The following is a 55,127-nucleotide window of genomic DNA, read 5'->3' on the forward strand; positions in this document are numbered from 1 at the left end:
CGCACGGCCTCTGTCGATTGCGAAGGCGGCACCGGCTGGCGTGTCCCGTTTGCCATGCTGCGTCATGTCATGGACATCTGACTCAACAAGGTCAGGTCGTCAACGACGGTGTTCGTCGAACTATTACCATCTACGTCAGGTGACTTACAGTTCCAAGCGGCCCTCTCTAACACTTTCAGAAGTTGAGGATGGTTCGGCCTTCCTGATGAAGGGTGTCGAGTGGGAGTACGAAGCCGAATGGAGAATGATCGTGCCGCTCGCGGATGCGTCGCATGTCATAGGAACGGGGTCGGAGGCAATCCATCTCTTCAGTTTTCCGGCCCAGGCGGTAACGTCAGTAATTCTCGGCTGCCGAATGCTGGAAGCCAAGAGAGCTGAAATTCATGCGCTACTCGCCGCGTTACCGCAGTACGCTCACACTCGCTGTATTCATGCGGCCATTGACAATGAAAGCTACCGCCTCCGTGTCGGGCCCGCTCACTGACGACTAACCCTGTATGGACTCCCCCCAACGGTAGGAAACTGACCGTTTTGGTCGACGAGTACCGAAGGCGGTTCAAAGAGTTGATGGCTATTAAATTTGTAGCTAACTACGTATACCTGGTAACGGTTAGAGCCACAAATGAGTCGCGAATAGTTTTGTAATAGAACTCATGGCGCGCGTCCCTCACAAAGCGCTCAATCCCCAATATCTTCCCCCATCAAGCCCGCGATATGAAAGCACAACAGCGCGACCGCGGCGGACAGCAGCGCCAGCGTGTACGCCAGGCGCCGCCCATGCCATAGCGATAAAAACCAGCGGTGAAATTCGAGCACCAGGACGGCGGGCTGGCCGCCGAGGCGCTCGACCTCCTGCAGTTCGCGCGTCGATTCCGCGAGCGTGAGGGCGTAAGTGTTTCCGCCCACGATGCTGTAGCCGGCGGCGCTGGTGTCGGCGGGGTTCGCCGCCAGGAAATAAACCAGCGCGGCGGCGATCAGGCCCCCGATCAGGATGATGGCGCCGGCCAGGTAAAGGCGGCTTGCCGGGGTGAAAGGCTGGAAGGGCATAGCCGCCTGACCTGTCAGAGTCTGCGGTGCGCGGCGAGACGTCAGAGCGGGGCGGCCGGGGTCTGCTGACGGCGCTGGCGCTCGAGCGCCGCGCTCACGTCGCGCGGGTTCAGGCCGTACATCTCGGCAAACTCCGCGGGGGTCTTGCCGCTGCTCTCCAGGGCCCGGTACAGGGCCTCCTGTCTGGCGCGCTGCTGGTCGTATTCGGCAAACGCTTCCTCCAGCAGGGCGTTGGCGCGCGCATCGCTCGTCTGGACCTTGGCCCGGTACTCCTGGGGTGTCAGGCCGGAGGCCTCGAACGCGCGCAGGAGCTGCGCGCGAAACTTCGGCCGCAGGTCTTCGGGGGTTCGACCCTGCTTGCGGCGGAACAGCTCCAGCACGGACAGGCAGACATGCTCGGGGGCCACGGGCTCCACGGCCACGCCGGCCAGGTCGTGCCGCTGTTTGCCCGCGGCCACGCTTTGCAGGTAGCGCGTGGAGCGCGTGTGCACGCCCAGGGCGGCCTTGAGCGCGTCGCGCGAGAAATGCTCGGGGTGCGCGGCCAGCAGTTCCTGAAAGATCCCGAGCTTGAGCGGCAGGAACTCGGCGCCGAACAGATGCGGGTACAGCTCGAACAGTTTTTCCAGCACGGGCCGGGCGGAAGGCAGGCGTCCCGGTTTTTTGGCCGAAGTCTCGGGGGGCGTGGATGCATCTGGCAGGACAGGTGCGTCGGAGGGGCTGGGGGTCATGGAGTTAAACCTTTGATCAACCCACGATTGTCGGCGAAATGGCGATCGCTCAGTAATGCGGCGGCAGCTCGTCGCGCAGGTTGCGCGCCGCGCCGCTTGGCGCGTCCGTGGCGGGCTGGCGCAGATGGCCGATCTCGCGAATCAGCAGGTCGATTTGCTGTTGCTGACGGACGATGACCTGGTCCAGCTGCTCCAGCAGGTCTTCGGTGAAGGTGGCCTTGATCTCCAGATCGGTCAGGCGCTGTTCGATGTCGTGCGGGTTTTCCATATCCCTATTGGACCTGATTTGCTGGCGCGCCAGACGCACGACAATCAGGGAGTCACCACCCACCCAGGAGAAGCAGCCATGGTCGCTTATGTAGTCGCCCACGTCGAGGTCGTCGACGGCATCGGATACGAGGAGTACAGCCAGAAGGTGTCCGCCACGATCGAGGCGTACGGGGGGCGCTCCATTGCCCGCGGCGGCGTCACGGAAGTGTTGGAGGGCGAGGCGCCCGGGCGCTGGGTATTGCTCGAATTCCCGAGCATGGCCCGGCTCAAGGCCTGGTGGGACTCACCCGAGTACCTGCCGCTGCGCGCCATCCGTGCGCGCACGGCTAAATCCCTCTTGGTCGCGACCGAAGGGGTTTGAGCCGCCCGCGCCGGCGGAGTAAAGTTCCAGTTCACCCCATGATGTTGAAGGAGACACAATGACCGCCGCCGACGCCTTCCTGCGAGCCCGCGACTTCCTGCTGGCGCACCGCACCGACTACGCCACCGCCTACCGCGATTTCAAATGGCCCGAGCTCACCGAGTTCAACTGGGCGCTGGACCACTTCGACCGCATGGCGGTGGGCAACGACAAGCCTGCGCTGTGGATCGTCGAGGAGTCGGGCGAGCAGCGAAAGCTTTCGTTCGCGCAGATGTCGGCGCGCTCGAACCAGGTAGCCAACTGGCTGCGCGCGCAGGGCGCCAAGCGCGGCGACCGCGTCCTCCTCATGCTGAACAACGAGGTGCCGCTGTGGGAGAGCATGCTGGCCTGCATCAAGCTGGGTGTGGTGCTGATTCCCTGCTCCAACCTGCTGACGCCGCAGGACCTGCGCGACCGGATGCTGCGCGGCGACGTCAAGCACGCGATCGTGGGGGCGGCGAACGTCGACAAGTTCGCCGATGTGCCCGGCAGCTACACCCGCGTGTGCGTCGGCAAGGCCGTTGGCGGCTGGCTGGATTTTGCCGATTCGATGCAGGCCGCCACCGGCTTTACCCCGGACGGCGTGACCCGCGCGAGCGACCCCTTGCTGCTGTATTTCACCTCCGGAACGACGTCCCAGCCCAAGCTCGTGCTGCACACGCACCAGAGCTATCCGGTGGGCCATTTGTCGACGATGTACTGGATTGGCCTGCAGCCCGGCGACATCCACCTCAACATCTCCTCGCCCGGCTGGGCCAAGCACGCGTGGAGCTGTTTCTTCGCGCCCTGGAATGCCGGTGCCTGCGTTTTCATCTACAACTACACGCGCTTCAACGCGCCGGCCCTGCTCGGCGTGCTGGAAAAATTCCAGGTGACGACGATGTGCGCGCCGCCGACGGTGTGGCGCATGCTGATCCAGGAGGATCTCGCAGCGCATCGCGACCGTCTGCACATCCGTGAGTTGATCGGCGCCGGCGAGCCGCTGAACCCCGAGGTCATCGAGCAGATCAAGACGGCCTGGGGCATCACGGTACGCGACGGTTATGGCCAGACGGAAACCACGGCCCAGGTCGGCAACCCGCCGGGCCAGCCGGTGAAGGCGGGGTCGATGGGCCGGCCGCTGCCGGGCTATCGCGTGGCGCTGATCAACGCTGATGACCAGCACGCCGACGAGGGCGAGATTGCGCTGCAGCTGGATCCGCGCCCCGTCGGACTGATGAGCGGCTACCTCGACGACAGCGAGAAGAATGCCGAGGTGACGCGCGGGGGCGTGTACCGCACCGGCGACGTGGCCGCGCGCGATGCCGACGGCTACATCACCTACGTGGGCCGCGCCGACGATGTGTTCAAGGCCGCGGACTATCGCATCTCGCCGTTCGAGCTGGAATCCGTCGCGATCGAGCACGAAGCCGTGGCCGAGGCCGCGGTGGTGCCCAGCCCCGATCCGCTGCGTCTGGCGGTGCCCAAGGTCTTCGTGGTCCTGCGTCAGGGCTACAGCCCCTCGGCCGAGCTGGCCGAAAGCATCCTGACCTTTCTGCGGGTGAAGCTGGCGCCGTACAAGCGCATCCGCCGGCTCGAGTTTGCGGAGCTGCCCAAGACCATCTCCGGCAAGATCCGCCGCGTGGACCTGCGCCATGCAGAAGCCAGGCGCCGGGCCGCGAACGAGAAGGGCGAGTGGGAGTTCTTCGAAGAGGACTTTGCCGCCTTGCGGTCCCAGGCCGAAACGAAATCACCGCGCGCGTAGCGACCCCCAATCAACCATGTCCGAGAAGGATTCCGCGATGTTCCAGGCCCTGTTGCTCACCCAAAACGACAAGCAGACCGTTGCGACGCTGGCGCCGCTGGACGAAGCCCGGTTGCCGGCGGGCGACGTGACGGTGCGCGTGGAGTACTCGAGCCTGAATTTCAAGGATGCGCTGGCGATCACCGGGCGCGGCGCGATCGTGAAGAAGTGGCCGCTGGTGCCGGGCATCGACCTGGCGGGCGTCGTCGAACAAAGCAACGACCCCGCCTGGAAGCCCGGCGACCGCGTCGTCGTCAACGGCTGGGGCATCGGCGAGACGGATTGGGGCGGCCTGGCGCAGAAGGCGCGGCTCTCCGCGGGGTGGCTGCTGCGGCTGCCCGAGGCTTACTCGACCCGGCAGGCGATGGCCATCGGCACCGCGGGCTACACCGCGGCCCTGTGCGTGATGGCCTTGCAGCGCCACGGCCTCAAGGCGGGTGACGGCGAAGTACTTGTTACCGGCGCGGCCGGTGGGGTTGGTTCGGTGGCCGTGCGGCTGCTCTCGGGCCTCGGCTATTTGGTCACCGCGTCCACGGGACGGCCGCAGGAAGCCGACTACCTGACGTCGCTGGGTGCGGCGCACATCATCGACCGCGCCGAACTCTCCGCGCAGGGCAAGCCGCTGCAGAAGGAGCGCTGGGCCGGCGTGGTCGACACGGTCGGCAGCCACACCCTGGCCAACGCCTGCGCCGCAACCCAATGGAACGGCGCCGTCGCGGCCTGCGGCCTGGCGCAGGGCGCGGATTTCCCGAGCACCGTGATGCCCTTCATCCTGCGCGGCGTGACGCTGTACGGCATCAACTGTGTCTTCATCAACAACGCCAGGCGTGCCGAGGCCTGGCGGCTGCTGGCGCAGCACGTGGATGGCGACACCCTGGAGCGCATGACGGTCGAAATCGGGCTGTCGCAGGTGATTGAAAAATCAACCGACCTGCTGGACGGCAAGGTGCGCGGCCGCCTGGTGGTGGATGTGAACCGCTGAGTCAGGCCCGCGGCGCGCGTCCGCCGCTGCAGCGCTCGATGCCGCTCAGATCCAGCCTGGACTGCACTTCCTCGAAGCCGGCACCGCTAAGCAACGCACGCACCGACTCGGCCTGGTCGTAGCCGTGTTCCAGCAGCAGCCAGCCGCCCGGGTGCAGGTGCGCACGCGCCTGCGCGATGATGGGGCGAATGTCGTCCAGACCGTCGTCGCCGCTGGCCAGCGCCTGCAGCGGCTCGTGCGTCAAATCCATCAGGTGCCGGTCCTGCGCGGCGATGTAGGGCGGGTTCGACACGATGGCGTGGTAGCGGCCTTCGATCGGCGTCAGCCATGAGCCTTGAATGAATTCGATAGCCAACCCCAGCCGCTGCGCGTTGGCCTGGGCGACCTGAAGCGCGTCGGCGCTGGCGTCCGTGGCGCTGACTTGCAGGCCGGGCCGCGCGTGCTTGAGCGCCAGCGCCACGGCACCGCTGCCGGTGCCCAGGTCGATGACGGAGATGCCCCCCCCCCGGAGCGCCTGCGGCGCCTCCCCCTCAAGGGGGCGATACCAGCGGCCCGGCAAAGCCGGTTCCGCGGTATCCCTGGCATCGGGCAGCGCAGGGTTCGACCGAACGGATGCCTCGTCCAGCACCTCCAGCGCCCACTCCACCAGCGTTTCAGTGTCCGGCCGGGGCACCAGCACGCGCGCGTCAATCTGCAGATCCAGTCCGAAAAATTCCTTGTGGCCGGTGAGGTAGGCGAGCGGCTCGCCGCCAGAGCGGCGCTGCACCAGGGCGTCAAACGTGGCTTGCACCGCGGGCGGCAGCGCATCGGTGTCGTGCGCGAGCAGCCAGGCGCGGTCGTGCGGGGCGCGGCCCAGCGCGTGCAGCAGCAGCAACTGCGCATCCAGCCGGTCCAGGCCGCGGGACTGCGCTTCGAGCAGCGCCTGGGCGGTGGAGGTCATGGTCGATTGCTATGAAAAAAATAGCCGACTTCGCATACCACGTAAGGGCTACAGGTCGATTTGATACAAAGTTAGCGAGTAGTCAAGCACTCGCCACTTCCAGCTCGGCCAGCTGCTGCGCCGCCTCGTAGGCCTGCAGCGCCTGCACCACGTCGTCCAGCTCGCCCTCCATGATGGCGAGCAGCTTGTACAGCGTGAGGTTGATGCGGTGGTCGGTGAGGCGTCCCTGCGGGAAGTTGTAGGTGCGGATGCGGTCGCTGCGGTCGCCGCTGCCGATCAGGCTCTTGCGCTCGGCGGCGTCCTTCGCGGCGCGCTCGGAGCGGTCCTTTTCCTGGATGCGCGCGGTGAGTACCTTGAGCGCCTGGGCCTTGTTGCTGTGCTGGCTGCGCCCGTCCTGGCACTCGGCCACGATGCCGGTCGGAATGTGCGTGATGCGCACCGCCGAGTCGGTCTTGTTGATGTGCTGGCCACCGGCACCGCTGGCGCGGTAGGTGTCGATGCGCAGGTCGGCCGGGTTGATCTTGATGGCCTCCTGCTCATCGGGCTCGGGCAGCACGGCCACGGTGCAGGCGCTGGTGTGGATGCGCCCCTGCGTCTCGGTGGCCGGCACGCGCTGCACGCGGTGCCCGCCGGATTCGAACTTGAGCGCTCCATAGGCCTGGTCACCGACCACGCGCAGCACCACTTCCTTGTAGCCCCCGAGTTCGCTGGGCGACTCGCTGATGATCTCGGTCTTCCAGCCGCGGCGCTCGCAGTAGCGGGCGTACATGCGCAGCAGATCGGCCGCGAACAGGGCCGATTCGTCGCCGCCCGTGCCGGCGCGGATTTCGACGAAGGCGTTGCGCGCGTCGTCCGGGTCCTTGGGCAGCAGCATGCGCTGCAGCTCGGCGTGCAGTTGCGCCAGTTCGGCCTGCGCCGAGGCAATTTCCTCCTGCGCCATCTCGGCCATGTCGGCGTCACTCGTGGGGTCGGCCTGCAGGGCCTGGGCCGCGGCCAGATCGTTTTCGCGCGCCACATAGCGCTGGTAGCGGCTCACCAGCTGCGCCACGTCGGAGTGCTCGCGCGAGAGCACCAGAAACTGGCTCATGTCGCGCATGATGTCTTCGCGCGAGAGCAAAAAGTCCAGCTCCGACAAACGGACAGCGTAACGCTCCAGCCGCGCGCGCAGGAAGGATTTCATGGGGCGCCCCTAACGGCTTTTGCGCAGAAAGAAATGCTCGATGGCGACACTGGCGCGTTCGCGGGCCGCGTGGTCGCCCGCATGCAGCTCGGCCATGGCGCCGTGCAGCATCTTCTGGGTCAGGCCCCTGGACAGGGCCTCCAGCACCGCATCGACATCTTCGCCGCGGGCCAGCAGCCGGCGCGCGCGCGCGATTTCGGCGCCGCGCCATTCGTCCGCCTGCGCGTTCAGTTGCTGGATCAGCGGCACACTGCCGCGCTGGTCCATCCAGTGCATGAAGCTTTGCACGCCGGCGTCGATGATGACCTCGGCCTGTGCCACCGCCGCCTGGCGATTCGCCTGGCCGGTCTGCACCACGGCCGCGAGGTCGTCCACGGTGTACAGGTACACGTCCTGCAGCGCCTTGACCTCGATCTCGATGTCGCGCGGCACGGCCAGGTCGACCATGAACATCGGGCGGTGCCGGCGCGCCTTCAGGGCCCGCTCGACGGCGCCCAGGCCGATGATGGGCAGGGTGCTGGCGGTGCAGCTGACCACGGCGTCGAACTCGTGCAGGCGCGCGGGCAGGTCGGCCAGGCGCATCACCTCGCCGCCGAAGCGGCTGGCCAGTTTTTCACCGCGCTCCAGGGTGCGGTTCGCGATGGCGATGGCCTTCGGGTTTCTGGCCGCGAAATGGGTGGCCGCGAGTTCGATCATCTCGCCGGCGCCGACAAACAGGACCTTGATCTGGCTCAGGTCCTCGAACAACTGGCCCGCCAGCCGCACGGCGGCGGCGGCCATGCTGATGGAGTGCGCGCCGATTTCGGTCGAGGTGCGCACTTCCTTGGCCACCGCAAACGAGCGCTGGAACAGCTGGTTCAGCGTCGTGCCCAGGGCACCGGCTTCTTCCGCGGCACGCACCGCGTCCTTGATCTGGCCCAGGATCTGGGCCTCGCCCAGCACCATGGAATCGAGCCCGCTGGCGACGCGAAAGGCATGGCGCGCCACCGGCCCGTCTTCCAGTGTGTAGGTGTGCGAGCGCAGCAGCTCGGGGGAGACGTTGCCCGTGCGGGCCAGCCAGTCCAGCGCGTGGCCCGCCGCCAGTCTTTCGCCGGCGCAGTAAATTTCGGTCCGGTTGCAGGTGGACAGGATGGCCACCTCGGGATGGCGGGCCAGCGACGCGCGCAACCCATGCAGGGCCGGCTGGATCTGGTCGACGGCGAACGCAAAGCGACCGCGCAGATCGAGCGGCGCGGTCGTGTGATTGATGCCTAAAGCCCAGACTGCCATTTTTGAATTATAAAATTTATGGCTCGAACAGGTATTGAGCCGGATCAACGACCTGCCACTGGCACACAAAACGCAACACCATGGGACCTCTGGACCTGCTCATTCAACTGCTCAATTTCGTCGCGCCGGCGCTGTTCGTGGCCATTGTCACGGCGCTGGCCTCCCGGTTATTTGAAAGAAAAGGCCCTGCAGTCCATACGTGGTGGGCGCAGGTAGCTATCAATTCTGTAGTCGGCGTGGCCGCCTTGCTGCTCGGGCTGTGGTACTTCGGGCACGACGGCAAGATGGCGACCTACGCGGCGCTGGTGCTTGGCTGCGCCACCAGCCAGTGGCTCATGGTGCGGGGCTGGCGGCGCTGAGCCGGCCGCGTCAAGCCCGCGGGGCGAACAAATCCACGCGGTCGGTGATGATGCCGTCGGTGCCGAGGTCCAGCAGGCGCTGGGCGGCCCACTCGTCGTTCACGGTGTAGCTCAAGGCACGCAGCCCGGCGTTGTGGGCCTGCGCGACGCTGGCACGGTCCCACAGCGCGTGGTTGCACACAATGGCCACGCAGCCCAGGTCGATGGCGGCCTCCAACCAGCCCTGCCAGAGCGTGTCCAGCAGCAGGCCGCGCGGCAAGCAGGGTTCGGCCGCCTGCGCGCCCTGCAGCGCCTCAATGCTGAACGAGCTGAGCAGGGGCGGCGCGGCCGCGTCGCGCCAGAGCCGTGCGGCATGGTGGGCGACCACTCCGCCGGTGTGGCGCTCCACGCCGGGCGTGGGCTTGATCTCGACATTCAAAAAATGGCCGTTGTGCAGGCAATAGCGGGCGATGTTCTCGAAACTGGGCAGCGGCTCGCCCGCAAAGGCGCGCGAATGCCAGCTGCCCGCGTCCAGTTGCGCGAGCTCGCCCCAGGGGTGCTCGCCGCCGACGTCGCTGGCCGCGGCATCCAGCCGCTGGCGGCTGTTGGTAGTGCGCGCGAGCAGGGTGTCGTGCATCAGAAATGGCACGCCGTCGCTGGACAGCTTCACATCGCACTCGAACATGCGGTAGCCGTGACTGGCCCCGAGCCGGAACGCGGCCAGTGTGTTCTCCGGTGCCAGCTTGCCCGCGCCGCGGTGCGCGATCCAGCGCGGGTAAGGCCAAAGCTCGAAGCTGACGGTTTGCAGCGACATGGTGCGGATCGCGTCGACTACAGCCGCTGCCCGCTGGCGGCGTCGAACCAGTGCAGGCGATCAAAGCGCGGCGTCACGTGAATGGTCGCGCCGATGGCCGGTGCCACCTGGCCCTCGTCGGTGCGCACGATCAGCGGCTCGCCGCCCATGCGGCAATACACCAGCCGCTCCGCGCCCAGCATTTCCAGCGTTTCGACCTGCAGCGCCCAGCCCGTGGGCGTGATCTGCAGGTGCTCGGGGCGAATGCCCATGAGGGCGCCGGCAGGGCCTTTCAACTCGGCATTCGGCCCGTTCTTGAGCAGGTTCATCGGCGGCGAGCCCATGAAGCTGGCGACGAATGTGGTGGCCGGGCGCGTGTAGACCTCTTCGGGCGTGCCGAACTGTTCCATGCGGCCCGCGTTCATCACGATCATGCGCTGCGCCAGCGTCATCGCCTCGATCTGGTCGTGCGTGACGAAGAGCGAGGTGATGCCCAGCTCACGGTGCAGCTTCTGGATTTCGAGCCGGGTCTGCACGCGCAGCTTGGCGTCCAGGTTCGACAGCGGCTCGTCGAACAAAAAGACCTGCGGCTGGCGCACGATGGCGCGGCCCATCGCGACGCGCTGGCGCTGCCCGCCGGACAGCGCGCGGGGCTTGCGGTCCAGCAGATGGGCCAGCTCCAGAATTCCGGCGGCCTTGTCGACCCGGGCCCTGATTTCGGCAGCCGGCACCCTGGCGATCTTCAGGCCGTAGGCCATGTTGTCGAACACGCTCATGTGGGGGTACAGGGCGTAGTTCTGGAACACCATGGCGATGTCGCGCTCCGCCGGTTCCAGGTCATTCACGACCCGCGCGCCAATGGCGATTTCGCCGCCGCTGATCTCTTCCAGCCCGGCCACCATACGTAAGAGCGTGGACTTGCCGCAACCGGACGGGCCGACGATGACCACGAATTCGTGGTCGGCAATTTCCGCGCTGACGCCGTGCAGCACCTGCACCGCCGTCTTGCCGGTGCCGTAGTGTTTGGTGATGTTCCTGAGTGAAATGGAGGCCATTTTTGATCTTTATTTTTCCGTATCAACCAGGCCCTTGACGAACCACTTCTGCATCAGGATGACCACGATGGCCGGCGGCACCATGGCCAGGATGGCGGTGGCCATCACCACGTTCCACTGGTTTGCCGAGTCGCCGCCCGCGATCATGCGTTTGATGCCGATCACCACCGGGTACATGTCCTCGCTGGTGGTGGCCAGCAGCGGCCACAGGTACTGGTTCCAGCCGTAGATGAACTGGATCACGAACAACGCCGCGATCGAGGTCTTGGACAGCGGCAGCAGGATGTCCTTGAAGAAACGCATTGGCCCGGCGCCATCCATGCGCGCCGCTTCCACCAGCTCATCGGGCACGGTCAGGAAGAACTGGCGGAACAGGAAGGTGGCGGTGGCCGAGGCGATCAGGGGAATGGTCAGGCCCGCATAGGTGTTGAGCATGCCCAGATCGGACACCACCTTGTAGGTCGGCATGATGCGCACCTCGACCGGCAGCATCAGCGTGACGAAGATGGCCCAGAAGAAGAAATTCTTGAACGGGAAGCGGAAGTAGACGATGGCGAACGCCGACAAGAGCGAGATGGCGATCTTGCCAAAGGTGATCACCAGCGCCGTGACCAGACTCACCCACATCATGCGCGCCACCGGCGCGGTCGAGCCGGCGCCGTCGCCGCCGCCCAGCAGGGCGGTTTTGTAGGTTTCCCACAGATGGCCGCCCGGCAGCAGCGGCATCGGCGCCTGGATGATTTCCTGTGCGGTGTGCGAGGAGGCGACGAACGCCAGGTACAGCGGAAATGCGACGACCAGCAGGCCCAGCACCATCACCACGTGGGCCAGGACCGTCAGCCACGGGCTGCGTTCAACCATGATGCAGGGCTTTCATCAATATTGGACCTTTTTCTCGACATAGCGGAACTGCACCACGGTCAGCGCAATCACGATGGCCATGAGCACCACCGACTGGGCCGCGGAGCCGCCCAGATCGCCATTCTTGAAGCCGTCGTTATAGACCTTGTAGACCAGGATCATGGTGTCCTGGCCCGGACCGCCGCGCGTGGTGGCGTCGATGATCGCAAAGGTGTCGAAGAAGGCGTAGACCATGTTGATCACCAGCAGGAAGAAAGTGGTCGGCGACAGCAGCGGAAACTGGATGCTCCAGAAGCGCCGCCAGGGTCCTGCGCCGTCGATGGCTGCCGCTTCGATCAGGGACTTGGGAATCGACTGCAGTCCCGCCATGAAGAACAGGAAATTGTAGGAAATCTGCTTCCACACCGCGGCCATCACGATCAGGGCGACCGCATCGCCCGTATTGAGCAGGGAGTTCCAGTCCACGCCAAGGCTGCGCAACGCATACGCCACGACGCCCAGCGTGGGCGAGAACATGAACAGCCACAGGACGCCCGCCACGGCCGGCGCGACCGCATACGGCACGATCAGGAAAGTCTTGTAAAACAGCGCACCCCGGATGATGCGGTCCGCAAAAACAGCCAGCATGAGCGACAGGCCAATGCCCAAGGCCGCCACCAGCAACGAGAAGAGCGCGGTGATCTTGAAGGAGTTCAGATACGCCGAGTCGGTGAACAGGTCTCTGAAATTGTCGAAACCCACCCACTGGGTAGACAGGCCAAAGGCATCCTGCAGCTGGAACGATTGCAGCATGGCCTGCCCGGCCGGCCAGAAGAAGAAGACCGCGATGACGGTCACCTGAGGCGCGAGCAGCATCCACGGTAGCCACCGGGAGCGGAAGAGGACACGTTTTTCCATGGATCAAACTATGAGGCCCTCCCCGCGTTGCGGGAAGGGCCGGAGCCAATCGCCGTCATGACGGCGCCGACGAAAGCAATCCTTCAGGACTTGTTGGCCTTCTGGAACCGTTCCAGTTGCTCGTTGCCGCGTGTGACGGCAGCGTCCAGCGCCTCTTTCGGCGTTTTCTTGCCGGTCCAGATCTGCTCGGTTTCTTCGTCGATGATGGTGCGGATCTGGTTGAAGTTGCCCAGCCGGATGCCGCGCGACTTGTCCGTGGTCTTGCGGATCATCTGCGTCACCGCCACATCGGTACCGGGGTGCTCCTTGTAGAAGCCGGACTTGTCGGTGAGTTCATAGGCGGCCGTGGTGATCGGCAGGTAGCCGGTGCGCTTGTGGCTGGCCGACTGCACGTCGGGCCGCGACAGGTACTTGAAGAACGCCGCCACGCCCTTGTAGGTTTCCGCTTTCTTGCCCGCCATCACCCACAGGCTGGCACCGCCGATGATGGTGTTTTGCGGAGCGCCGGCCACATCCGGGTAATACGGCAGGGCCGAGATGCCGTAGGCAAACTTGGCTTCCTTGCTGACGCGCGAATACAGGCCGGAGGAGCCCGTCATCATCGCGCATTCACCCGAGGGGAACGAGACATCGGCCGCGTTGTCGCGGCCCTTGTAGACGAACAGGCCCTGCTTGGCCATATTGGACAGATCGTCGAAATGGCGTACGTGCAGTGGCGAGTTGAAGACCAGCCGGGCTGCCGGGCCGCCGAAGCCATTGTTCAGCGTTGCAAACAGCACGTTGTGCCAGGTCGAGAAGCTCTCCAGTTGGGTCCAGCTCATCCAGCTCGTCGTGAACGGGCACTTGTGGCCGGCTGCCTTGAGCTTGGCGGCGTCCAGAATCACTTCGGGCCAGGTGGCGGGCGCCTTGTTGGGGTCGATGCCCGCAGCCTTGAACGCATCCTTGTTGTAATAAAAAACCGTGGTCGAACTGTTGAATGGCAGGCTCAGCATCTGGCCGTTGGGCGCCGTGTAGTAGCCCGCCACCGCCGGAATGTAGGCCTTGCTGTCGAACTTGGCGCCGCCCATGGTCATGACTTCGCCGACCGGCTTGATCGCGCCCTTGGCCGCCATCATGGTGGCGGTGCCGACTTCATACACCTGCAGGATGTCGGGCGCGTTGCCGGCCCGAAATGCCGCCATGCCGGCGGTCAGCGTTTCGCCATAGGTGCCCTTGTAGGTGGGAACGACCTTGTATTCTTTCTGGCTTGCGTTGAAGTCCTTGGCGAGGTCGCCGACCCAATCGCCCAGCGGTCCGCTCATGGCGTGCCACCACTGGATTTCGGTTTGCGCCTGCGCCGACAAGGGCAGGACCAAGGCCGCAGCAAGCGCTGCCGCAGTAAATTGCAGTTTCATCGTGAAGACTCCTGTATCGATGCCTGAGGCTATCAAGGAAATGTGACACATTGATTTAACACGACAGCACCGGCACGCCGCAACCCGGGTTTCCATGGGGTTCCCCCATGGCAGGCGCGTGAATGCTGCGCTGCGGTAACATTCGATCCCAGCACGGCAGTCCGTTCTGGCTGCAATTCCAGGACCTCATGAACGCTCCCACAACGCTCAACCACCTCATGGCCGCGGCCGATGAGGCGCCCCGCCTGCGCGAAATCCCCTACAACTACACCTCGTTTTCCGACCGCGAGATCGTGATCCGGCTGTTGGGCGCAAGGGCCTGGGAGGTGCTTAATTCCCTGCGCCAGGAGCGGCGCACCGGGCGTTCGGCGCGCATGCTGTACGAGGTGCTGGGCGACATCTGGGTGGTGCAGCGCAATCCGTATCTGCAGGACGATTTGCTGGACAACCCGAAGCGCCGCAAGCTGCTGGTGGAGGCCCTGGAGCACCGCCTGGCCGAGGTCGGAAAACGCCGCACACCCGCGATGGATGCCGGGCGGGACGTCATCGTTGGAGAGCTTCTTGAGGCTGCAGCCCAGGCGGTACGGGCATTCGATGCTACATTTTTGGAAGTGGCCCGCCTGCGCCGGCAGGCCCGGCGCGTGCTGCAGAAGTGCACCGCGAGGGACAACATCAAGTTCGACGGCCTCTCGCGCGTCTCGCACGTGACCGATGCCACCGACTGGCGCGTGGAGTACCCGTTTGTGGTGCTGACCCCGGATACCGAGGCCGAGATGGCGGCCCTGGTCAAGGGCTGCATCGAACTGGGCCTGACCATCATTGCGCGCGGCGGCGGCACCGGCTACACGGGCGGCGCCATTCCCTTGAGCTGGAGGAGCGCGGTCATCAACACCGAAAAGCTGGAGGCCATGACCGAGGTCGAGATGGTTTCGTTGCCCGGGCTGGACCAGCCGGTGGCCACCGTGTGGACCGAGGCGGGCGTGGTGACGCAGCGCGTGGCGGACGCCGCCGAGCGCGCAGGCTTCGTGTTTGCCGTCGATCCGACCTCGGCCGAGGCCTCGTGCATCGGCGGCAACATCGCCATGAACGCGGGCGGCAAAAAGGCCGTGCTGTGGGGCACCGCGCTGGACAACCTGGCCTCGTGGCGCATGGTGACGCCGCAGGCGCAGTGGCTGGAAGTCACGCGGCTGAACCACAACCTGGGCAAGATCCACGATGCCGAGCTGGCCAGCTTCGAGCTGCGCTACTTCGAGGCCGACGGCAAGACGCCGGTGCGCACCGAGCGGCTGGACATTCCCGGCAAGACCTTCCGCAAGGAAGGGCTGGGCAAGGACGTGACCGACAAGTTCCTCTCGGGCCTGCCCGGCATCCAGAAAGAGGGCTGCGACGGCCTGATCACCAGCGCGCGCTGGATCGTGCACCGCATGCCGGTGCACACCCGCACCGTGTGCCTGGAGTTCTTTGGTAACGCGAAGGACGCGGTGCCCAGCATCGTCGAGATCAAGGACTTCATGTTCTCCCTGCAAAAGCGCACGGGTGAGAATGGCGAAGGACCGGCTCCCTCCCCGGTCCTGCTGGCGGGCCTGGAACATCTGGATGACCGCTACCTGAAGGCCGTGGGCTACGCCACCAAGTCGAAGAAACATGGCGGCCTGCCCAAGATGGTGCTGTTCGGCGACATCGCGGGCGACGACGCCGACGCCGTGGCGCGCGCCACCTCCGAGGTGGTGCGCATTGCCAACTCGCGCAGCGGCGAGGGCTTCATCGCCATCAGCCCGGAGGCGCGCAAGAAGTTCTGGCTGGATCGCAAGCGCACGGCGGCCATCAGCCGGCACACCAACGCCTTCAAGATCAACGAGGACGTGGTGATTCCGCTGCCGCGCATGGCCGAATACACCGACGGTATCGAGCGCATCAACATCGAGCTGAGCCTCGCCAACAAGCTCCGGCTGTGCGACGAGCTGGAGGCTTTCTTTACGCGCGGCAACCTGCCGCTGGGCAAGAAGGACGAGTCGGGCGAGGTGCCGTCGGCCGAACTGCTGGAAGACCGCGTGGCGCAGGCGCTGGCGTTGATCCACGAGGTGCGCGCGCTGTGGAGCGGCTGGCTGAAGGGCGTGGCCGAGCTGTTTCCCGGGCTGCAGGACCATTCGCTGCGCGCCAGCTGGAAGACGCAGATTCGCGCTCCGCTACAGGCGATTTTTTCGGGCGACGCGTTCAAGCCGATTCTGGAAGAGTGCAACGCGGTTCACCAGCGCGTGCTCAAGGGCCGGGTCTGGGCCGCGCTGCACATGCATGCGGGCGACGGCAATGTACACACCAACATCCCGGTCAACAGCGACGACTACGACATGCTGCAAACCGCGCACGAGGCGGTCAAGCGCATCATGGCGCTGGCACGCTCGCTCGACGGCGTGATCTCGGGCGAGCACGGCATCGGCATCACCAAGCTCGAGTTCCTGAGCGATGAAGAGCTCCAGCCGTTCACCGACTACAAGCGCCGGGTCGATCCCGAGGGGCGCTTCAACAAGGGCAAGCTGCTGCGCACCCCCTCACCCCGACCCTCTCCCGCTGGCGGGAGAGGGGGCCAGCCACTCCCTCTCCCGCCAGCGGGAGAGGGCAGGGGTGAGGGCGAGATCCAGGCCGATTTGACCAACGCCTACACGCCCAGCTTCGGCCTCATGGGGCACGAGTCGCTGATCATGCAGCAGTCCGACATCGGCGCGATTGCCGATTCGGTGAAGGACTGCCTGCGCTGCGGCAAGTGCAAGCCCGTGTGCGCCACCCACGTGCCGCGTGCCAACCTGTTGTACAGCCCGCGCAACAAGATCCTGGCGACCTCGCTGCTGGTCGAGGCCTTCCTGTACGAGGAGCAGACCCGGCGCGGCGTCTCGATCCGGCACTGGGAGGAGTTCGAGGACGTGGCCGACCACTGCACCGTGTGCCACAAGTGCCTGTCCCCGTGCCCGGTCGACATCGACTTCGGCGACGTGTCGATGAACATGCGCAACCTGCTGCGCAAGATGGGGAAAAAGAGCTTTCGCCCCGGCAATGCGGCGGCCATGTTCTTTCTCAACGCCACCAATCCGCAGACCATCAAGCTGGTGCGCGGCGCCATGGTCGGCGTGGGCTTCAAGGCGCAGCGCCTGGCCAACCAGCTGCTGCACCGGCTGGCCCGGGCGCAGACCGCCAAACCGCCGGCCACGCTGGGCACCGCGCCGGTGCGCGAGCAGGTGATCCACTTCATCAACAAGAAGATGCCGGGCGGCCTGCCCAAGAAGACGGCGCGCGCGCTGCTCGACATCGAGGACAAGGATTACGTGCCGATCATCCGCAACCCCACGGGCACCACGCCTGAGACGGAGGCGGTGTTCTACTTCCCGGGCTGCGGCTCCGAGCGGCTGTTCTCGCAGGTGGGGCTCGCGACCCAGGCCATGCTCTGGCACGCCGGCGTGCAGACCGTGCTGCCGCCCGGCTACCTGTGCTGCGGCTATCCGCAGCGTGGCGCGGGCCAGTACGACAAGGCCGAGAAAATCATCACCGACAACCGCGTGCTGTTCCACCGCGTGGCCAATACGCTCAACTACCTGGACATCAAGACCGTGGTGGTGAGCTGCGGCACCTGCTATGACCAGCTGCAGGGCTACGAGTTCGACAAGATCTTTCCGGGCAGCCGCATCATCGACATCCACGAGTACCTGCTGGAAAAAGGCATCACGCTGCCCGCGGGGCAGGGGGGCTACCTGTACCACGAGCCTTGCCACAATCCCATGAAGCTCGGCGATCCGATGAAAACGGTCAAGGCGCTGGTCGGCGACAACGTGATCAAGAGCGAGCGCTGCTGCGGCGAATCCGGCACGCTGGGCGTGACCCGGCCCGACATTGCGACCCAGGTGCGGTTTCGCAAGGAAGAAGAAATCCGCAAGGGCGAAGCGCAACTGCGCGCCGCCGGCACCGTAGGCGCGCAAGGCAATGTGAAGATTCTCACCAGCTGCCCGAGCTGTCTGCAGGGCCTCAAGCGCTATGAAGACGACCTGCAGAACGGCCTGCTCGAGGCCGATTACATCGTGATCGAGATGGCGAACCAGATCCTGGGCGAACAGTGGCTGCCCGAGTACGTGGCCGCCGCGAATGCGGGCGGGATCGAGCGCGTGTTGGTCTGATACCTTGCGGGACAGACCAGGAATTACGCAGCAATTTTGCTCTGCCACCAACACTTGAGAGGAGCCTTCCATGGCCGGTTTGAAATCCGGGGCGCCGACGCCCCAAGACATCACGGTACACAGCCAGTCGCGCGTGCTTGAAATCACGTTTTCGGACGGCGTCACCTTTCGCATTCCGTTCGAGCTGATGCGCGTGTATTCGCCCTCTGCCGAGGTGCAGGGCCATGGCCACGGCCAGGAAGTGCTGCAGACCGGCAAGCGCGAGGTGGACCTGGTGGCGCTGGAGCCGATTGGCAACTACGCGGTGCAACCGAGCTTTTCCGACGGCCACAACACCGGTATTTTCTCGTGGGACTACCTGTACTTTCTGGGCTCCCAGCAGGACAAGCTGTGGGGCGACTACACGGAGCGCCTGCGCGCCGCCGGTGTCGATCGCGACGCGCCCATGCCGGGCAAGGGCGGGCACGCCCGCGGCAGCCATTGAGGCTCCCGTCTGCTATTAATAATATAGCATCCTGCGTAGATCCATCAAGGGCGTAGCCCCGATTTTTCTCATCATTTCGACTAATTCCCGACAAATCTCCGACACAATGCGGGGGTGTCACCGCGCTGGCGCCATTTCCGCTCTAGCATCGCCCTTATGACAACAACGCATTTCGGTTTTCAATCGGTCGAAGAAGGCGACAAGGCGCGCCGCGTGCGCGGCGTGTTCGACTCGGTCGCGCCCAAATACGACCTGATGAACGACCTCATGTCGCTGGGGCTGCACCGCGCCTGGAAGGCCTACACCGTGCTGGTGGCCGATGTGCGCGAGGGCCAATCGGTGCTCGATATCGCGGGCGGCACGGGCGATCTGGCGCTGGCCTTCGCCAAGAAGGCCGGCGCATCGGGCCGGGTGGTGCACACCGACATCAACGAGGCCATGCTGCGCACCGGGCGCGAGCGCCTGCTCGATGCGGGCGTGGCGCTGCCCACGCTGGTGTGCGACGCCGAAAAGCTGCCGTTTGCCAGCGACTCGTTCGATGTGGTCAGCGTCGCCTTCGGCCTGCGCAACATGACGCACAAGGACGCGGCGCTGGCCGAGATGAACCGCGTGCTTCACCCCGGCGGCAAGCTGCTGGTGCTCGAATTCTCGAAGGTGGCCAAGCCGCTGGAGAAGCTCTACGACTGGTATTCCTTCAAGGTGCTGCCCGGCTTGGGCCGGCTGGTGGCCGGCGACGACGCCAGCTACCGCTACCTGGCGGAGTCCATTCGCATGCACCCCGATCAAGAGGCGCTCAAGGCCCTGATGAAGCAAAGCGGCTTTGGCCATGTGGACTATCACAACCTGTCCGGCGGCGTCGTGGCGCTGCATGTTGGAATCAAGTGCTAGCGCATCCGGGAAAAAAGGAAAAGGGAGATTGACATGAAGTACTGGTCTTTGATTCTGGCGGTTTTTCTCGCCCTGTCGAGCCTGAACGCCGACGCGGCGCGGCGCCTGGGGGGCGGGCGCTCCTTCGGCCAGCAGTCCGGCAACGTGACGCAGCGCGAGGCCGCCCGGGCGCCGGTCGCGCCGGGCGGCGCCACGCAAAGTGCGGCCAAACCGGCGCCCGCTGCGGCGGGGGCCAATGGCGCCGCTCCTGCACCCCGAAAGCCGTGGGGCGGCATGCTCGGCGGCCTGGCGGCCGGTCTGGGCCTGGCCTGGCTGGCGCACTCGCTCGGGTTGGGCGCGGCGTTTGGGCAAATCCTGCTGCTGGCCCTGGTGGTGGTGATCGGGCTTGCGGTGTACGGGATGGTGATGCGTTCGCGCAGGGCGGGCGCCACGCCGGCGGGCGCTGGGTTTGCATTCGAGGGCGCCGGCGGCGCGCCGGCGGCGGTCACGCCGCGCCAGTACAGCCCCGACAACGTGGGCAACGACGCTTCGGCACGTCCCTGGGAGCGCACCGGCATGGCGTTTGATCCGGACAAATCCCAGAACGGGGCGGCGGCCTTGCCCGCTCCAGGCTCCCTGATCGGTTCAGCCCTGACTGGCTCGCAAACCTGGGGCGTTCCCGAAGGGTTCGATGCCGACGGGTTTCTGGCCGCGGCCAAGCGCAACTTTGTGACGCTGCAGGACGCCTGGGATCGCGCCGACATCGGCATGCTGCGCACCATGATGACCGACACCATGCTGGGCGAGATCAAGACCCAGCTGTCCGAGCGCGAAGTGCATACGGGCGGGCAGTCCAACCGGACCGACGTGGTGATGCTGCAGGCGCAGTTGCTGGGCATCGAGGACCTGGGCGAGGGCTACCTGGCCAGCGTGGAGTTCTCCGGCATGATCCGCGAGGAGCCGTCCGCCGGCCCGAGCCCGTTCCGGGAGGTCTGGAACATGTCCAAGCCCAAGAGCGGCACCAGCGGCTGGCTGGTGGCCGGCGTGCAGGCGCTCCAGTAGCGAGGTGACGGCGCGTTGGGCGCCGCCGGGGCGCAATGGCTTTCGGGGAATAATCGGGGACTATGGTTACATCGTCCCCCTTTTCTTTTTTGAACGATATGGTCGACAAGCTGGCGCCCGGTCTGAGGGCACCGGCATGGCTGGTCGACGAGATGCAGCATCGCCTGGTGCTGTTCCTGAATCACGTGCTGGCGCAGGAGAGTGAGGCCATGGCCCGCCTTGCACGGCAAAAAGACCGTGTCGTCCTTGCCCAGTGGCGCTCATTCGCTATCAAGCTGATAGCGACTCCGGCCGGCCTGCTCGACGTGGCGCCGGCGCACGCGCGCCCCGACCTGACGCTGGCCATGCTGCAGGCGTCGCCGTTCGAGTTGGCCCAGGCGGCGCTGCGAGGCGACAAGCCCGCCGTGCGCATTGAAGGCGATGTGCAGCTCGCCGCCGAGGTCAACTGGCTGGTGGACCATGTGCGCTGGGACGTGGAAGAAGACCTGTCGCGCGTGCTGGGTGATGCGCCGGCCCATGCATTGGGCCAGGCCGCGCGCCGTCTGGCGGACGGGCTGCGCCAGTTCACCAGCGCGCGTGCGCAAAGCCCTGCGGGTCCCGGCAGGGCGCAGCCATGAGGCGTATTTTTCGCGGCGCCTTCATCGTCCTGATTGCGCTGCGCTATGGGCTCGACGAGCTGGTGCTCACGAGTTTTCAAAAACCCTGGCTTCGGGTCATCGCGCGCGGGGTCTCGGTCGGGCGCAACCTGCAGGCGCCGCGCGGCCAGCGGCTGCGTGAGGCGCTGGAGCGGCTGGGGCCGATTTTCGTCAAATTCGGCCAGGTGCTCTCGACCCGGCGCGACTTGCTGCCGATGGACATTGCCGACGAGCTGGCGCGGCTGCAGGACCGCGTGCCTCCGTTCGATTCGGCCATCGCGATCGCGACCATCGAGCGTGCCTTTCGCAAGCCTTTGAGCGAAATTTTCACCAGCTTCGACCGCGAGCCGATTGCCAGCGCCTCGATTGCGCAGGTTCACTTCGCCATGCTGCGGGGCCGCGATGGCCAGGAGCGCGAAGTTGCCGTCAAGGTGCTGCGACCGAACATGCTGCTGGCGATCGAAAAAGACCTGAGCCTGATCCGCATGCTGGCGGTCTGGGTGGAGCGGCTCTCGAGCGACGGCAAGCGCCTGAAGCCGCGCGAGGTGGTGGCCGAGTTCGACAAATACCTGCACGACGAGCTGGACCTGGTGCGCGAAGCCTCGAGTGCGGCGCAGCTGCGCCGCAACATGCAGGGGCTCGATCTGGTGCTGATTCCCGAGATGTTCTGGGACTACTGCATGCCCGATGTGATCGTGATGGAGCGCATGAAGGGCGTGCCCATCAGCCAGATGGAGCGCCTGCGCGCCGCCGCGGTCGACATCCCGCGGCTGGCGCGCGATGGCGTGACGATTTTTTTCACCCAGGTGTTTCGCGACGGCTTTTTCCACGCCGACATGCACCCCGGCAACCTGCAGGTCAGCATCGAGCCGGCCACGCTGGGGCGCTACATCCTGCTGGACTTCGGCATCGTGGGCACGCTCACCGAGTTCGACAAGGAATACCTGGCGCAAAACTTCACGGCGTTTTTCCGGCGCGACTACAAACGCGTGGCCGAGCTGCATATCGAGTCCGGCTGGGTGCCGGCCGGTACCCGCGTGGACGAGCTGGAGTCGGCCATCCGCAGCGTCTGCGAACCCTACTTCGACCGTCCGCTGAAGGAAATCTCGCTCGGCATGGTGTTGATGCGCCTGTTCCAGACCTCGCGGCGCTTCCAGGTCGAAATCCAGCCGCAACTGGTGCTGCTGCAGAAAACCCTGCTCAATATCGAGGGGCTGGGCCGCGAGCTCGATCCCGAGCTCGATCTGTGGGCCACCGCCAAACCGTTTCTGGAGAAGTGGATGCTGGAGCAGGTCGGGCCGCAAAAGCTCATCGACCAGCTCAAGGACCAGGCGCCGCGCTATGCCAAGCTGCTGCCGGAGCTGCCGCGCCTGCTGCACGACTATCTGCAGCAACGCCCCGGCGCCGACCAACGGCGCGAGCTGCAGGAGCTGCTGGCCGAGCAAAAGCGCACCAACGGGCTGCTGCAGGGGTTGATCTACGGCGGCATCGGTTTTGCGCTGGGCCTGATCGTGCTGCAGATCATGCTGCGCGTGCGGCTGTTCTAGCCTGGCGTTTGCCGGGATAATGCCGGGCACGAAAAGGAGAGTGCGCCGTGCTGTTGACCCTGGTCATTGTTTATCTGCTCGTCACCATCGCGATTGGCCTGTATGCGGCCAAGCGTGTCAAAAATTCCGCCGACTACGCGATTGCGGGCCGCGGGCTGCCGCTGGCCATGATCGTGACCACCACGTTTGCCACCTGGTTCGGCTCCGAGACGGTGCTCGGCATCCCGGCCAAGTTCGTGGGCAGCGGCCTGAACGGCGTGGTGGAAGACCCGTTCGGCGCCGGCACCTGCCTGATCCTGGTCGGACTTTTTTTCGCCGGCAAGCTGTACAGGATGAGCCTGCTCACCATCAGCGACTACTATCGCGAGCGCTTCGGCCGCACGGTGGAGGTGGTGTGCTCGCTCATCATCATGCTCAGCTACCTGGGCTGGGTGTCGGCCCAGGTCACCGCGCTGGGCCTGGTGTTCAACCTGCTGTCGCAGGGCGCCATCAGCATCTCCGCCGGCATGGTGATCGGCGTGGTGTCGATCCTGGCCTACACGCTGTTTGGCGGCATGTGGTCGGTGGCCGTCACCGACTTCATCCAGATGATCATTCTGGTGATCGGCCTGACCATCCTGGCGGTGTTTGCGGGCCATCAGGCGGGCGGCGCCGACAAGGTGGTGCAACTCGCAGTCAGCCGCGACCTGTTCAACTTCTGGCCCGAGCCGACCTTCAAGGACATGCTGTTTTTCTTTGCGGCGGCCATCACCATGATGCTGGGCTCGATTCCGCAGCAGGACGTGTTCCAGCGCGTCATGTCGGCCAACAGTGTGGGCGCCGCCACCAAGGGTCCCGTGATCGGCGGCGTTTTCTACATCCTGTTTGCTTTCGTTCCCATGTTCCTGGTGACCAGTGCGCTGATCATCATGCCCGAGCATACCGCCGCGCTGCTGAAGGACGACCCGCAGAAGGTGCTGCCCGAACTGGTGTTGACGCACATGCCGTTCGTGATGCAGGTCCTGTTCTTCGGCGCCCTGCTGTCGGCCATCAAATCCACGGCGTCGGCCACGCTGCTGGCGCCCAGCGTCACCTTCGTGGAGAACATCTGGCGCCAGTTCAGGCCGCGCATCAGCGACAAACAGGAGCTCAGGACCATGCGCGTGACGGTGCTGGTGTTCAGCGCGCTGGTGCTGCTGTATGCCATCAAGACGCAGGGCACGCCGATCTACGAGATGGTGTCCGGGGCGTATCAGGTGACGCTGGTGGGGGCTTTCGTGCCGCTGGTGTTCGGGCTGTACTGGAATGGGGCGACCACCCAGGGTGCGATTTTCTCCATTGTGCTGGGCGTGCTGACCTGGGTGCTGTTTCTGGCCACCCCGGCTGGTGGCGAGTTTCCGGCTCAGCTCGCTGGCGTGCTGGCGGCGCTGACGGGGATGCTGATCGGCTCGCTGGGGCCGCAGGCGATCAGGAACAGCCGTGCGTCGCACCACAGGCTGGCAGCCGCAGGCTGACGGGCCGCGCACGCCCGGGCGGAACCGGGGAGGTCAGGGGCTTGATTTTCGGGTCGACGCCTATAATTGAGGGTTTTGCACCCTCCCGAAACCCTTAACGCCATGCCAATCTATGCTTATAAATGCGAGTCCTGCGGGCACAGCAAAGACGCATTGCAGAAAATCTCGGATGCGCCCCTGACCGTTTGTCCCCATTGCGGGGCGCCAACCTTCAAAAAACAGCTCACGGCGGCCGGTTTCCGGCTCAAGGGGTCTGGCTGGTACGCCACGGATTTCCGCGGCGGCGCCGGCGACGCCGCGGCGAAGCCCGCAACGGCGACCGACGACCACAAGACCGAAGCCAAAACCGACAGCAAGCCTTCCGAGGGCGCCACGACGGCCAAATCCGACGCTGCGCCCGCCAGATCCGAGGCCGCGCCCGCCAAACCTGACGCTACACCTGCGGCGGCGACGCCTTCTGGTCACTGACACTGAACGACCGTGATGGCTGCAATCCGAAAATGGCTGCTGGCTGGCCTGCTGGTGATCGTGCCTGTGGCCATCACTGTCTGGGTGCTGGACTGGATCGTCGGCACGCTGGACCAGACCCTGCTGATCCTGCCCGCACAGTGGCAGCCGGACCGGCTGCTGGGATTCCACATTCCTGGCTTTGGGGTACTGCTGGCGCTGGCCATTTTGCTGGTGGTGGGCGCCACCGCGAGCAATTTCTTTGGCCGCAAGCTGGTGGGCTGGTCGAATGCCTTGCTGCACCGCATCCCGGTGGTGCGCTCCATCTATTCCGGCGTGAAGCAGGTGTCGGACACCCTGTTTTCCGAAAACGGCAACGCATTTCGCACGGCGGTGCTGCTGCAGTGGCCCCGCGAAGGCGTCTGGACCATCGGTTTCGTGACGGGCGTGCCGGGCGGCGATGCGGCCAACCATTTGCCGGACGACTGCCTGAGCGTGTATGTGCCGACCACGCCGAATCCGACCGGCGGCTATTTTGTGATGCTCAGGAAGAGCGATTGCGTCGAATTGAAAATGAACGTTGACGAGGCGCTCAAGTATGTCGTCTCGATGGGCGTTGTGATTCCGGGCGGCCCGGTCGGCGCCGCCGCCAAATAGAGCGCGCTCCTGCAGCGCTGGTCTGAAGTAATTTTAGTGAGAAGTTGAAAAGAAATACCATGGCGATGCGTTCCCACTATTGCGGTCTTGTGACCGAGGCCCTGATGGGCCAAACCGTTTCCCTGTGCGGCTGGGTAAACCGCCGGCGCGACCACGGCGGCGTGATTTTTGTCGACCTGCGCGATCGCGAAGGCTACGTGCAAGTGGTATGCGACCCGGATCGCGCCGCGATGTTCGAGACGGCCGAAGGCCTGCGCAACGAGTTTTGCATTCAGGTCAAGGGCCTGGTGCGCGCGCGCCCCGAAGGCACGGTCAACGAGCACCTCAAGAGCGGCAAGATCGAGGTGCTGTGCCACGAGCTCACGGTCCTGAACCCGTCCGTGACGCCGCCGTTCCAGCTCGATGACGACAACCTGTCCGAGACCACGCGCCTGACGCACCGTGTGCTGGACCTGCGCCGTCCGTACATGCAGAACAACCTGATGCTGCGCTACAAGACCGCGATGGAGGTGCGCAAGTTCCTCGATGCCCATGGCTTCATCGACATCGAAACCCCGATGCTGGGCAAGTCCACGCCCGAAGGCGCACGCGACTACCTGGTGCCCTCGCGCGTGCACAGTGGCATGTTTTTCGCACTGCCGCAAAGCCCGCAGCTGTTCAAGCAGCTGCTGATGGTGGCCGGCTTTGACCGCTACTACCAGATCACCAAATGCTTCCGCGACGAAGACCTGCGCGCCGATCGCCAGCCCGAGTTCACGCAGATCGATATCGAGACCTCGTTCCTGGCCGAGCAGGAAATCCGCGACCTGTTCCAGGACATGATCAGCACCGTCTTCAAGAACACCTTGAACGTTGATTTGGGCGAATTCCCGGTGATGGCGTATGCACAGGCGATGCACCGCTACGGCTCCGACAAGCCGGACCTGCGTGTGAATCTCGAATTGACCGAGCTGACCGACGTGATGGCCGACGTGGATTTCAAGGTCTTCTCCGGCGCCGCCAACATGAAGGGCGGGCGCGTGGTGGCCCTGCGGATTCCGGGCGGCGCCAGGGAGGCCGGGGGCCTCTCCCGCGGCGAGATCGACGGCTACGCCGAGTTCGTCAAGATTTACGGCGCCAAGGGGCTGGCCTACATCAAGGTCAACGAGCAGGCCAAAGGCCCGGGTGACAAGGCCCTTCGGTGGCCGGGCCTGCAAAGCCCGATCGTCAAAAACATTCACGACCAGGCCATTACCCAGATTCTGGCGCGCACGGGTGCGCAGGACGGCGACCTGATTTTCTTCGGCGCGGACAAGGCCAAGATCGTCAACGACGCCATGGGCGCCCTGCGCCTGAAGATCGGCCTGAGCGAGTTCGGCAAGAAGAACGGCCTGTTCGAGGCCGGCTGGCGGCCGATGTGGGTGGTGGACTTCCCGATGTTCGAGTTCGACGACGAGGCCCAGCGCTACACCGCGGTGCACCACCCGTTTACCGCGCCCAAGGACGGTCATGAAGACTGGATGGTGACCGCGCCCGAGAAATGCATCGCCAAGGGCTACGACATGGTGCTCAACGGCTGGGAGATCGGCGGCGGCTCTGTGCGTATCCACCAGGCCGGCGTGCAGCAAAAGGTGTTTGACGCGCTGAAGATCGGCCCCGAAGAGGCCCAGCAAAAATTCGGCTTCCTGCTCGATGCGCTGCAATATGGTGCACCGCCGCACGGTGGCCTGGCGTTCGGTCTGGACCGCATCGTCACGCTCATGACAGGCGCCGACTCGATTCGCGACGTGATCGCCTTCCCCAAGACCCAGCGCGCGCAGGATCTGCTGACGCAGGCGCCCACGCCTGTGGACGAGAAGCAGTTGCGCGAGTTGCACATCAGGCTCAGGAACAGCGACCTGGTCAAGCCGGAGTGACCTGTCCCGGCGTTTGAGGGCTTGGGGCACAATGAAGAACGACGTATCGGCGCCCCTTTTTCATGGTCAAGCCCTACAAGATTCCCCTGTCCGTGCTGGTGGTGATCTACACGCCGGCGCTCGACGTGCTGCTGCTCAGGCGCGCCGACGCCACGGACTTCTGGCAGTCGGTGACCGGCAGCAAGGATCGCATTGACGAGGACCTTCGGCAGACGGCGGCGCGCGAAGTGCGGGAAGAAACCGGTATCGACTGTGCGAGCGGCACTGCGCTGGCCGGCGGTCTGCGCGATTGGGGTCTGGAGAACGTGTACGACATTTACCCGCGCTGGCAGCACCGCTATGCGCCGGGGGTCACGCGCAACACCGAGCATGTGTTCGGGCTGGTGGTGCCGCCGGGCACGCCGGTCACCTTGAGTCCGCGCGAACACACGGCTAGCCAGTGGCTGCCCTGGCGCGAGGCGGCCGACCGGTGTTTTTCGCCCTCCAATGCCGAAGCCATCCTGATGCTGCCAAAACTGATCGGAGTAAAGTTTGCCGCATGACGATTCTTCGCGTAGCCACCTACAACATCCACAAGGGCGTGCAGGGCATCGGCCCGGCCCGCCGGCTTGAGATTCACAACCTGGGCCATGCCGTCGAGCAGATCGACGCCGATGTGGTGTGCCTGCAGGAAGTGCGCAAGCTGCACCGGCGCGAGGCCCGGCATTTCAAGCGCTGGCCGGATTTGCCGCAGGCCGAGTTTCTGGCGCCCGAGGGGTACGAGGCGGTGTATCAGACGAATGCCTTTACACGCTACGGCGAGCACGGCAATGCGCTGCTGTCGCGCTGGCCCGTCATCGACCACCAGCATGAAGACATGTCGGATCATCGCTTCGAGCAGCGTGGGCTGTTGCATGTCGAGGTGAATGCCCATGGCCGTACCGTCCACGTGATCGTGGTCCACCTCGGCCTGATTCCTGCCAGCCGCACCCGGCAAGTGGCGCAGCTCAAACGCTTTATCGAACGCGAGGTGCCGGCGCAGGCGCCGCTGCTGGTGGCCGGAGACTTCAATGACTGGGGCGTGCAGATCAGGCGGGCACTGGGTGCTGTCGATCTGGTTGCGTTTGACGACGGACGCAACGCGACCTATCCGGCCCGCCTGCCGGTGGTTCAACTCGATCACATTTATTCGCGGGGCCTCAAACCGCTGGGGCTGCAGATTCCGCGAGGGCGCGTCTGGTGGCGCATGTCGGATCATTTGCCGCTGATTGCCGAATTTGAAATTTGACATGCCCCGGCCGGACTTGCTGCAGCGTCGTGAACACCAGATCCAGTTGTTGCAAGGCAGCAAGGAATTTTTCCCTGCGTTGATCGAGGCCGTGGACCTGGCTCTGGCCGAGGTTCGGCTGGAAACCTACATCTTCGATTTCACCGGCACCAGTGCCGGCGTGGCGCAGGCGCTGGAGCGCGCGGCGCAGCGCGGCGTGACGGTGCAGCTCGTGGTCGATGGCGTGGGCACCGGCACATTCCCGCCCGAATGGCGCGAGCGCTTCGATCGGGCGGGCGTGCAGTGGCGGGTTTACGCGCCGCTGGGGCCGCTGGGCTACCTGCTCCCCAGCCGCTGGCGGCGCCTGCACCGCAAGCTGTGTGTGGTCGATGGCCAGGTGTCGTTTTGCGGCGGCATCAATATCCTGGACGACTTGCACGATCCCAATTACGGTACCTTGATGCTGCCGCGCCTGGACTTTGCCGTGCGCGCGTCCGGTATGCTGGTTCAGGAGATGCGGGACACCATGGCGCTGTTGTGGTGGCGCCTGCAGGCGGTGCGTGACACCCGCCAGCGCAACTTCCCGGCCGCGCTGAGCTCGCTGCGCACGGCCGCCGGCTATCGTCACGGCACGCAGGGGAGCGCCAAAAATGGCGCAGACGATGTTCATTTTGCCAAGGCGCTGCTGCTGCTGCGTGACAACGTGCACCACCGCAGCAAGATCGAGCGCGCCTACCGCAAGGCCATCGGCGAAGCCCGTCAGGAAATCATCATTGCCAACGCCTACTTCGTGCCGGGGCGCAAGTTGCGCCGGGCGCTCAAGATGGCGGCGCAGCGCGGCGTCAAGGTGCAATTGCTGCTGCAGGGCAAGTACGAATACTTCATGCAGTACCACGCGGCCCGTCCGGTGTACGGCGCGCTACTGGCTGCCGGGGTCGAGATTTACGAGTATTCGGCCAGCTTTCTGCATGCCAAGGTGGCCGTGGTGGATGGCCGCTGGGTGACGGTGGGCTCCTCCAACCTGGACCCCTTGAGCCTGCTGCTGGCGCGCGAGGCGAACGTGGTGGTGAACGACGCCGGCTTCGCCGCCGACCTGCGCGGCAGGCTGGTTCGCGCCATGGAGAACGGCGGCCAGCGCGTGGATGCGGCGCAGTACGCCGGCAGGCCGTGGCGCCAGCGCCTGCGCGACCGCATCGCCTTTGGCCTGATGCGTGCGGCGCTGTTTGTGACGGGCTATCGCTACTGATGATTTTGCTACTGTATTGATAGCTATCTGTGCACAACCGGTGTGGGCTCATGGCAAAAAACATCAACAATCAATCGCTGTTACCATCACTTCATGTTATTGAAAACACCCGACACCATGAGCCCAGCCGATCAGGACGAAGGCACCCCCGTTTCCGTGAAGATACGCGAGCGGCTGCTGGCGGCGCGCCAGCGCTTTCATTCGAACGACAACATCGCCGATTTCATCGAACCGGGCGAGCTCGACAAGCTGCTCGACGAGGTCGAGGTCAAGATGCAGGGCGTGCTCGACAGCATGGTGATCGATACCCACGGTGATCACAACACCAACAATACCGCGCGGCGCGTGGCCAAGATGTACCTGCGCGAGGTCTTCAAGGGCCGCTACGTGCACGCGCCCACCATCACCGAGTTTCCGAACGTCGAACACCTGAACGAGTTGATGATCGTCGGGCCCATCACCGTGCGCAGCGCCTGCTCGCACCACTTCTGCCCGGTGATCGGCAAGCTCTGGATCGGCGTGATGCCCAACGAGCACACCAATGTGATCGGCTTGTCCAAGTACGCGCGCCTGGCCGAATGGGTCATGGGGCGCCCGCAAATCCAGGAAGAGGCCGTGGTGCAACTGGCCGACCTGATCCAGGAGAAAACCCAGCCCGACGGCCTGGCCCTCGTCATGCAGGCCAGCCACTACTGCATGGCCTGGCGCGGCGTGAAGGACATGGACAGCAAGATGATCAACTCGGTCATGCGCGGCGTGTTCCTGAAGGACCCGAACCTGCGCCGCGAATTTTTGTCCCTGATTCCGCAAAAGGATTGATGCCATGCTTGTACGTTTGCTTTATGCCAGCCGCGCGGTGGACCCGAGCCCCGGTGCCATCGAGTCGATCTTGACGCAGTCGCGCCAGTACAACCCCACCAGCGGCATCACGGGCATCCTGTGCTACGGCGGCGGTGTCTTCCTGCAGGCCATCGAAGGCGGGCGCATGCCCGTGAACGAGCTGTACGGCCACATCCAGAAGGATCCGCGGCACAAGGATGTGGTGTTGCTGAACTACGAGGAAATTTCCGAACGCCGCTTCGGCGGCTGGACCATGGGGCAGGTCAACCTGTCCAGGATCAACACGAATATCCTGATGAAGTATTCCGAGAAGCCCGAGCTTGACCCGTATGCGGTGTCGGGCACGGTGTCGCTGGCGCTGCTCGAAGAGCTCATGGCCACCGCCTCGATCTGCGGGCGCGCCTGAGCCACAGGTCCTACCCGGGCTGGCGCCCGGTGCCACGCGCTGCCCCGCGTCCATGCCTGACTTTCATCTGATCGGCTGCGACTTCACGAGCCGCCCTACGCGCCGAAAGCCCATTGTTTTAGCCCTGGGGTCCTTGTCGGGTGGGCGCGTCGTGCTATCAAAAATGGAGCGACTCGAATCGCTCGATGCGTTTGGACTGTGGCTGCGCGAGTCCCGCAGCTGGATCGGTGCGTTTGATTTCCCGTTTGGCTTGCCGCGCGCGCTGGTCGAACAGCTCGGCTGGCCGACGCAATGGGACGCCTGCATGCGTCACTACGCCAGTCTGAGCCGCGAGGCCCTTCGCGCCACCTTTGCGGCCTATTGTGATGCGCGGCCTGCAGGCGCCAAATTCGCGCACCGCAAGACCGATGGGCCCGCCGGTTCGAGTCCGTCCATGAAGTGGGTCAATCCGCCCGTGGCCTTCATGCTGCACGCGGGCGTGCCGCGCCTGCTGGGTGCCGGCGTGCACCTGCCAGGGCTGCACGAGGGCGACGTGGCGCGCGTGGCGCTGGAGGGCTATCCCGGCCTGCTCGCGCGTGAAGTTCTGGGCCGGCGCAGCTACAAGAGCGACACGGCGGCCAAACAGTCGCCCGATCGGCTGATTGCGCGCAAGGACCTGATCACGGCGCTGGAGCACGGCCAGACCCGTCTGGGCATGCGGCTCAAGCTGACCCATGCGCAGCGCGACGCCCTGGCCGATGACGCCAGCGGCGACTCGCTGGACGCCACGCTGTGCCTGCTGCAGGCCGCCTGGGCGCAGGTCCGGCATGAGCAGGGGGCGCCGCGTTACGGACTTCCCGTGGACCTCGACCCGCTCGAAGGCTGGATTGTGAGCGCCTGAACCGGGGTGGGCTGGCTCATCGCCAGCAGCAACTCGGCATCGGTCCGGTACAGCTTCAGCCAGGGCCCTTCCTGAATTTCACCGGCCTGGCGCAGCACGCTCTCGACCGGTAGCTTGAGGCTGCTGATGTGCAGCAGGATGCCGCGGCCGCTGAGCATCTGGCGCACCTGCCCAAAGCGCTCCACGCCCGTGGCGTCGATCCGGTTGATGGGGTGCGCGAACAGGCACACATGCTGGACCTGGTGCGAGGTGGCCAGGTGCTCCACAATGGCGCGCTCGAATTCGCTGGCCGACGCAAAGTCGAGCTCGGCGTCCATGCGCAGCGCATACACGTGCGGCGCCAGCGGCGGCAGTTTCCAGAGATGACGATCGCGCAAGCTGCCGTCCGGGTGCAGGCCGACCTCGATGATGCGCGGGTGCAGCCGCTGGTACAAGAAGTGGCTCAGGCTCATCAGCAGCCCGGCAATCACCCCCCAGTAAAGACTGGGCGCGCTCAGCACCGTGATCACGAAGGTCACGGCGGCGGTCAGGGCCTCGACCCGCGAGATCCGCCACACCCGCACAAAGGACGAGGGCCTGAGCAGGCCGTAGATGGCGGCGACCACCACGCCGGCCAGCACCGACTGCGGCACGTGATGCAGCACCGGCGTCAGGAACAGCAGCGCCAGCAGCACCACGATCACCGACACGATCGTGGCCCAGCCGGTCCTGGCGCCGGCGTAGAGGTTCAGGGCCGAACGCGAAAACGAGGAACTGGTGGGGAACGCCCCGCACAGTCCCGAGGCAAGCTTGGCCAGGCCCTGGCCGATCAGATCCTGGTTCTGGTTCCAGCGGTGGCCTTCGCGCTGGCTTTCCACCTTGGCGCTGGACGCGGTTTCCAGAAAACTCACCAGGGTGATCACCAGCACCGGAACCACGAGCTGGCTCAGGGCCGGCCATGGCAGCAGCGACGGAATGTAGAGGGACGGCAGGCCCGAGGCCAGCGTGCCCACCACCCGGCCGCCGCCTGCTTCAAAGCCCGTGGCGGCGCTCAGCGCCGATGCGGCCAGCACGACCAGCACCACGGCCGGAAAGCGCGGCACAAGGCGCCTGGCCAGTACCAGTGCGGCCAGGCTGCCCAGGCCGAAAGCCGCGGCCATGGCATGCAGGCCGGGTTGTGTGAAGAGATGGCTCCAGCCACTCCTGAAGCCGAGCAGCGCCGGAATTTGCGAGGCCAGAATCAGCACCGCTGCGGCCTGGGTGAATCCCATGAGTACGGGCGAACTCACCACGTTGAGCAGCCAGCCAAAGCGCACGCAGCCCAGCACCACCTGCAGCAGTCCCGACAGCAGCGCCAGCCAGACCGCCAGGTTGACCCACTCGGCGCTGCCTGGCGCCGCCAGGCCCGTGAGCGAAGACGCCACCAGCAGGCAGGTCAGCGCCGTCGGTCCGACCGACAGCCGGGTGGACGAGCTCCACAGCACGGCGACCAGCGCGGGCAGCATGGACGCGTAAATGCCGGTGACCAGCGGCATGCCTGCCAGTGCGGCATAGGCGACACCTTGCGGGATCACCATCAGGCCGACGGTGATGCCGGCCCAGAGCTCACCGTTCAGGGTTTCGCGGTCGGGCCGGGGCCAGCCGAGGAAGGGAAACCAGCGATGCAGGGATGTGATGTTGACCATGTGCCGCCGATACTAACGTGGCCCTCGCGCGGGGCACGAGCGTCAGCGCTGCGGCATGTCCTTGTAGGAATAACCCAGGCTGATGGTGGCGTCCGCGGGAATCGGCGGCATGGTGGCCTCCCAGGCCTGCCAGGCCGCGCGCATGGCGTCCAGGCGCGCCGGCTCCAGCCTGGCGCGATTCGCTCGCTCGCGCTCATCGGCCGGAATGTTGAACAGGTACTCGTTGCCGTCCACCGTGAGGTACTTCCAGTCGCCATCGCGCAGCGCGCGCTGGCCGCGGTGGTTCATGCGCCAATGCAGCGGGCGGTGGAAGCTGTGACTGGCATCGCGCAGCACCGGCAGCAGCGACACACCATCGAGCGGGTAGTCGGGATGCGCGCGGGCGCCGGCCGCGTCCAGCAGGGTGGCCGACCAGTCCATGGTCATGCAGTGCTGCACGCTCTCGCCACCCGGCTGGATCAATGCCGGCCAGTGCGCAATCCACGGCACGCGGATGCCACCTTCGGTCAGGTCCATCTTGCCGCCGACCAGCGGCCAGTTGTCGGAGAAGCGTTCGCCGCCGTTGTCGCTGGTGAAGACCACCAGCGTGTTGTCGGCCAGGCCGTTTTCCTCGAGCGCGGCCATGATCCAGCCGATGCCCTCGTCCATGTGGTGAATCATGCGGCGGTAGATGTGGATGTTGCCGCCCGCGAGGTCGAACAGGTTGTCCTTGATGACCGGCGCCTTGGCGGCGTCGTCACGCGTCTCCCACGGCCAGTGCGGCGCGGTGTAGTGCAGGCTGAGGAAGAAAGGCGCCGGCTGCTGCGCCATGCGCTCTACATAGTCGACCGCGCGGCGCGAGAGCAGGTCGGTCAGGTAGCCCTCGTGGTGCTGCTCCTCTTCGCCGAAACAGAGATCGTGATTGCCACTCGAATCGCAATGGGTGAAGTAGTCGACGCCGCCCGAGGTCGGGCCGAAGAACTCTTCGTAGCCGGAGCGCAGCGGGCCAAAGTTCGGCAGGTAGCCCAGATGCCATTTGCCGATGAGGGCCGTGCGGTAGCCGGCGTCGCGCAGCAGCGAGGGCAGCGTTGGATGCTCGGGCGGCAGGCCCAGCGTGGCGCTGCCGCGGCTCTTGCTGTTGATCGGCTCCTCGGCTGCGCCGCGCAGGCGGTACTGGTAGCGCGCCGTCATCAGCGCAAAGCGCGTGGGCGAGCACACGGGAGAGTTCGCGTAGCCCTGCGTGAACTTGAGCCCCTGCGCGGCGAGGCCGTCGAGCACGGGTGAGACGGGGCCGAACACGGCGTCCCGTCCGCCATAGCAGCCCAGGTCGGCGTAGCCCAGATCGTCGGCGACGATGAAGATAATGTTGGGTTGTTTCATCGGAGCTCCACGTCTGTATTCAGTCAATTTTCATACCGGTAGCCTGGATGATGTGGCCGAAGCGATCCGAATCTTCTGTCAATCGCTTGACTGCCGCGGCGCCTGTGGAACCGTCAAACTGAAGGTCCAGAATGGCCATGCGCTTTTGCACGTCGGGGCGTGCCAGCGCGTCGGCAAAGGCACGCTGCAGGATTTGCATGACCGGCTCGGGGGTGGCTGCGGGCACCATGGCAACATACAGCACTTCCTGCAGCAATTCCTTGTATCCGGCCTCGGCCACGGTGGGGATGTCGGGGGCCAGTGTCGAGCGCTGCCGGCTCGTCACGGCCAGCGCCGTGATTTTCCCGGCCTTCACGAAGGGCAGCATGCCGGGGGTGGCCAGCACGCCGCCATCGACCTCTCCTGACACCACCGCGCTGACGGCCGGCGAATTGCCCTTGTAGGGGATGTGATTGAGCCTCGTTTGGGTCAGTTCGTTGAGCAACGCCACCTCCAGATGGCCCGGGCTGCCGTTGCCCCCGGAGCTGAAGTTCAGCGTCTTCGTCTTCGCCCGGGCGACGAGTTCACTCATCGTTTTGATTCGGGTGGACGGGTTCACGCCCACCAGCAGACCGGATGTGGCCAGGATCATGACCGGCTTGAGATCGCCGGGCTTGAACGGCATCTTCTTGTAGAGGTGCGGATTGACGGTATAGGTGGTGCCGATGCCGAACAGCACGGTGTAACCGTCGGGCTGGCTCTTGGCCACATAGTCGGAGCCGATGTTGCCCGCGGCCCCCGGCTTGTTCTCCACTACGAAAGACTGCTTCAGGGTGGTGTCCAGGACGCTGGCGACTGAGCGCGCAAGGATGTCCGAGGGACCACCGGGGGGCCAGCAGTTGACGAACGTTACAGTCTTTCCCGGATACGCGCCTTCCGCAAGCGCCTGTGTGGCGCCCTGTCCCAGCGTCAATAGCAGGGCGCTGGCGGCAGCAATCGATTGGCGGCGGGTCAGTGGGCGGTGCATGGACATGGAGAAACCTTTCTCAGGAGAGATTGTAAAAAAGCCGGCTGCGGGACATTGTCCCGCAGCCGGCTTTTTTACTGGCAGCGCCAGAATGACCGCGTCAAGGCCGCACGACGATACTGTCGTGTACGCCCTTCACACCGTTGACGCCGCGCGCGATGCTCACAGCCCGGTCTTTTTCGGCGTTCGATTTGGCAAAACCAGAGAGCTGAACGGTGCCGTTCAATGTCTCGACACTGATGGCGGTGGCATCCACGGTTTTATCTCCGACGAATTTGGCTTTCACCTGTGTGGTGATGGTGGCATCATCCACATACGAGCCGACGGTTTCCTGGCCGCGCGAGACGGCGCAGCCCATGGTGACGGCCGTGATTCCGGTCAGAGCGGCAAATGCAAGTGCGCGAGCGTATTTCATGATGATTCCTTCAAATGGATAGTTGTAATTTGGTGCTGTCGTTGAAAAGCTCGCCAATTTGCGGCACCACGCCAACCAGCTTGCACAATAAAGATGGAAGCGTCAGATCGCGAGCCAGTCCTTGAGCTCATTCGCGTGCTCTTCTTCCTGGGCCAGGATACTTTCCAGCATTCTGCGGGTGGTCGGATCCTTGTCAGCCAGCAGGCTGATCATCTGGGTGTAGCTCTCGATCGCAATCCGCTCCGCGACCAGGTTTGCCCGAACCATGGTTTTGAGATCTTTTGATTCGTCGTACGCGGCATGGCTGCGCTGCTTGAGCGTGTCGGGCGAAAAATCGGGGTCACCGCCAAGCTGAACAATGCGTTGCGCCAGCAGGTCGGCGTGCGCAGCTTCTTCGTTGGCGTGCACCAGGAATTCTTCTGCAATCTTCGCCGACGCCAGGCCCACGGCCGTGAAATAGTGACGCTTGTAGCGCAACACGCACACGAGCTCGGTGGCCAGCGCGTCATTCAGCAATTTCACGATGGCATCGCGATGCGGGCCATAGCTGGGAGTGACGGCGCCGTCCTCCAGGTTTTGTGCGGCCTGCTTCAGCGCTTTTTCATCCAGGACAAGGCTGTCGCTGGTTCCAAGTTTGATATTTTGCATTCGATTTCCTTTCGCGCATTGTTTGTTATTGGCGGCCCGCAGCGCGAACCGGAGACCCCATCCGTTCACCTGCCATTGCGATGCCGCACAGAAAGCAGCAATGTGGCAAGGGCCGCACCTGCTGCGGCCGCGATCAATAGGGACTTCATGGGTTGGTTCGCCACGTACTCCCCGGTGCTGTCGGCGTAGCGCACCAGAGTCTTTTGCGCTTTGGCTCCGGCGTCGGAGGCGGCATCCAGACCGCGCCGGGCGAATCGCTGTGCCTGGTCAAGCGATTCGTCCGCAAAGTTGCGCGTCGTGTCGTAAGCCTGCTCTGCTGATTTCAGCACATGGTTTGCCAAGTGGCGCGCGGTCTCTTGTGGATCGTTCTGGGTGCCGGTTTTTGAGGTGAAGCTTGTCATGAACTGAGTCCTTATAAAGGGAGGTTTGAATGATGGCGTCGGCGAGGCTAGCCATTTTTAAGCAAGCCCACCACGAAGCTGACGATGGCCATGATGACGAAAATGAAGAACAGAATCTTGGCAATCTCAACAGCGCCGGCGACGATGCCGCCAAAGCCAAAAATGGCGGCGATCAATGCAATCACCAGGAATACAACGGCGTAGTGCAACATACGGATCTCCTTGCTGGGCGGTGCCCATTTGATGAGGTGGTCACTATCGAACCACCTGTAGCAAGGTTAAAGCGGGAGTAAGCCGTTGTTCATCGGCGGGAGGCTTGAGCGGTTGTCAGCGACCGCGTTGAGGCGTTGTAGGAATCCACCGACAAAGTAGGGTGCCTTTGTCGAACGCGGGTCAGCCCGCGTTGGCGCCCTTGGGTAAGACGGCAGAGATACAGGTGCCCCCGCCGATACGGGAAGTCACCGTGAGGCGCCCGCCGCTGGCTTCGACCCGGTGCCGCATGCCGATGAGCCCATGGCTCGAAAGGCGGGCCTGGGTCGTGTCGAACCCCTTGCCGTCATCCTTGACCTCTACGCTGATGTAACTATCGAAGTTCTGCAGGCTGATGGTGACCTGCTGGGCCTGTGCGTACTTGCCAATATTGGTCAGCGACTCCTGAAGCAGCCGGTAGACCGTGAGTTGTGCTGCCCCCCCCAGTTCGACCGCCTCGAGATCCGTGGTGACAGTGAGTCCCGCTCTTTCACCAAATTCCTGCGCCAGAATTTCGAGCGAAGCCACCAGACCCAGGTGGGACAGCGACGAGGGGCGCAAGTCTTCGATGATGCGGCGCGACAGTGCGATGCCGCTGTTGAGCGTGTCGGTCAGGTGCTGCAGGCGCTCGGCGGCTTCTGGCGAGGCGCCGGCCTGTCTGGATTTGAGTCTTGCCACGTCCAGTTTGGCCGCCGTCAGCAGCGAGCCGAGTTCGTCGTGCAGTTCGCGCGCCAGATGGCCGCGCTCTTCCTCGCGCACCTGCTGCAAGTGGGTGGCCAGCGCTGCCAGGCTCTCGGTGCGCTCACGAACCTGCCGTTCGAGCTGGTCGCGCTCCCTCTTCAGGGATTCCTGTTCGCGCTGCCCGGCGGCCCGCAGGGCATTGCTTTGCAGCAGGTACATGTAGAACGCCAGCAAGCCGATCATGGCCACGAGCGCGATGCCGATGCGTGACAGCTGCAGCGCCCGCACCACCTGAGCCTGATTGACGCTCATCTTGCGCGCGCTCTGTGCAATCAATTTCGAGGTCTGGTCGCGGATGGCGTCCATCTGTTCCTTGCCCACATCGGTGAGCAGAACGGCTTTCCAGCCATCCTCCTGACCCTGCTTGCGCATGCGTACGCTCACGGCCATCTCGGCCATCTTGCCGGAGACGTCCTGCGACAGACGGTTGAATTCGGTGAGCTCGCCAGGGTCGGACGCGTAAAGCTCGTGCAGGCTGCCCAGATTCTGGTTGACCTCGGTCAGGGCGGATTCATAGGGCGCCAGGTATTTAGGGTCTCCTGTGAGCAGAAAGCCGCGCTGCCCCGTTTCTGCATTCAGCATGAGCTTGAGCAGTGTGGTGAGTCCGGTCCGGATGTTCTGCGCTTGCGCCATGTCCTGCATCGCGGCGGCGGACCGCTTGTAGCCTGCTTCATTGATACCAATCAGCAGGCATGCCGCCAGCACCGCCAGGGGCAGGCTGATCGTCATCTTGGGCATTACAAACCATCGCATAAGGGTCTCCAGTGAATACCGAGGATAAATCGTGAATAATCAGTGCAGCAACCTCACTGAAAGACACCGAGATGATCAAGATTGGAATTGTCGATGACCATGCCATTGTGCGGTCGGGGCTGCGGCAGTTCTTTTCCGACCACGTGGACCTGCGGGTGGTGGGGGAGGCCGCCAGCGGGCGTGAAGCCATCGATCTGGTGCGCACCACCGAAATCGATGTGCTGGTGATGGACCTGTCCATGCCCGGACAGAGCGGCATAGACGCGCTGGCCATGATCCGTGCCAAGGCGCCGGATATCGGTGTGCTGATACTGAGCGGCTATCCCGAGGAACATTACGCCTTGAACCTTATTCGTCAGGGCGCCAGCGGCTACCTCAACAAGCAGTGCGACCCGCTGGAAATTGTCAATGCCATACGCACCATTGCGCTGGGCCGGCGCTATATCTCGCCCTCGGTGGCAGAGCTGCTGGCGCAGCAACTCAACCACAAGAACGACACCGCACCCCACGAGCAACTCTCGGAGCGCGAATTTCAGGTATTCCTGAAACTGGCCAAGGGTGAAACAGCGGGCGACATCGCCAAGGCGCTGTCCTTGAGTGTCAAAACCGTCAGCACTTATCGCACCCGCCTGATGGAAAAAATGAATCTCTCGTCCAACAGCGACCTGACCTACTACGCGCTGAAAAACAAGCTTATTGATTGAGCGGTGCACCGGCTGGTGAGCCCTTGCCGGCACAAAATTCAATCAGGGCGTCGATTTCATTGGATTTGTCAAAAACCGCGTCAACGCCCAGTTGGGCGCAGCGCTTGCGAATGTCGCGCGTGGCGTAGTTGGTGAGAACCACGACTTTCTGGCTCGGCCGGCGATTGCGGCAGGCTTCCAGCACATGAAGGCCGCTGCCTTGCCGCAGAAACAGATCCACGATGGCCAGATCCCATGCCTGGTCGTTCTCGGTCAACCACGCCTTGCCTTCATCCTCGGTCTCGGAAAATCCCACGGCCTTGACGCCCGCCAGTTCTTCCAGCGTGGCCACCAGATTTTCGCGGATGGTCGCGTTGTCCTCAACGATGTAGGTTCGGGGCGACACGGTAGGCTCTATTCAGGGTTTTGCGGCGGAGGGTGTCCACGGATTGGATCGAAGTTGTGCGGCTGCCGGTTAGAAATGTACCGTGTTCCCGGGCCTCACGATGCCAGCCATGGGGTCGGCTTTATGTAGGACGACTCCTACGCGCTGTGTTTGTCGGTGTGGACTGACACGGATGGGCGAAACTGACTGATCGCCGCAGGATGTGTTGTGCAACATACTGGGGCGAAACAACCAGGCGCCGCAAGACATGCTTTGCGTGGCGCGAGAGGCACCGTGAAAATTTCCTTCAAGTCCCCATGGATCCGCTGGCCCGCCGGGCTGGCGTCGATCCTGATTGTGCTGGCAGGCATGGCATTTTTATTCCCGTGGGATCTGCTGCGCGGCCCGCTCAACCACTATGTCAGCGACCTCACGGGGCGCCGGTTCGAGATCACGCGGCGCCTCGATGTACGGCTGGGGCTGACGACACGCGTGATCGCCGAAGGGGTCGAATTCGCCAACCCCGCATGGGCGCACGACCCTTATCTGCTCAAGGCCGAGGTGGCCCAATTCGATGTCAGTCTCTGGCCCTTGCTGCATGGCAAGCTTGAACTCCCGCTGGTGATTTTGCGCAAGCCTCAGCTGTCGCTTCAGATCGAACCCGACGGCCGGCGGACCTGGGCACTGGGCAAAGACACTTCCGACCGGAGCACGGTCCCCGACATTGGTCTGCTGCAGGTGGATAACGGGACCGTGCACTATGTCGACAGTGCCCAGGGCGCCGACATTGCGGTTGACTTCGGCATGGACGCCACGTCGAATCCCGCCCTGCCACTGTCCTACTCGGCGCGCGGGGTGCTTAAAAAACAGGCATTCACGGCGCGTGGGCGCACCGGCAGCGTCTTGCAATTGAACTCGGCCGTACAGCAACCCTTCCCCGTCGAGGTTCAAGCCACCGCGGGCCGCACGAGCCTGAAGGCCAGCGGCTCGATCGCCGGCCTGGCCACGCTGGCGAGCGTGGATGCCACGTTTGACATTCGCGGCCAAAGCCTCGCAGAACTCTATACCTTGCTCGGTGTGGTGCTGCCGCAGACGCCACCGTATGCGCTGCGCGGAAATTTGCGCAAGCAGGGCGGCGTGTGGGCGGTCGGCAAGATGCAGGGGCGGTTGGGCCGGTCGGACCTGTCGGGCGACATGAGTTACGACCGCGGCAGGACGATTCCCCTGCTGACCGGAAAACTGCAGTCCAGGACGCTGGATTTTGATGACCTCGGGCCGTTAATTGGCGCGTCTCCCACGCGGAATGCGGCTGCCACGCCGCCCGTTCGGCCCGGGCGCAAGGTGCTGCCCGACAGCGCGCTGGATTTCGAGCGCTTGAAAGTCATGGATGCTGACGTTTGGTACGCAGCCTCCGACATCCGGCACATCAGGGCGTTGCCACTGGACAAGATGAGTGTTCATGTCCGGCTCGTCAACGGCGTGCTGCAGATGGACCCCCTGAATCTAGGGGTGGCGGGCGGCGAGTTGGCCGGGAACATCAGGATCGATGCGAACGTCGTGCCTGCCGCCGTGAGTGCGCAACTGCAGGCGAGCGCGCTCCAGCTCAACCGCTTGTTTCCCACCATCGAGCTCACCAAAGGCAGCTTCGGCAAGCTTCATGGGCGAGTGGATCTGCAGGGGCGCGGCAATTCGACGGCCCAGGTGCTTGGCTCGGCGTCCGGCAGCGTGGCGCTGCTCATGGGCAAAGGCCAGATCAGCCGCCTGCTACTGGCGGAGGCGGGACTCGATGGCGGGAAGATCATCACATTCCTGGTTGTGGGGGACAAGCCTGTGCTGCTGCGTTGCGCGGCGGCCGCGTTCGACGTGAAACATGGATTGATGAGCAGCCGATCGCTCGTGCTCGATACCTCGAGCACGGTGATCAACGGCAGCGGGACCATCGATCTGGCGAATGAGACGCTGGATATCGTGCTCAAGCCCGAGCCCAAAGACCGGAGCATTCTCAGTTTGCGTTCGCCGCTCGAGATCACGGGTAGCTTCAAGGCGCCATCCGCCGGGCCGGATAAGACCGCGCTGGCAGGGCGGGCCGGAGTTGCCCTGGCATTGGGCGCCATCAACCCGTTGCTGGCATTGGCTGCCACCGTGGAAACCGGGCCGGGCAAGGATGCGGATTGTGCGCAAGTACTGGCGCAGGCCGCCGCCACCGGACCACCACGGCGCACCCCATAACCGTCTGGTTCGACCCCCGGCGCTTCAGGAGGTGTGGGCGCCGCAGACGCTGCATGCCGCATTGCGCGGCACCCGCATCTCGTTCCATTCCATCGAGCGTGCATCCAGCATCAAAAGCCGGCCGGTGAGCGGCTGGCCCGCGTGACTCAGCAGTTTCAGGGCCTCGGCCGCCTGCATGGCGCCGACGATGCCGACCAGCGGTGCAAAGACCCCCATGGTGGCGCAGCGTGCTTCTTCAAAGTTCGTATCGGGCGGGAAGATGCACGCATAGCAGGGCGACAGCTCATCGCGTGGGTCATACACCGTGAGCTGGCCGTCAAACCGGATGGCGGCGCCCGAGACCAGCGGCTTGCGATGCGCGACGCAGGCCGCGTTCACGGCCTGCCGGGTGGCGAAGTTGTCGCAGCAGTCCAGCACGACGTCGGCTCGGGCCACCAGTTCAGACAGCAGGCCCGCGCCGGCGCGCGCCTGGATCGGCGTCACGGTCACTTCCGGATTGATGGCCGCAACGGATTGCATCGCCGATTGCACCTTGGCCATGCCGATGCGCGCGGTGTTGTGGGCGATCTGCCGCTGCAGGTTGGTCAGATCCACCGTGTCGTCATCGACGAGGGTGATGTGGCCCACGCCTGCCGACGCGAGATACAGCGCCGCGGGAGAGCCGAGGCCGCCCGCGCCGATGATCAGCGCATGCGCCGCCAGCAACCGCTGCTGCCCCTCGATGCCGATCTCGTCGAGCAGGATGTGGCGCGAATAGCGCAGCAGCTGGTCGTCGGTCAATTCTCTTTCTTCTCTTCCTTGCGCTCGGTCATGGTCTTGCTGACCATGACGGGGCGGCCCTTGAGCTGGTTCAGCGCCTGGGCCAGCTGGAAGTCCTTGTCACTGCCGAGTTCAGGCACTTTTTGTTCCGCCTGCGGCTTGAGCATTTCGAGTTCCAGCTCCTTGCGCGCGTCATCGCGGGCTTTCTCGCGGGCCGGATCCTTGACCTCGGGCCCCTGACCGCTGTTGAGGTGGTGGTCCAGATCGGCTTCGCGGGTGCGCAGGGCGGCGAACAGGTTGCCTTTTTCGGTCTCGTCGACCAGCACATCGGGCACGATGCCCTTGGCCTGAATCGAGCGGCCGCTGGGCGTGTAGTAGCGGGCGGTCGTGAGTTTCAGGCCGGTGTCCGGCCCGAGCGGGCGCACCGTCTGCACCGAGCCCTTGCCAAAGGTCTGGCTGCCCATGATGGTGGCCCGCTTGTAATCCTGCAGGGCGCCCGACACGATCTCGCTGGCGGAGGCCGTGCCTTCATTGACCAGCACCACCAGCGGCACGGTTTTCAGTGCGGCGGGCAGGCCCTTCAGGGGATCGGCGCCGCTGCGCCGCTGGTAAAACTCGGGCGCCGCCTTGTACGTGAAATTGCTCTCCGGCAACTGGCCCTTGGTCGACACCACGGTCACGTTGTCTGGCAGAAAGGCCGCCGAAATGGCCACCGCGGAATCCAGCAGACCACCCGGGTCGTTGCGCAAATCCAGCACCAGTCCCTTGAGGTTGGGATCCTGCTTGTAGATTTCCGTGACCTTGCGCGCGAAGTCCTCGACCGTGCGGTCCTGGAACTGGCTCAGACGGATCCAGGCATAGCCGGGCTCGACGATCTTGCCGCGCACCGACTGCGTCTGGATTTCTTCGCGCGTGATGGTCACGACGAAGCTACGGCTCTCGTCCTTGCGGAAGATGGTGAGCGTGACCTTGGTGTTGGGTTGGCCGCGCATTTTCTTGACGGCGTCGCTCAGCGACAGGCCCTTGACGGCGGTGTCGTCGATCTTCGTGATCAGGTCGTTCGGTTTGATCCCGGCGCGGTAGGCCGGTGTCCCCTCAATGGGCGAGACCACCTTGACGAGGCCGTCTTCCTGGGTGATCTCGATGCCCACGCCGACAAACTTTCCGCTCGTTCCTTCACGGAATTCCTTGAACGATTTTTTGTCGAAATACTCCGAATGGGGGTCGAGTCCGGAAACCATGCCCGAAATGGCATTGGAAATCAGCTTCTTCTCATCCACCGGCTCCACGTAGTCGGTCTTGATCATGCCGAACACCGAGGCCAATTGCTGCAGCTCTTCGAGCGGCAGCGGCGCCAGCGAGCCGCGGGCGACCGTCTGCAGTGAAACGGTGGTCAACGCCCCCGTGATGGCGCCAATCGAAATCCAGCCCGCAATCTTCAGTTTATGACGCATAGAAAAAACACCTTTGCAACCCCAATATACACCTTGGAACGTCGCCTATTGTGACGGTTCCGCGACGGTCGACGCTTCTGTGAAAAAGACCTCAAACCTTTACTTGGGCTTTACCTTGGGAGGCCACTGCGGCGGCGGCCCGAGCCGCTGCGTCGGCATCTCCAAGGTAGTAGTGCCGGACCGGTGTCAAGCCGGCGTCGAGTTCATACACCAGCGGTATGCCGTTGGGGATGTTCAGGCCGACGATGTCGGCATCGGAGACTCCGTCCAGGTACTTGACCAGCGCGCGGATCGAGTTGCCGTGCGCCGCCACCAGGATGCGCTTGCCGGACCGGATGGCGGGCGCCATGGCCTCGCTCCAGAACGGCATCACGCGCGCCACCGTGTCCTTCAGGCATTCGGTCAGCGGCACCTGGCCGGGCTTGAGCTTGGCGTAGCGCAGGTCGCCGCGCTCGCAGCGCGGGTCGCCCGGCTCCAGCGCCGGCGGCGGCGTGTCGTAGCTGCGCCGCCATGCCAGCACCTGCGCGTCGCCGTATTTTTTGGCGGTATCCGCCTTGTTCAGGCCCTGCAGCGCACCGTAATGGCGCTCGTTCAGGCGCCAGCTGTGCACCACCGGCAGCCAGGTGCGGTCCATTTCGTCCAGGCAATGCCACAGGGTGCGCGTGGCGCGCTTGAGCACGCTGGTGTGCGTCACGTCGAACTCGTAGCCTTCGGCCTTGAGCAGCCGGCCCGCGGCCTTGGCCTGTTCGATGCCGGCGGCGGTGAGGTCCACGTCGGTCCAGCCCGTGAAGCGGTTTTCCAGATTCCAGGTCGATTCGCCGTGGCGGATGAGTACCAGTTTGTACATGGGATCCTTGTCAATTCCTGCGGATATTCGGCTGCAAAGCCCTCCATTCTAAAATGACGGGTTAAATACCCGCCAACCAACAAGGACTCAAGTGAAATTTATTATCGACAACTGGATGCTGCTGTGCGTGGCGCTGGCCTCGGGCGGCATGCTGGTGTGGCCCGTGATCAAGGGCGCCTCGGGCGGCAGCCTGGACCCCGCCGGCGCGGTGCAGCTGATCAACCGCGAGCGTGCCGTGGTGGTCGATGTCAGCGAGCCCGAAGAGTTCGCGGCCGGCCACATTGGCGGCGCCAAAAACGTACCGTTTGACCAGCTCGAGAAAAAACTCACCGAGACCGTGAAAAACAAGACGCTGCCCGTGATCCTGGTGTGCGCCACCGGCGCGCGCTCCAACCGCGCGCTCGCGGCGGTCAAGAAACTGGGTTACGAGCAGGCTCAAGCGCTGGGCGGCGGCCTCAAAGCCTGGAAAGACGCTAATCTGCCGATTCAAAATACCTGAAGGCCTGAAACCCCGCACCATGCAATCCGTCAAGATGTACACCACGGCCGTTTGCCCCTACTGCATTCGCGCCAAACAGATCCTCAAATCCAGGGGCGTGGCGCAGATCGAGGAGATCCGCGTCGATCAGGACCCCGAGCAGCGCCGGGTCATGATGGACATCACCGGGCGGCGCACCGTGCCGCAAATCTTCATCGGGCAAACCCACGTGGGCGGCTGCGACGACCTGATGGCGCTCGATGGCCAGGGCGGCCTGATGCCGCTGCTCAATGCCGCCTGAGCTCGCGCGATCACCTGAGATAATTGCGCCGGCAACCCCTGACACTTCACCGCCCGCCGGGAAAAACATCTCCGGCGGGTCCTGTTTTTGACTTGAAAGAAACCCATGGCCGACCAAGATCCCGTTTTCCAGATTCAGCGCGTGTACCTCAAGGAAGCCTCGCTGGAGCAGCCCAATTCGCCGGCCATCCTGCTCGAGCAGGAACAGCCCACCGTGGACATCCAGCTCGGTGTGGACGCCTCTCCGGTGGGCGATGGCCTGTTCGAAGTGACCGTGACGGCCACCGTGCAGACCAAGATCAAGGAAAAAACCGTGTTTCTGGTCGAGGCCCGGCAGGCCGGCATCTTCGAGCTGCGCAACCTGCCCGCCGAGCAGACCGGCCCGATCCTGGGCATTGCCTGCCCGCAAATCGTCTACCCGTACCTGCGCGGCAACGTGGCCGATCTGATCCAGCGCGCCGGTTTCCCGCCGGTGCACCTGTCGGAAATCAACTTCCAGGCCATGTACGAGCAACAGCAGCAAGCCCAGACCAACGGTGCCGAGCAGGCGCCCAGTGTTGTGACGCAGTAATTTCTTAAGCCTTTTAGGCCTGTAGCCCTTACCCACTCTGCACCGAACGCTATGAAAATCGTAGTTCTCGGCGCTGGATCGTGGGGCACGGCGCTGGCCATCGGCGCCGCCAGCAACGCGCCGGCGCGGCACCGGGTCACGCTCTGGGCACGCGATGCGGCGCAGGCGGCGAGCCTGCAGGCGCAGCGCGTCAATGCGCGCTACCTGCCGGGTATCGCGCTGCCGGATTCGCTGGACGTGTGTGCGGGGACGGTGGCTGCCGCCGTGGCGGGGCAGGACCTGGTCATCATCGCCACGCCCATGTCGGGCCTGCGCGAGCTGCTCTCCCGGCTCAAAACCTGTGCGACGCCCGTGGCCTGGCTGTGCAAGGGCTTCGAGGCCGCGCGTGCGCAGTCATTTGGGCTGCTGGCCCATGAAGTACGGGCGCAGGTTGCTCCTGATCTGATCGCGGGGGCGCTCAGCGGCCCGAGCTTTGCCATGGAGGTGGCGCGCGGCCAGCCGACCGCGCTGGTGGCCGCCAGCGAACATGCGAGCGTGCGCGACGCGCTGGTCAAGGCGTTCCACAGCGCTGCCCTGCGCGTGTATGTGAACGAAGACGTCACCGGCGTGGAGGTCGGCGGCGCGGTGAAGAACGTGCTCGCGATCGCTACCGGCCTGTGCGACGGCCTGGGCCTGGGGCTGAACGCGCGCGCCGCGCTCATCACGCGCGGCCTGGCGGAAATGACGCGCCTGGGTGTGGCCCTCGGTGCCCGGCCCGACACTTTCATGGGCCTGTCCGGTCTGGGCGACCTGGTGCTCACCGCCACGGGTGATTTGAGCCGCAACCGCCGCGTCGGCCTGCTGCTGGCACAGGGCCGCACGCTCAAGCAAGCCGTGGATTCGCTCGGCCACGTGGCCGAAGGCGTGTACTGCGCGCGCACCGTGGTACAGCGTGCCGCGCTGCTCGGCGTAGACATGCCGATATCGCAAGGCGTGGTGGCCCTGCTGGACGGCCAGCTCAAGCCGGACGCCGCCGTCGCGGCCCTGATGGGGCGCGAACCCACGCACGAGCAGTTGTAGGGGCGCCCCCCTTTTGACACCGTTACGTTTTCAACCATGACCCCCATTTTTGATTTCTCCCCCGAGCGCGTGGCCGATCTGGCCCGCGCCGACGCCGCGCGTGCATTGGCGGAAGACCTGGGCGGTGGCGACCTGACCGCTGGCCTGGTGGATGCCGGCCGCCGCGCCCGGGCCCGCGTGATCGCGCGCGAGGTCGCCGTCATCTGCGGCGCCCCCTGGGTCGAGGCCACGCTGCGCCAGGTGGAGCCGCAATTGCGCATCCACTGGCACGTGGCGGAGGGCCAGCGCTGCGGCGCCGGGCAGGTGGTGCTGGAGGTCGAAGGTCCGGCGCGCGCGCTGCTCAGTGCGGAGCGCACCGCCCTCAACTTTCTGCAATTGCTCAGCGCCGTGGCCAGCAAAACGGCCCTGTACGTGGACGCCGTGCGCGGCACGCGGGCCAGCATCGTGGATACGCGCAAGACCCTGCCGGGCCTGCGCCTGGCGCAAAAATATGCGGTGCGTACCGGCGGCGGCACGAATCACCGCATCGGCCTGTACGACGCGGTGCTGATCAAGGAAAATCACATCGCGGCGGCCGGCGGCATCCGGCCGGTGCTGCAGGCGGCGGCGCGCGTGGCGGCGCAGGCCGGCTTCGTCGAGATCGAGGTCGAGACGCTGGCGCAACTCGAGGAAGCCCTGGAGGCCGGGGCGCAAATGGTGCTGCTCGACAATATGGATTTACCCACCCTGCGCGAGGCGGTGCGCATCAACGCGGGGCGCGCGGTCCTCGAAATTTCCGGCGGCGTCACGCTGGACGGCTTGCGTGCGCTGGCCGAAACGGGGGTTGACCGCATCTCGGTTGGGGCCCTGACCAAGGACGTGAAGGCCACCGATTTTTCCATGCGCCTGCAGGAGCTGTGATGCGTGCCGTGGCCCCGATCATCGACGTCGAATACGAACAGCCTGCGTGCGATACGCGGCACGCCTGGGCTCGCGTGCCCGCCGAGCCCGCGCCGGCGCAGCGCGCCGCGCTGAAGGACAAGATCCGGCGCCTGCTGCGCGAGCGCAATGCCGTGATGGTGTCGCACTACTACGTGCATCCCGACCTGCAGGACCTGGCCGAGGAAACCGGCGGCATCGTCAGCGATTCGCTGGAGATGGCGCGCTTCGGGCGCGACCACGCGGCGCAGACGCTGGTGGTGTCGGGCGTGCGCTTCATGGGCGAGACGGCCAAGATTCTCTCCCCTGAAAAGCGTGTGTTGATGCCCGACCTGGATGCGACCTGTTCGCTCGATCTGGGCTGCCCCATCGATGCCTTCAGCGCCTTTTGCGACCAGCATCCGGAGCGCACCGTGGTGGTGTACGCCAACACCAGTGCCGCCGTGAAGGCGCGCGCCGACTGGCTCGTCACGTCGAGCTGCGCGCTCGACATCGTGCGCGCGCTCAAGGACGCGGGCCACAGGATCCTGTGGGCGCCCGACAAACACCTGGGCGACTACATCCGGCGCGAGACCGGTGCCGACATGGTGTTTTGGAACGGCGCGTGTATCGTGCACGACGAGTTCAAGGCCTTCGAGCTGCAAGCCCTCAAGCGCGAGCACCCGCAGGCCAGGGTGCTGGTGCACCCCGAATCGCCGGCCGACGTGATCGCGCTGGCCGACGCCGTGGGTTCGACCTCGGCCATTCTCAAGGCCGCGCGCGAGATGGAGGCCACGGAATTCATCGTGGCCACCGACAACGGCATGATGCACAAGCTGCGCACGCTCAACCCCGGCAAGATCTTTATTGAAGCGCCCACCGCGGGCAACAGCGCCACCTGCAAGAGTTGCGCGCACTGCCCGTGGATGGCGATGAACGGGCTGGCCGGCCTGGCCGAGGTGCTGGAGCGCGGCAGCAACGAGGTGCATGTCGATCCGGCGCTGGGCCTGCGTGCGCGCCTGCCGATCGACCGCATGCTGGCCTTTACCGCGGCGCTCAAGGGCGGGCACGATGCGGGCGCGCTGGTGCCAACCATCGGAGCGGCGTAGATTCTCTCCCGGGGTATGTCGAAATCGGCGCTCGCCGAGCGACATTGTCAAGGCGGCGCATGGTGCGCCGTTCTGACCAGAAGGAGTTTTCCATGGAATATCTGTTGCTTATCCATGCCGATCCTGCCGGGCTGCAAGCCCTGCGCGAGGCCGAACGCTCGACGGCCCTGGCGGCCTACGGCGCCTACACCCAGGCCTTGCAGACAGCCGGCGTGGCGCGCGGCGGCAACCGCCTGCGCAGCGCCGACGCCACCACCACCGTGCGCGTGCGCGGTGGCAAGACCGAAGTGCTCAATGGGCCGTTCATCGAGACGCGCGAGCAACTCGGCGGCTACTACCTGATCGACGTGCCCGACCTCGACACCGCCCTGTCCTGGGCCGCGCGCTGCCCCGGCGCCAGCCACGGCACGGTCGAGGTGCGCCCGATCTGGGCCATGGGCGAGAGCTGAGCGCGCGGTGCCGCAGGGCAGTCTCGAAGCTTCCCGCGCGGCCGAGGACGCGGCGCGGCGCAGCTACGGCAAGCTCGTCGCCTTCCTGGCCGCGCGCACGCGCGACGTGGCCGGCGCCGAGGACGCGCTCTCGGAGGCGTTTGCCGCGGCGCTGGCCGACTGGCCGGCGCGCGGGGTGCCGGGCAATCCCGAGGCCTGGCTGCTGACCGTGGCGCGGCGCAGGATGGTCGATGCGGCCCGGCTGCGCCGGCACGACGAGGCCGCCGCCGGCTACTTCGGGTGGCTGGCTGAACTGGCCGAGCCCGAGACGGCCAATGTGGCGGAGGGGAGCCTGCCGGACCGGCGGCTGGAGCTGCTGTTCGCCTGCGCGCATCCCGGTATCGAGCCGGCGGCCCGCGCCCCGCTGATGCTGCAGACGGTGCTGGGCTTCGACGCGGCCACGATGGCTTCGGCCTTTCTGGTTGCGCCTGCCACCATGGGCCAGCGCCTGGTGCGTGCCAAGGCCAAGATCCGGCAGGCCGGCATCGGTTTCCAGGTGCCGGAACGTGCGCACCTGCCCGAGCGGCTGGATGCGGTGCTGGAGGCGATCTATGCCGCCTATGCCGAAGGCTGGTCCGACGCCGAGGGCGCCGATCCGCGCCGCCGCAACCTGGCCGGGGAGGCTATCTGGCTGGGCCGGCTGGTCGCGGCGCTGCTGCCCGAACAGCCCGAAGCGCTGGGCCTGCTCGCGCTGATGCTGCACGCGCATGCGCGCCGTGCGGCGCGGCGCGATGCGCAGGGCGAATACGTGCCGCTGGCCCTGCAGGACAGCGCGCGCTGGGACGGCGCCATGATCGACGAGGCCGAGGAGTTGCTGCGGCGAGCCAGCCGCCTGGAGGCACCCGGCCGCTATCAGCTGGAGGCTGCCGTGCAATCGGCCTATTGTGCGCGGCGACGCACCGGCGCTGCGCACTGGGCTGCCATCGTGCAACTCTACGAAGCGCTGCATGCGTTGACGGGCTCGCCCGTGGCCGCGCTGAACCGGGCGGTGGCGCTGGCGGAAACACAAGGGGCCGATGCGGGCCTGAGGGCGCTGGATGCGCTGGCCGGCGATGCGCGTCTGGCCGACTATCAGCCCTACTGGGCCGCGCGCGCCGAACTGCTGGCGCGCAGCGGCGCGCCTGCGCCGGCGCTTGCCGCCTACCAGCGCGCGATCGGCCTGGAGCGCGATCCGGCCGTGCGACGGTTTCTGCAGCGCCGTGCGGCGGCGCTGGGGGTTGGCAGCGTGTCGCCGTAGAAGATGGCGTTGGCGCGGGCCGGGAAATCCGGACTACCTACGGCAACGGCACCAGAATGGTGGGCAATGCAGATGTCGCCAGCGTGGGATAGTCGCGGCTGAAGTGCAGGCCGCGGCTCTCATGCCGGGCCTGCGCCGAGCGCACGATGAGTTCGGCCACCTGCACCAGGTTGCGCAGCTCCAGCAGGTCGCGCGTGACGTGAAAAAGCCCGTAGAACTCCTGGATTTCGCTCTGCAGCAGCGCGATGCGGTGCGCCGCGCGTTCCAGCCGCTTGTTGGTGCGCACTATGCCCACGTAGTCCCACATGAAGCGGCGCAGCTCGTCCCAGTTGTGCGAGATCACCACGGTCTCGTCCGCGTCGGTCACGCGGCTGTCGTCCCAGTTGGGGAGTGGCGGCACTGCGGGGCCGGGCGCCTGGGCAATGGCCTGCGCCGTGGCGCGTGCAAACACCATGCATTCGACCAGCGAATTGCTGGCCAGCCGGTTCGCGCCGTGCAGCCCGGTGCAGGCGACCTCACCGACGGCGTACAGGCCGGGCAGGTCGGTGCGGCCCGCCAGGTCGGTGCGCACGCCGCCACAGGTGTAGTGGGCGGCCGGCACCACCGGAATCGGCTGTTTCGAGATGTCGATGCCGAGTTCCAGGCAGCGTGCGTAAATGTTCGGGAAGTGCGCCAGGATGAACTCCAGCGGCTGGTGCGAGATGTCCAGCAGCACGCAATCGAGGCCGTGCTTTTTCATCTCGAAGTCGATCGCGCGCGCCACCACGTCGCGCGGTGCCAGTTCGGCGCGCGCGTCGTGCTGCGGCATGAAGCGCGTGCCCCCCTTCGAGTCCGGCAGCAGCAGGCGTCCGCCTTCGCCGCGCACGGCCTCGCTGATCAGGAAGGACTTGGCGTGCGGGTGGTACAGGCAGGTCGGGTGGAACTGGATGAACTCCATGTTCTGCACCCGGCAGCCGGCGCGCCAGGCCGCGGCAATGCCGTCGCCGGTGGCCGTGTCGGGGTTGGTTGTGTAGAGGTAGACCTTGCCCGCGCCGCCGGTCGCCAGAATCGTTTGCGGTGCGCTGAAGGTCAGCACCTCGTCGGTGGCCTCGTCGAGCGCGTACAGGCCCACGCAGCGCTTGCCGGGCAGGCCGAGCCGGTCGCTGCTGATCAGGTCGACCAGCGTGTGGTTCTCGAACAGCGTGATGTTCGGTGTACGGCGCACGTGCCCGATCAGCGCCTGCTGCACGGCGGCGCCCGTGGCGTCGGTCACGTGCACGATGCGCCGCGCGCTGTGGCCGCCTTCGCGCGTCAGGTGCAGGTGGCCGTCTTCCTCGGAGAACGGCACGCCCAGTTCGCGCAGCCAGGCGATGCTTTGCGGCGCGTGCTCCACCACAAAACGGGTGGCGGCCGGATCTGACAGGCCAGCGCCCGCCACCAGCGTATCGTCCACATGCGCGTCGAAGCTGTCGCCCTCGGCCAGCACGGCGGCGATGCCGCCCTGGGCCCAGCCGCTGGAGCCGTCGCCCAACTGCCGCTTGGTGAGCACGGCCACGCGCTGCGTGGGCGCCAGGTGCAGCGCGGCGCTGAGACCCGCCAGGCCGCTGCCGACGATCAGCACGTCAAAGGAATGGGAAGTGGCGCTCATGGCGGGCAAGACGTGGCAGGCACGGTGTTTCAGGTCGGCGAGTAGGCCAGGCGCACGTAAATCGGCGCGAACGCCTCGGCCTGCGTGACCTCGATCAGCATTTCCTTGGCCAGCTCGAGCAGCGCGACGAAGGTCACCACCAGCACGGGCGCGCCCTTGGCGGGGTCGAACAGGTTTTCGAACTCCATGAACTTGCGGCCCTGCAGCTGGCGCAGCACGATGCTCATGTGCTCGCGTACCGACAGCTCCTCGCGGCTGATCTTGTGGTGCTGTACCAGCTTGGCGCGCTTCATGATGTCGCGCCAGGCATCCTGCAAATCCACCACGTTGACGTCCGGAAAACGCGGCTGCAGCGACTGCTCGATGTAGACCTCGGCCTTGAGGAAGTCGCGGCCGAACTGCGGCATGGCATTCAGCGCGGCCGCCGCCAGCTTCATCTGCTCGTACTCGAGCAGGCGGCGCACCAGCTCGGCGCGCGGGTCTTCGGGCTCCTGGCCTTCCGCCGCCTTTTTTGGGGGCAGCAGCATGCGCGACTTGATCTCGATCAGCATCGCCGCCATCAGCAGGTACTCGGCCGCCAGCTCCAGGTTGCGGCCGCGGATCTCGTCCACATAGGTCAGATACTGGCGCGTCAGGCCCGCCATCGGGATGTCGAGAATGTTGAAATTCTGCTTGCGGATCAGGTACAGCAGCAGGTCCAGCGGGCCCTCGAACGCCTCCAGAAACACTTCCAGCGCGTCCGGCGGGATGTACAAATCCTGCGGCATCGCAAACAGCGGCTCGCCATAGAGCCGGGCCAGCGCAACCTGGTCGATCACCTGCGGCATGGCGGCCAACTGGGCGGCGACAGCCGGCTCAAGCGCGGCGGCATCAAGGGAAGAGGTCATTGAGTGCTATCAGATGAGTAGCTATCAGCGTAGGCCCCGTATGGGCTACAGGCTGATTTGTTGCTCATCCGTTGTCGGTCAGGTAGACGTAGGGTTTTTGCGGCACCTGGGCCTGGCGGTACTCGGCCCAGGCGCTGCGGTCCACGTTTTTGTCCCACAGGAGCGCACGCCCGGCCAGCTGGCGCGCTTCCAGGTTGGGTTTTGCGGTCTTCAGTTGCTCAATGAACTGGGTGATTTCGGATTGGTAATCGGGACGACGAAAAATGGACATGGACTGGACCTCTTTGTGTGATTTTACCGGGGCGGGGCATACCGTTCGCCCTGAGCCAACCAAGGGGCATTCAGCGCAAGAACCCAATCGCGCGTGTCCGCATGCGGCATTTGGTGCGCGTGAATCGCATGAGATACACTTACAATGCGCTGCATATGGTAATTGTATTGTCATAATGAGGTCCCATGGAACTCAAGACTGCACGGCTCACGCTGCTCATTGATCCGAACAAGAAGGTGGCGTTCGAGCGTCTTTGCGCTCAGCAGGATCTGACGCCGTCGCAGGTGGTGCGGCAGCTTATTCGCGACTACTTGGCCCAGCACGGGGTCCAGTACGTGGGCAGTGGGCTGATCGCGAGCGAGTCTCCACCCGCCGCCGATGTCGCTCCGCCCGGGACGAAGCCGCCTTCGAGGCACGGTGCCCCGGTTCCCGGCAAACGGCGTACGGGGCTCAAAGGTAGCTGAGCTGTGAGCAGTTGGGCCCCTTTGACGCAATGGCTGCGCCTCGACTGGATGCTCGTGGTGATGCTGGCGTGGCTGCTTGTAGGCGTCGCCGGGGTGTTCGCGCTGCGTCGATTCGCCCTGGTGGCCCAGCTGCTCTTTCCGGTCGGCGGGCTGCTCGGGTTGGCGCTCTTTGGGCTTGCACTGAGCGCGCTGCCTGGCACACCCGAGGTTGCTGTTCTCCCCATCGGTCTGCCCGGCTTGCCATTCCATCTGCGGCTGGACAACCTTTCCGCCTACTTCCTGATGGTGATCGGTGGCGCGGGGGCCGGCATTTCTGCCTTTGCGTCGGGCTACTTCCGCAAGGG

The 55,127-nt window shown here is 65.0% G+C and carries 57 protein-coding genes and 2 pseudogenes (1 of these 59 running past the window's edge); 33 read left to right on the plus strand and 26 right to left on the minus strand.

Annotated elements, in window-relative coordinates; translation table 11 throughout:
- Window positions 1-484: pseudogene (locus tag B0E49_RS20655) on the plus strand (hypothetical protein); the annotation flags it as partial.
- 194 nt (window positions 485-678) lie between these two features.
- Here the strand turns inward: B0E49_RS20655 and B0E49_RS01285 are convergent.
- Genes B0E49_RS01285 through B0E49_RS01295 form a run of 3 tightly spaced genes read right to left on the minus strand, consistent with a single transcriptional unit; the run spans window position 679 to window position 2,043 of the window.
- Window positions 679-1,047, minus strand: a complete 369-nt coding sequence (locus tag B0E49_RS01285) for a hypothetical protein (protein ID WP_077560165.1) — start codon at window positions 1,045-1,047, stop codon at window positions 679-681.
- A gap of 41 nt (window positions 1,048-1,088) precedes the next feature.
- Window positions 1,089-1,775, minus strand: coding sequence for a ProQ/FINO family protein (locus B0E49_RS01290; RefSeq protein WP_077560166.1), 687 nt, complete (start codon window positions 1,773-1,775; stop codon window positions 1,089-1,091).
- A gap of 49 nt (window positions 1,776-1,824) precedes the next feature.
- Entirely contained in the window at window positions 1,825-2,043 is a 219-nt protein-coding gene (locus B0E49_RS01295) for a SlyX family protein (protein WP_077560167.1), read from the minus strand.
- A 78-nt stretch (window positions 2,044-2,121) separates the two neighbouring features.
- On the opposite strand from B0E49_RS01295, the gene B0E49_RS01300 reads away from it, so the two are divergent.
- Genes B0E49_RS01300 through acuI form a run of 3 tightly spaced genes read left to right on the plus strand, consistent with a single transcriptional unit; the run spans window position 2,122 to window position 5,210 of the window.
- Window positions 2,122-2,406: a DUF1330 domain-containing protein gene (locus B0E49_RS01300; RefSeq protein WP_077560168.1), complete on the plus strand. Its 285-nt coding sequence runs from the start codon at window positions 2,122-2,124 to the stop codon at window positions 2,404-2,406.
- Between the two features lie 58 nt (window positions 2,407-2,464).
- Window positions 2,465-4,189 (plus strand): AMP-binding protein, encoded by a 1,725-nt coding sequence (locus B0E49_RS01305; protein ID WP_077560169.1) that lies wholly within the window; start codon window positions 2,465-2,467, stop codon window positions 4,187-4,189.
- Between the two features lie 37 nt (window positions 4,190-4,226).
- On the plus strand, window positions 4,227-5,210 hold the full coding sequence (acuI, locus tag B0E49_RS01310; protein WP_077560582.1) for an acrylyl-CoA reductase (NADPH): 984 nt from the start codon (window positions 4,227-4,229) through the stop codon (window positions 5,208-5,210).
- Between the two features lies 1 nt (window position 5,211).
- Here acuI and B0E49_RS01315 read toward each other — a convergent pair whose 3' ends face one another.
- The 3 genes from B0E49_RS01315 to hemA all read right to left on the minus strand — a co-directional run bounded on the left by B0E49_RS01315 (window position 5,212) and on the right by hemA (window position 8,599).
- Window positions 5,212-6,150, minus strand: a complete 939-nt coding sequence (locus tag B0E49_RS01315) for a HemK/PrmC family methyltransferase (RefSeq protein ID WP_077560170.1) — start codon at window positions 6,148-6,150, stop codon at window positions 5,212-5,214.
- 82 nt (window positions 6,151-6,232) lie between these two features.
- Window positions 6,233-7,330: a peptide chain release factor 1 gene (prfA, locus tag B0E49_RS01320; protein ID WP_077560171.1), complete on the minus strand. Its 1,098-nt coding sequence runs from the start codon at window positions 7,328-7,330 to the stop codon at window positions 6,233-6,235.
- 9 nt (window positions 7,331-7,339) lie between these two features.
- Window positions 7,340-8,599, minus strand: a complete 1,260-nt coding sequence (gene hemA, locus B0E49_RS01325) for a glutamyl-tRNA reductase (protein WP_077560172.1) — start codon at window positions 8,597-8,599, stop codon at window positions 7,340-7,342.
- 80 nt (window positions 8,600-8,679) lie between these two features.
- On the opposite strand from hemA, the gene B0E49_RS01330 reads away from it, so the two are divergent.
- A complete protein-coding gene (locus B0E49_RS01330; protein WP_077560173.1) occupies window positions 8,680-8,958 on the plus strand; it encodes a hypothetical protein in 279 nt (92 codons plus the stop codon).
- Window positions 8,959-8,968: 10 nt separating this feature from the next.
- Here the strand turns inward: B0E49_RS01330 and ugpQ are convergent, their stop codons facing one another.
- From ugpQ to ugpB, 5 genes are all read right to left on the minus strand, one after another.
- Window positions 8,969-9,751, minus strand: a complete 783-nt coding sequence (gene ugpQ, locus B0E49_RS01335) for a glycerophosphodiester phosphodiesterase (protein WP_077560174.1) — start codon at window positions 9,749-9,751, stop codon at window positions 8,969-8,971.
- Window positions 9,752-9,768: 17 nt separating this feature from the next.
- Complete coding sequence (locus tag B0E49_RS01340) at window positions 9,769-10,785, minus strand: sn-glycerol-3-phosphate import ATP-binding protein UgpC (RefSeq protein ID WP_077560175.1); 1,017 nt, start codon at window positions 10,783-10,785, stop codon at window positions 9,769-9,771.
- A 9-nt stretch (window positions 10,786-10,794) separates the two neighbouring features.
- Window positions 10,795-11,646, minus strand: a complete 852-nt coding sequence (gene ugpE, locus B0E49_RS01345) for a sn-glycerol-3-phosphate ABC transporter permease UgpE (protein ID WP_077560176.1) — start codon at window positions 11,644-11,646, stop codon at window positions 10,795-10,797.
- 15 nt (window positions 11,647-11,661) lie between these two features.
- Window positions 11,662-12,543, minus strand: coding sequence for a sn-glycerol-3-phosphate ABC transporter permease UgpA (ugpA, locus tag B0E49_RS01350; protein WP_077560177.1), 882 nt, complete (start codon window positions 12,541-12,543; stop codon window positions 11,662-11,664).
- 83 nt (window positions 12,544-12,626) lie between these two features.
- A complete protein-coding gene (gene ugpB / locus B0E49_RS01355; protein WP_077560178.1) occupies window positions 12,627-13,937 on the minus strand; it encodes a sn-glycerol-3-phosphate ABC transporter substrate-binding protein UgpB in 1,311 nt (436 codons plus the stop codon).
- Window positions 13,938-14,125: 188 nt separating this feature from the next.
- Between ugpB and B0E49_RS01360 the strand changes: the two genes are divergently transcribed.
- From B0E49_RS01360 to B0E49_RS01435, 16 genes are all read left to right on the plus strand, one after another.
- A complete protein-coding gene (locus tag B0E49_RS01360) occupies window positions 14,126-18,097 on the plus strand; it encodes a DUF3683 domain-containing protein (RefSeq protein WP_077560583.1) in 3,972 nt (1,323 codons plus the stop codon).
- Between the two features lie 70 nt (window positions 18,098-18,167).
- Entirely contained in the window at window positions 18,168-18,581 is a 414-nt protein-coding gene (locus B0E49_RS01365; protein ID WP_077560179.1) for a gamma-butyrobetaine hydroxylase family protein, read from the plus strand.
- Window positions 18,582-18,737: 156 nt separating this feature from the next.
- Window positions 18,738-19,469 carry a bifunctional demethylmenaquinone methyltransferase/2-methoxy-6-polyprenyl-1,4-benzoquinol methylase UbiE gene (gene ubiE / locus B0E49_RS01370; protein ID WP_077560180.1) on the plus strand — a complete coding sequence of 244 codons (732 nt, stop codon included), beginning with the start codon at window positions 18,738-18,740 and terminating at the stop codon, window positions 19,467-19,469.
- A gap of 33 nt (window positions 19,470-19,502) precedes the next feature.
- Complete coding sequence (locus B0E49_RS01375; RefSeq protein WP_077560181.1) at window positions 19,503-20,510, plus strand: Tim44 domain-containing protein; 1,008 nt, start codon at window positions 19,503-19,505, stop codon at window positions 20,508-20,510.
- 62 nt (window positions 20,511-20,572) lie between these two features.
- On the plus strand, window positions 20,573-21,127 hold the full coding sequence (locus B0E49_RS01380; protein WP_077560182.1) for a hypothetical protein: 555 nt from the start codon (window positions 20,573-20,575) through the stop codon (window positions 21,125-21,127).
- Complete coding sequence (ubiB, locus tag B0E49_RS01385; RefSeq protein ID WP_077560183.1) at window positions 21,124-22,692, plus strand: ubiquinone biosynthesis regulatory protein kinase UbiB; 1,569 nt, start codon at window positions 21,124-21,126, stop codon at window positions 22,690-22,692. The genes B0E49_RS01380 and ubiB overlap by 4 nt, the downstream gene beginning before the upstream one ends.
- A gap of 47 nt (window positions 22,693-22,739) precedes the next feature.
- The gene (locus B0E49_RS01390; protein WP_077560184.1) at window positions 22,740-24,185 is read left to right on the plus strand and encodes a high affinity choline transporter 1; all 1,446 of its coding nucleotides are present in this window, start codon (window positions 22,740-22,742) and stop codon (window positions 24,183-24,185) included.
- Window positions 24,186-24,287: 102 nt separating this feature from the next.
- Window positions 24,288-24,653 carry an FmdB family zinc ribbon protein gene (locus B0E49_RS01395; protein WP_077560185.1) on the plus strand — a complete coding sequence of 122 codons (366 nt, stop codon included), beginning with the start codon at window positions 24,288-24,290 and terminating at the stop codon, window positions 24,651-24,653.
- 15 nt (window positions 24,654-24,668) lie between these two features.
- Complete coding sequence (locus B0E49_RS01400) at window positions 24,669-25,289, plus strand: DUF502 domain-containing protein (protein WP_077560186.1); 621 nt, start codon at window positions 24,669-24,671, stop codon at window positions 25,287-25,289.
- 59 nt (window positions 25,290-25,348) lie between these two features.
- Window positions 25,349-27,184, plus strand: coding sequence for an aspartate--tRNA ligase (gene aspS / locus B0E49_RS01405; RefSeq protein ID WP_077560187.1), 1,836 nt, complete (start codon window positions 25,349-25,351; stop codon window positions 27,182-27,184).
- Between the two features lie 62 nt (window positions 27,185-27,246).
- Window positions 27,247-27,726 carry a dihydroneopterin triphosphate diphosphatase gene (gene nudB, locus B0E49_RS01410; RefSeq protein ID WP_077560188.1) on the plus strand — a complete coding sequence of 160 codons (480 nt, stop codon included), beginning with the start codon at window positions 27,247-27,249 and terminating at the stop codon, window positions 27,724-27,726.
- Window positions 27,723-28,451 (plus strand): endonuclease/exonuclease/phosphatase family protein, encoded by a 729-nt coding sequence (locus B0E49_RS01415; protein ID WP_077560189.1) that lies wholly within the window; start codon window positions 27,723-27,725, stop codon window positions 28,449-28,451. Before nudB ends, B0E49_RS01415 begins: the two co-directional genes overlap by 4 nt.
- 1 nt (window position 28,452) lies before the next feature.
- Window positions 28,453-29,676 carry a cardiolipin synthase ClsB gene (gene clsB / locus B0E49_RS01420; RefSeq protein ID WP_077560190.1) on the plus strand — a complete coding sequence of 408 codons (1,224 nt, stop codon included), beginning with the start codon at window positions 28,453-28,455 and terminating at the stop codon, window positions 29,674-29,676.
- 93 nt (window positions 29,677-29,769) lie between these two features.
- A complete protein-coding gene (gene folE, locus B0E49_RS01425; protein ID WP_077560191.1) occupies window positions 29,770-30,495 on the plus strand; it encodes a GTP cyclohydrolase I in 726 nt (241 codons plus the stop codon).
- A gap of 4 nt (window positions 30,496-30,499) precedes the next feature.
- Window positions 30,500-30,922, plus strand: coding sequence for a BLUF domain-containing protein (locus B0E49_RS01430; RefSeq protein ID WP_077560192.1), 423 nt, complete (start codon window positions 30,500-30,502; stop codon window positions 30,920-30,922).
- Window positions 30,923-30,974: 52 nt separating this feature from the next.
- A complete protein-coding gene (locus tag B0E49_RS01435; protein WP_077560193.1) occupies window positions 30,975-31,802 on the plus strand; it encodes a DUF429 domain-containing protein in 828 nt (275 codons plus the stop codon).
- Here B0E49_RS01435 and B0E49_RS01440 read toward each other — a convergent pair.
- The 8 genes from B0E49_RS01440 to B0E49_RS01475 form a co-directional block, all read right to left on the minus strand.
- Window positions 31,748-33,466, minus strand: a complete 1,719-nt coding sequence (locus B0E49_RS01440) for a SulP family inorganic anion transporter (protein ID WP_077560194.1) — start codon at window positions 33,464-33,466, stop codon at window positions 31,748-31,750. The two genes, B0E49_RS01435 and B0E49_RS01440, sit on opposite strands and share 55 nt — an antisense overlap.
- 42 nt (window positions 33,467-33,508) lie before the next feature.
- Window positions 33,509-34,825, minus strand: a complete 1,317-nt coding sequence (locus tag B0E49_RS01445; protein WP_077560195.1) for a sulfatase family protein — start codon at window positions 34,823-34,825, stop codon at window positions 33,509-33,511.
- Window positions 34,826-34,844: 19 nt separating this feature from the next.
- The gene (locus tag B0E49_RS01450; protein WP_144264391.1) at window positions 34,845-35,837 is read right to left on the minus strand and encodes a Bug family tripartite tricarboxylate transporter substrate binding protein; all 993 of its coding nucleotides are present in this window, start codon (window positions 35,835-35,837) and stop codon (window positions 34,845-34,847) included.
- A gap of 94 nt (window positions 35,838-35,931) precedes the next feature.
- Window positions 35,932-36,246: a BON domain-containing protein gene (locus B0E49_RS01455; protein WP_077560196.1), complete on the minus strand. Its 315-nt coding sequence runs from the start codon at window positions 36,244-36,246 to the stop codon at window positions 35,932-35,934.
- Window positions 36,247-36,348: 102 nt separating this feature from the next.
- Window positions 36,349-36,894 carry a ferritin-like domain-containing protein gene (locus B0E49_RS01460; RefSeq protein ID WP_077560197.1) on the minus strand — a complete coding sequence of 182 codons (546 nt, stop codon included), beginning with the start codon at window positions 36,892-36,894 and terminating at the stop codon, window positions 36,349-36,351.
- A 65-nt stretch (window positions 36,895-36,959) separates the two neighbouring features.
- Entirely contained in the window at window positions 36,960-37,295 is a 336-nt protein-coding gene (locus B0E49_RS01465; RefSeq protein ID WP_077560198.1) for a hypothetical protein, read from the minus strand.
- A 47-nt stretch (window positions 37,296-37,342) separates the two neighbouring features.
- Window positions 37,343-37,507, minus strand: coding sequence for a DUF1328 domain-containing protein (locus B0E49_RS01470; protein WP_077560199.1), 165 nt, complete (start codon window positions 37,505-37,507; stop codon window positions 37,343-37,345).
- A gap of 181 nt (window positions 37,508-37,688) precedes the next feature.
- Window positions 37,689-39,038: a CHASE3 domain-containing protein gene (locus B0E49_RS01475; protein ID WP_077560200.1), complete on the minus strand. Its 1,350-nt coding sequence runs from the start codon at window positions 39,036-39,038 to the stop codon at window positions 37,689-37,691.
- A 71-nt stretch (window positions 39,039-39,109) separates the two neighbouring features.
- Between B0E49_RS01475 and B0E49_RS01480 the strand changes: the two genes are divergently transcribed.
- Complete coding sequence (locus B0E49_RS01480) at window positions 39,110-39,742, plus strand: response regulator (protein WP_077560201.1); 633 nt, start codon at window positions 39,110-39,112, stop codon at window positions 39,740-39,742.
- Here the strand turns inward: B0E49_RS01480 and B0E49_RS01485 are convergent.
- On the minus strand, window positions 39,732-40,127 hold the full coding sequence (locus tag B0E49_RS01485; RefSeq protein WP_144264392.1) for a response regulator: 396 nt from the start codon (window positions 40,125-40,127) through the stop codon (window positions 39,732-39,734). The genes B0E49_RS01480 and B0E49_RS01485 overlap by 11 nt on opposite strands.
- A gap of 273 nt (window positions 40,128-40,400) precedes the next feature.
- On the opposite strand from B0E49_RS01485, the gene B0E49_RS01490 reads away from it, so the two are divergent.
- On the plus strand, window positions 40,401-42,335 hold the full coding sequence (locus tag B0E49_RS01490; RefSeq protein ID WP_077560203.1) for an AsmA family protein: 1,935 nt from the start codon (window positions 40,401-40,403) through the stop codon (window positions 42,333-42,335).
- A gap of 24 nt (window positions 42,336-42,359) precedes the next feature.
- Here the strand turns inward: B0E49_RS01490 and B0E49_RS01495 are convergent, their stop codons facing one another.
- From B0E49_RS01495 to gpmA, 3 genes are all read right to left on the minus strand, one after another.
- Window positions 42,360-43,115 (minus strand): HesA/MoeB/ThiF family protein, encoded by a 756-nt coding sequence (locus B0E49_RS01495; protein WP_077560204.1) that lies wholly within the window; start codon window positions 43,113-43,115, stop codon window positions 42,360-42,362.
- Entirely contained in the window at window positions 43,112-44,548 is a 1,437-nt protein-coding gene (locus tag B0E49_RS01500; RefSeq protein ID WP_077560205.1) for a S41 family peptidase, read from the minus strand. The genes B0E49_RS01495 and B0E49_RS01500 overlap by 4 nt, the downstream gene beginning before the upstream one ends.
- A gap of 91 nt (window positions 44,549-44,639) precedes the next feature.
- Window positions 44,640-45,395, minus strand: a complete 756-nt coding sequence (gene gpmA / locus B0E49_RS01505; protein ID WP_077560206.1) for a 2,3-diphosphoglycerate-dependent phosphoglycerate mutase — start codon at window positions 45,393-45,395, stop codon at window positions 44,640-44,642.
- A gap of 91 nt (window positions 45,396-45,486) precedes the next feature.
- Here gpmA and B0E49_RS01510 point away from each other — a divergent pair, with 91 nt between their 5' ends.
- From B0E49_RS01510 to B0E49_RS01545, 8 genes are all read left to right on the plus strand, one after another.
- A complete protein-coding gene (locus B0E49_RS01510; RefSeq protein ID WP_077560207.1) occupies window positions 45,487-45,894 on the plus strand; it encodes a rhodanese-like domain-containing protein in 408 nt (135 codons plus the stop codon).
- A gap of 19 nt (window positions 45,895-45,913) precedes the next feature.
- The gene (gene grxC, locus B0E49_RS01515; protein ID WP_077560208.1) at window positions 45,914-46,174 is read left to right on the plus strand and encodes a glutaredoxin 3; all 261 of its coding nucleotides are present in this window, start codon (window positions 45,914-45,916) and stop codon (window positions 46,172-46,174) included.
- 105 nt (window positions 46,175-46,279) lie between these two features.
- The gene (secB, locus tag B0E49_RS01520; RefSeq protein ID WP_077560209.1) at window positions 46,280-46,744 is read left to right on the plus strand and encodes a protein-export chaperone SecB; all 465 of its coding nucleotides are present in this window, start codon (window positions 46,280-46,282) and stop codon (window positions 46,742-46,744) included.
- A gap of 51 nt (window positions 46,745-46,795) precedes the next feature.
- Window positions 46,796-47,803, plus strand: a complete 1,008-nt coding sequence (locus B0E49_RS01525; RefSeq protein ID WP_077560210.1) for an NAD(P)H-dependent glycerol-3-phosphate dehydrogenase — start codon at window positions 46,796-46,798, stop codon at window positions 47,801-47,803.
- Between the two features lie 36 nt (window positions 47,804-47,839).
- Window positions 47,840-48,703, plus strand: a complete 864-nt coding sequence (gene nadC, locus B0E49_RS01530; RefSeq protein WP_077560211.1) for a carboxylating nicotinate-nucleotide diphosphorylase — start codon at window positions 47,840-47,842, stop codon at window positions 48,701-48,703.
- Window positions 48,703-49,809 carry a quinolinate synthase NadA gene (nadA, locus tag B0E49_RS01535; protein WP_077560212.1) on the plus strand — a complete coding sequence of 369 codons (1,107 nt, stop codon included), beginning with the start codon at window positions 48,703-48,705 and terminating at the stop codon, window positions 49,807-49,809. The genes nadC and nadA overlap by 1 nt, the downstream gene beginning before the upstream one ends.
- Before the next feature lie 92 nt (window positions 49,810-49,901).
- Complete coding sequence (locus B0E49_RS01540; RefSeq protein ID WP_077560585.1) at window positions 49,902-50,258, plus strand: YciI family protein; 357 nt, start codon at window positions 49,902-49,904, stop codon at window positions 50,256-50,258.
- Window positions 50,259-50,265: 7 nt separating this feature from the next.
- Window positions 50,266-51,534 (plus strand): RNA polymerase sigma factor, encoded by a 1,269-nt coding sequence (locus tag B0E49_RS01545; RefSeq protein WP_077560213.1) that lies wholly within the window; start codon window positions 50,266-50,268, stop codon window positions 51,532-51,534.
- Between the two features lie 37 nt (window positions 51,535-51,571).
- Here B0E49_RS01545 and nadB read toward each other — a convergent pair whose 3' ends face one another.
- From nadB to B0E49_RS01560, 3 genes are all read right to left on the minus strand, one after another.
- On the minus strand, window positions 51,572-53,161 hold the full coding sequence (gene nadB, locus B0E49_RS01550; RefSeq protein ID WP_077560214.1) for an L-aspartate oxidase: 1,590 nt from the start codon (window positions 53,159-53,161) through the stop codon (window positions 51,572-51,574).
- Between the two features lie 29 nt (window positions 53,162-53,190).
- Window positions 53,191-54,048 (minus strand): segregation and condensation protein A, encoded by an 858-nt coding sequence (locus B0E49_RS01555; RefSeq protein ID WP_077560215.1) that lies wholly within the window; start codon window positions 54,046-54,048, stop codon window positions 53,191-53,193.
- 64 nt (window positions 54,049-54,112) lie between these two features.
- Window positions 54,113-54,319: a DUF3460 family protein gene (locus tag B0E49_RS01560; RefSeq protein ID WP_077560216.1), complete on the minus strand. Its 207-nt coding sequence runs from the start codon at window positions 54,317-54,319 to the stop codon at window positions 54,113-54,115.
- A gap of 185 nt (window positions 54,320-54,504) precedes the next feature.
- Between B0E49_RS01560 and B0E49_RS20980 the strand changes: the two are divergent.
- Window positions 54,505-54,684: pseudogene (locus B0E49_RS20980) on the plus strand (ribbon-helix-helix protein); the annotation flags it as partial.
- Window positions 54,685-54,786: 102 nt separating this feature from the next.
- Window positions 54,787-55,127, plus strand: the beginning of a protein-coding gene (gene hyfB, locus B0E49_RS01570) for a hydrogenase 4 subunit B (protein ID WP_077560218.1). It continues 1,684 nt past the right edge of the window; 341 of the gene's 2,025 nt are visible here — the first part of the coding sequence; its start codon is at window positions 54,787-54,789; the stop codon falls past the right edge of the window.

It is taken from the genome of Polaromonas sp. C04, from assembly GCF_002002705.1.
GTDB lineage: Bacteria > Pseudomonadota > Gammaproteobacteria > Burkholderiales > Burkholderiaceae_C > Rhodoferax_A.

Coding starts and splice junctions, on each gene's coding strand:
- nadA (WP_077560212.1), top strand. CDS start 48,703: ATGCGTGCCGTGGCCCCGATCATCGACGTCGAATACGAACAGCCTGCG.
- B0E49_RS01465 (WP_077560198.1), bottom strand. CDS start 37,295: ATGACAAGCTTCACCTCAAAAACCGGCACCCAGAACGATCCACAAGAG.
- B0E49_RS01435 (WP_077560193.1), top strand. CDS start 30,975: ATGCCTGACTTTCATCTGATCGGCTGCGACTTCACGAGCCGCCCTACG.
- B0E49_RS01480 (WP_077560201.1), top strand. CDS start 39,110: ATGATCAAGATTGGAATTGTCGATGACCATGCCATTGTGCGGTCGGGG.
- B0E49_RS01400 (WP_077560186.1), top strand. CDS start 24,669: ATGGCTGCAATCCGAAAATGGCTGCTGGCTGGCCTGCTGGTGATCGTG.
- B0E49_RS01430 (WP_077560192.1), top strand. CDS start 30,500: ATGCTTGTACGTTTGCTTTATGCCAGCCGCGCGGTGGACCCGAGCCCC.
- ubiB (WP_077560183.1), top strand. CDS start 21,124: ATGAGGCGTATTTTTCGCGGCGCCTTCATCGTCCTGATTGCGCTGCGC.
- B0E49_RS01440 (WP_077560194.1), bottom strand. CDS start 33,466: ATGGTCAACATCACATCCCTGCATCGCTGGTTTCCCTTCCTCGGCTGG.
- nadC (WP_077560211.1), top strand. CDS start 47,840: ATGACCCCCATTTTTGATTTCTCCCCCGAGCGCGTGGCCGATCTGGCC.
- B0E49_RS01470 (WP_077560199.1), bottom strand. CDS start 37,507: ATGTTGCACTACGCCGTTGTATTCCTGGTGATTGCATTGATCGCCGCC.
- B0E49_RS01330 (WP_077560173.1), top strand. CDS start 8,680: ATGGGACCTCTGGACCTGCTCATTCAACTGCTCAATTTCGTCGCGCCG.
- gpmA (WP_077560206.1), bottom strand. CDS start 45,395: ATGTACAAACTGGTACTCATCCGCCACGGCGAATCGACCTGGAATCTG.
- B0E49_RS01285 (WP_077560165.1), bottom strand. CDS start 1,047: ATGCCCTTCCAGCCTTTCACCCCGGCAAGCCGCCTTTACCTGGCCGGC.
- B0E49_RS01455 (WP_077560196.1), bottom strand. CDS start 36,246: ATGAAATACGCTCGCGCACTTGCATTTGCCGCTCTGACCGGAATCACG.
- B0E49_RS01445 (WP_077560195.1), bottom strand. CDS start 34,825: ATGAAACAACCCAACATTATCTTCATCGTCGCCGACGATCTGGGCTAC.
- B0E49_RS01365 (WP_077560179.1), top strand. CDS start 18,168: ATGGCCGGTTTGAAATCCGGGGCGCCGACGCCCCAAGACATCACGGTA.
- B0E49_RS01525 (WP_077560210.1), top strand. CDS start 46,796: ATGAAAATCGTAGTTCTCGGCGCTGGATCGTGGGGCACGGCGCTGGCC.
- ugpE (WP_077560176.1), bottom strand. CDS start 11,646: ATGGTTGAACGCAGCCCGTGGCTGACGGTCCTGGCCCACGTGGTGATG.
- nudB (WP_077560188.1), top strand. CDS start 27,247: ATGGTCAAGCCCTACAAGATTCCCCTGTCCGTGCTGGTGGTGATCTAC.
- clsB (WP_077560190.1), top strand. CDS start 28,453: ATGCCCCGGCCGGACTTGCTGCAGCGTCGTGAACACCAGATCCAGTTG.
- hemA (WP_077560172.1), bottom strand. CDS start 8,599: ATGGCAGTCTGGGCTTTAGGCATCAATCACACGACCGCGCCGCTCGAT.
- B0E49_RS01305 (WP_077560169.1), top strand. CDS start 2,465: ATGACCGCCGCCGACGCCTTCCTGCGAGCCCGCGACTTCCTGCTGGCG.
- secB (WP_077560209.1), top strand. CDS start 46,280: ATGGCCGACCAAGATCCCGTTTTCCAGATTCAGCGCGTGTACCTCAAG.
- B0E49_RS01315 (WP_077560170.1), bottom strand. CDS start 6,150: ATGACCTCCACCGCCCAGGCGCTGCTCGAAGCGCAGTCCCGCGGCCTG.
- B0E49_RS01360 (WP_077560583.1), top strand. CDS start 14,126: ATGAACGCTCCCACAACGCTCAACCACCTCATGGCCGCGGCCGATGAG.
- B0E49_RS01395 (WP_077560185.1), top strand. CDS start 24,288: ATGCCAATCTATGCTTATAAATGCGAGTCCTGCGGGCACAGCAAAGAC.
- ubiE (WP_077560180.1), top strand. CDS start 18,738: ATGACAACAACGCATTTCGGTTTTCAATCGGTCGAAGAAGGCGACAAG.
- ugpA (WP_077560177.1), bottom strand. CDS start 12,543: ATGGAAAAACGTGTCCTCTTCCGCTCCCGGTGGCTACCGTGGATGCTG.
- prfA (WP_077560171.1), bottom strand. CDS start 7,330: ATGAAATCCTTCCTGCGCGCGCGGCTGGAGCGTTACGCTGTCCGTTTG.
- B0E49_RS01415 (WP_077560189.1), top strand. CDS start 27,723: ATGACGATTCTTCGCGTAGCCACCTACAACATCCACAAGGGCGTGCAG.
- B0E49_RS01540 (WP_077560585.1), top strand. CDS start 49,902: ATGGAATATCTGTTGCTTATCCATGCCGATCCTGCCGGGCTGCAAGCC.
- B0E49_RS01290 (WP_077560166.1), bottom strand. CDS start 1,775: ATGACCCCCAGCCCCTCCGACGCACCTGTCCTGCCAGATGCATCCACG.
- aspS (WP_077560187.1), top strand. CDS start 25,349: ATGGCGATGCGTTCCCACTATTGCGGTCTTGTGACCGAGGCCCTGATG.
- ugpB (WP_077560178.1), bottom strand. CDS start 13,937: ATGAAACTGCAATTTACTGCGGCAGCGCTTGCTGCGGCCTTGGTCCTG.
- grxC (WP_077560208.1), top strand. CDS start 45,914: ATGCAATCCGTCAAGATGTACACCACGGCCGTTTGCCCCTACTGCATT.
- B0E49_RS01560 (WP_077560216.1), bottom strand. CDS start 54,319: ATGTCCATTTTTCGTCGTCCCGATTACCAATCCGAAATCACCCAGTTC.
- B0E49_RS01340 (WP_077560175.1), bottom strand. CDS start 10,785: ATGGCCTCCATTTCACTCAGGAACATCACCAAACACTACGGCACCGGC.
- B0E49_RS01555 (WP_077560215.1), bottom strand. CDS start 54,048: ATGACCTCTTCCCTTGATGCCGCCGCGCTTGAGCCGGCTGTCGCCGCC.
- folE (WP_077560191.1), top strand. CDS start 29,770: ATGTTATTGAAAACACCCGACACCATGAGCCCAGCCGATCAGGACGAA.
- B0E49_RS01475 (WP_077560200.1), bottom strand. CDS start 39,038: ATGCGATGGTTTGTAATGCCCAAGATGACGATCAGCCTGCCCCTGGCG.
- ugpQ (WP_077560174.1), bottom strand. CDS start 9,751: ATGTCGCTGCAAACCGTCAGCTTCGAGCTTTGGCCTTACCCGCGCTGG.
- B0E49_RS01380 (WP_077560182.1), top strand. CDS start 20,573: ATGGTTACATCGTCCCCCTTTTCTTTTTTGAACGATATGGTCGACAAG.
- B0E49_RS01500 (WP_077560205.1), bottom strand. CDS start 44,548: ATGCGTCATAAACTGAAGATTGCGGGCTGGATTTCGATTGGCGCCATC.
- nadB (WP_077560214.1), bottom strand. CDS start 53,161: ATGAGCGCCACTTCCCATTCCTTTGACGTGCTGATCGTCGGCAGCGGC.
- B0E49_RS01300 (WP_077560168.1), top strand. CDS start 2,122: ATGGTCGCTTATGTAGTCGCCCACGTCGAGGTCGTCGACGGCATCGGA.
- B0E49_RS01375 (WP_077560181.1), top strand. CDS start 19,503: ATGAAGTACTGGTCTTTGATTCTGGCGGTTTTTCTCGCCCTGTCGAGC.
- B0E49_RS01295 (WP_077560167.1), bottom strand. CDS start 2,043: ATGGAAAACCCGCACGACATCGAACAGCGCCTGACCGATCTGGAGATC.
- acuI (WP_077560582.1), top strand. CDS start 4,227: ATGTTCCAGGCCCTGTTGCTCACCCAAAACGACAAGCAGACCGTTGCG.
- B0E49_RS01460 (WP_077560197.1), bottom strand. CDS start 36,894: ATGCAAAATATCAAACTTGGAACCAGCGACAGCCTTGTCCTGGATGAA.
- B0E49_RS01450 (WP_144264391.1), bottom strand. CDS start 35,837: ATGTCCATGCACCGCCCACTGACCCGCCGCCAATCGATTGCTGCCGCC.